The organism is Cyclobacterium sp. 1_MG-2023, assembly GCF_030546805.1.
Lineage (GTDB): Bacteria > Bacteroidota > Bacteroidia > Cytophagales > Cyclobacteriaceae > Cyclobacterium.
In genome coordinates, this window is sequence record NZ_JAUOPC010000003.1 from 403701 (window position 1) to 461371 (window position 57671).

The window sequence follows — 57671 nt, forward strand, 5'->3', positions numbered from 1 at the left end:
TCTTTACAAACTCATTTGTTTGTTTAGATAAATTTCAATAGCACTTGGTAGTTACCAAGTGCTATTTTTTATTATATCACAGGTTATAAGTATCGCATTGATACATTATCTGAGCTTTTTTTGTTGTGACATTACTGATAATTTTAAATTCATGTTTAAAATAAAATATGTTTTGCTAATTTCTTGTGATGCCAGTATTAAAATAAGATTTTACCCATATTTGATAGGTTTTTAATATTCTATAAAAGTGTATGGGGAGAGTGGAGCTTGCAGTTGCTTCTGCTTAAATAAAAAATAACGTATTGGAGTTTTCGGAAAAAGCCACTAAACGAAAAAAGGCCTCCTTATGTGATTCATAAGAAGGCCTTTAGTACACCCGGAAGGATTCGAACCCTCAACCCTCGGAGCCGAAATCCGATATTCTATCCAGTTGAACTACGGGTGCATGCGGGCCGTTAAGACCGCAATTGTATTTTAAATATTAAGCACTAAGCACATTCTGTACTTTTTCTGCAGCTTCTTTTAAAGTAATGGCAGAAGTAACTTTAAGTCCGGACTCATCGATGATTTTTGCACCTTCTTCAGCGTTGGTACCTTGTAATCTTACGATAATTGGTACACTGATGTCACCAATAGACTTATAGGCTTCAACCACTCCGGATGCAATTCTGTCACACCTTACGATACCTCCAAAAACATTAATAAGGATCGCTTTTACTTTAGGGTCTTTAAGGATGATTCTAAAACCCGCTTCAACGGTTTGTGCATTGGCTCCGCCTCCTACATCTAGGAAATTGGCAGGCTCTCCCCCGGATAGTTTGATCATGTCCATAGTGGCCATTGCTAAACCTGCTCCATTTACCATACATCCTACATTACCATCAAGCTTCACATAGTTAAGCCCTGATTCTGCTGCTTCTACTTCAAATGGATCTTCTTCATCAAGGTCTCTCATTTCTGCAAGCCCTTTGTTTCTATAAAGTGCGTTGTCGTCTAAATTAACCTTGGCATCTACAGCCAATATTTGGTCATCAGATGTCTTCAAAACAGGGTTGATCTCAAATTGGGAAGCATCACTTGCATCATATGCTGCATATAAGGCCATGATGAATTTTACCATTTCCTTGAATGCATTTCCTTCTAGCCCAAGTTTAAAGGCAACGTTTCTTGCTTGGTAAGGCTGAATGCCTAACATTGGATCTACCCATTCCTTAATGATTTTTTCAGGAGTGCTTTCGGCGATCTCTTCAATATTTACACCACCTTCTGTAGAAGCCATGATTATGTTGCTTCCTGTGGCTCTGTCCAACAAGATAGAAAGGTAATATTCTTTTGGTTCGGATTTGCCCGGATAGTAAACATCCTGAGCAACTAGGATTTTTTTGACCAATTTTCCTTCCTCACCTGTTTGGATGGTAACAAGTGTACCATTCAATATATCTTTGGCTTTTTCAGGAACATCTTCTAACGATTTAGCCAAAACCACACCTCTTGATCCGGTTTCTTTAATTTCTCCTTTACCTCTACCTCCGGCATGAATTTGTGCCTTTAGTACATACCAAGAAGTTCCGGTGTCTGCTGTTAGCTTCTTGGCTGCCTCAAGTGCAGCTTCCGGGCTTTCAGCGACAATCCCTTCTTGAATTTTGACTCCGTAAGATTTTAATACTTCTTTAGCTTGATATTCGTGTATATTCATTATGGTCAAATTTTTGCCCGAAGTTAATGTCAAATGTCCGATTATTCAAGATTTAGCAAAGGCTTTTTGTTGATTCTTTTCATGTTTGTCTGCTGTTTTACCAATATTTGCTTTTCATAAGATTAGAAATCAAGCCGATAGCCTGTAAGGAGCTTGTTGTAAATAAAAGTTCTCAAAGAAATATTATTTTTGATTAATTTTAAAATACACCTATGTTTGTCCCAAACACTCACATAAATTATCTTTCAATTATATGTTCGTTGCGCAGTCAGTTCAAAAATATTATGGAGACCTTCATGTCCTGAAAGGGGTTGACGTTACAATTCAAAAAGGGGAGATTGTTTCCATAGTCGGAGCTTCAGGCGCCGGTAAAAGTACCTTGTTGCATATTTTAGGAACCTTGGACAAACCAGATGAGGGATCCTTAATGGTAGATGGAATTGACGTGTTGAAATTAAGTGGAGATAAACTTGCTAGTTTCAGGAATGATAAAATTTCCTTCATTTTTCAGTTTCATAACCTACTGCCTGAGTTCACGGCAGAGGAAAATATTTGGATTCCGGGTTTGATTGGTAAAAGATCAGAAGAGAAGCTTAAGAAAAGGACCAATGAATTGGCCGCATTGTTAGGCATATCCTCTCGCTTAAGGCATAAGCCTGCGCAACTATCCGGTGGTGAGCAGCAAAGGGTGGCTGTAGCAAGGGCATTGGTGAATAACCCTGATATTATTTTTGCAGACGAACCCAGTGGAAACCTAGATACAGAAAATGCCCAATCTTTGCACGAGTTGTTTTTCAAACTTAGAGATGAATTGGGCCAGTCCTTTGTAATTGTCACACACAACCAATCCTTGGCAGGGATGTCAGACCGCATGCTAACCATGAAAGATGGTAAAATTATAAGCTAACATAATTTGATTAAAGACCATCTTTGACAAAAGTTGGTCATGTAATCAAAAATTAATTTTTATCTTTGATGCTTCAAAACTTCACTTTATGGTATTAGAATTTGAAAAGCCTATAGCTGACCTTGAACTTAAACTTCAGGAAATGATTCAGTTGGCAAATGAAAAAAACATAGACTTGTCTTCAGATATTCAATCTTTGGAAGAAAAGCTTCAGATATTAAAAAAAGAAACTTTTCAAAACCTTACCCGCTGGCAAAGGGTACAGCTTTCCAGACATGCTGATAGACCTTATGCCTTGGACTATATCTATGAAATGACCAATGATTTTATTGAGTTACATGGAGATAGGACGGTTAAGGATGACAAAGCAATGATTGGTGGCCTTGGTGATATTGACGGAAGATCCGTCATGTTTATTGGTCAGCAAAAAGGAAGAAATACAAAACTCCGTCAGGAACGGAATTTTGGTATGGCCAATCCGGAAGGCTATAGAAAGGCTTTAAGGCTGATGAAAATGGCTGAAAAATTTAACAAGCCGATCATTACTTTGATTGATACTCCCGGTGCTTATCCTGGTATCGAGGCTGAAGAGAGAGGGCAGGGAGAGGCCATTGCTAAAAACCTTCGAGAGATGTTTAAGTTAAAGGTTCCTGTTATTTGTATTATAATAGGAGAAGGAGCTTCCGGGGGAGCATTAGGTATTGCCATTGGAGACAAGGTGATGATGCTTGAGAACTCTTGGTATTCTGTTATTTCTCCGGAAAATTGCTCCACTATACTTTGGAGAAGTTGGGATCATAAGGAGCAGGCAGCTGAAGCCCTTAAGCTTACAGGTCCTGACATGAAAAACAATGGCTTGGTTGATGCGATTATAGAAGAACCACTTGGAGGAGCACACCGAAACATGTCTGATATGGCTACTAGAATTAAAGCCAAGATCAAAGAAGCGCTGGTGGAGCTTGACAAAATGAAAGTGGACAAAAGAATTGAAAAAAGAATAGAGAAATTCTGTGCTATGGGCATCGTCCAAGAGTAGAGTGGCAGTTATAGTGATCATTGATGGTTATATTTTAAACTGATTTCCTATTAATTGTTATTTTGAAAAGAAAGAATAAAATAGGCATTGCATTGTCGGGAGGTGGAGTGAGAGGAATCGCACACCTTGGTATATTGCAAGGACTCAATGAGGAAGGAATATCTCCTGATTATATTTCCGGAAGTAGTGCGGGGGCCATAGTTGCCGCTTTGTATGCACATGGTTACCCGCCGGAAACAATCTTTAATATCATCACGCAAACCAATTATTTCAAATTCTTCAAGCCTTCTATTAGTTTTAAAGCCTTACTGAAAATGGATTTATTGGCGGATTTATTTGCCAAATATTTACCCGAAGACGATTTCTCAGCATTAAATATTCCCATTTTTGTTACGGCTACCAATTTCCAAAAAAGTCGAACCGAGTATTTCTCTGAAGGTCCATTGATCAAGCGATTAATGGCCTCCTCGTGCATACCCGGAATGTTTGAGCCAATATTGCTCAATGATACGCTTTATGTGGATGGGGGAGTCTTAAATAACTTACCTGTAGAGCCATTAATTGGTCTATGCGATACGCTTATTGGTGTCAATTGTAATAATTTAACCATATTAAAAGAAGCCCCCAATATTAAAGGACTGATCGAACGTTCGGTAATCATGGCATTAAATTATAATGTGTACAGCAGAAAAAATCAATGTGACTACTTTATGGATCCCCCGGGTTTGGCTCAGTTTGGGGTGCTAGAAGTTAAAAAAGCAGCTGAGATTTTTGAAACCGGCTATCTTTTCTGTAAAAAATATTTAAAAGAAAATCCACCTTTACTTGAATTAAAAAATCAAGATAGTAACAGTCAATAAATCATGAAATTACTTGCCCGATTAATATTTTGGATTTCAGGTTGGAAAATCTCTGGAAAATGGCCTGATGGCTTAAAAAAAGCGGTACTGATTGCCATTCCCCACACAAGTAATTGGGATTTGATCTACGCATTATCAGCTTTTTATCTGATGGGTGTACCGGTTAAGTTCACCATTAAAAAGGAAATCATGGTGGGTCCTTTAGGCTGGTTGATCAAAGCTTTGGGAGGAATTCCTATAGATAGGAAAAAGGTAATCGGAAAGCGGAAACAAACCTACACTGAGGCCATGATCCAAATGTTGAATGAATCAGATGAATTGGTTATGATGGTTACTCCTGAAGGTACCAGGAGTTATGCCCCAAGGTGGAAGTCCGGATTTTACCATATTGCTCTAGGTGCAGAAGTGCCTGTGGTGGTTGGCTTTTTGGACTATAAAAGAAAATTGGCAGGTATAGGCCCTGTCATTCAGCCAAATGGCAATCTTCAAGAACAAATGGAGGAAATGAAAGCCTTTGGAAGAACCATAACCGGAAAATATCCTGATCAAGGAATTAGGTAAGCCATTTCAATTTTTATATTTTTTTAGTTTTTTTCTCAATCAATTGGGCCAAGCCTAGCTTTGGATCATGATTTGAAAAATAGTTATTTAAAATACCCTTATTTTACTTTTCACCTCCCAGAAACTTATATTTTTTTATTCGTTGAACTAATTATTCTCAGCATTATCTGTTTCAGGGCTAAATATACCATGACTTGTTAAAGTAAACCAACGGGACATAAGGTTGATTTGACCTTTGTATTAAAAAAAGGAATGGTTTTTGGTATAGGTTCTGAAAAAAATGTAGGTAAGAATTCTATGATAAAAAGTAAAATAAAACGGCTAAAAAAGTATTCCGTATTTGAAATATTAATAGATGGGGTAAAGGATTTTGGTAAAAATGATTCTTTTACCTTTGCTGCATCCACAGCCTTTTATACGATATTTTCCTTACCTGCATTGTTAATAATAATTCTTAACATTGCCTCAGTAATTTTAAATGAGGATACAGTAAAGGAGGAATTATTGGCACAGGTTTCTAAAATGATGGGAACTGAAAGTGCCACAACATTGGAGGACGTTATGTCTAACGTATCTATTACCGGGCAAACCATGTATGCACGGATTATAGGTATAGGGGTCTTAATCTTTTCCGCTACTACCGTCTTCGTCAGCTTACAAAATAGTATCAATCATATATGGCATATCCGATCTAAACCCGAAAAGGGATTATTGAAATTTTTAATGAATCGTTTTTTAAGTTTTTCAATGGTTGCTTCCATAGGGTTTTTACTTTTGGTTTCACTTTTGGCGGATGCTTTTATTGTTATTCTGTTAAACTATTTTTCCGGTATTTTTGAAAATAGTACATTGAAATGGGCTTCGGTAATCAATTTTTTAGTCACACAATCGATATTTGTCCTTGTTTTTGGGTTAATGTATAAGATTCTTCCTGATGCAAAAGTAAAATGGAAGGACGTCTGGCTGGGTGCATTAGTGACCATGCTTTTATTTGGATTGGGAAAATATTTGATAGGTCTGTACATAGGGAATGCAGATGTGGGTAGTTATTACGGCACTGCAGGTTCATTGGTAGTAGTATTGATTTGGGTATATTACTCTGTACTCATTTTTCTTTTTGGAGCACAATTGACTTATTATATTGCTGAGAATATAGGAGGACATGTTACGCCCGTCAAAGAAGCTGTTAAGATTAAAATTATAGAAATAGAAGATGAGAACCAAGGTGAATGATACGATTTGAGTCCTCAAGTACTTAAAACAACTTGATCTAATTTCAATCATTTAAATACTTTGAATCTTTACAGATTGTAAAAATTTTATAAGAAAGTAAAGGCCATAAAAAACATGTTTTTTATGGCCTTTACTTTCTTACTATTGACTTATTCCAAAACTTAGAATATTCTCGATAATTGACTATTTGACTGTTCCGTTTGATTAGCTTAGGCTTGGTGTAAAATTAAGCTTGAAATCCTCCATCCACAGTAAAAACACTTCCTGTAGTATAACTTGAGGCTTGGGAGGCCAAAAATAAGGCCATGGCACCAATTTCACCTTCTTCACCGATTCTTCTCAAAGGAAGTTCTTCCAAAAACTTCTCCCTAAGTTCTTGATTTGACCATAAGACTTCTGAAAACTTGGTTTTAATCAAACCGGGACATATGGCATTTACACGAATATTATAGGCTCCCCACTCCTTAGCAAAGGCCTTGGTTAAAGAGACTAGCGCAGTCTTACTGACACTATAAAGTCCTAAGCCTTTTTCAGGCGATAAGGCACTAATTGAACTAATATTGATGATAGAGGCAGCAGAAGACTGTTTTAAATAGGGTAGGCTTAATTTTGACAATTCATAGGGTGCTTTAAGATTGACGTCCAAGATTTTGTCAAAAACACCTAGGTCGGTATCCTCTATGGCTCCATAAACCGGGTTTGTAGCAGCATTATTAACCAATATATCAATCTGACCATATTTGTTGACTGTTTGCTCAATCAAGTTTTTACGATCATCTTCATAACCAATATTATTGGCCACACCCATGGCTACGTATCCCTTTTCTTTGAGCTTGCCAATAGCTTCATCAAGCCTTTCTTGGTTTCTACTATTTATCACCACCTTAGCTCCTGCCGCAGCAAAAAAATGGGCGATTGAAAAACCAATGCCACTACTTGCGCCCGTAATAATAGCGACTTTTCCATGCAGTGAAAATAGTGAGCTTAAATCCATATAATTTTTGTTTTAGGAAGTCAAAATTGTGTCTATCCAAATTTAAAATTTAAACCCGAATTATCCAACAGAATTTTATTTCCTTAGTTCTTTGTTTTTAAACATAGAGGGTGATTTTAAGGAAGAAAAATCACAAGTTTAATCATAGGACTAATCAATTTTATGATCATCCTAGCTAATAAATGGTAGACCTACAATAAAACTTGAGTTAAATATAGTTTGGGAAGGCCTCAATATATTTCACTCTAATAATTGCAGGAAGGTTTAATTAAGAATGGTTTTCACGTGTTTTAAAACCCTTTTTCTCAGGTTCGCCTTCTTGATCTTTTTCAATATTTCTTACCTCTTTACCCAATACCTCTTTGGCTGAAATTTCTTGTTCTGTATCACCATTGAGTTTTTTGGTTTTGAATATTTTGTTGTAAAGTAAAAATATTGCAATTACAATGGCTACGATTGTTAAAGCTCCTATTAATAAATCCATAGTATTTTCTTTAGTTTATTGTACATAATAGAACAATAACAATGCCTAAAGTATACATCCGTCGGATGTTGGGTGCTTTAACCTACAAAAAAATAATTTCAATATTAGAAAAGATTACCTTGTACCGGTTGAGATTTCACAGGGTTATTTGTTCCTTTTAGAATCTCAAAAAGTATTTTGTTGAAACCATTTTTCCAACTTTCTGCATTGATTTTGATATCATTTGGCTCAAGGTTAACTGATCCGGATAACCTACAATATCCTATTAACATACTCCAGATGGTATAGAAGGTGCTGTCTGCTTGTAAATCGGGGCGCATGCTACCGTCTTTTATACCTTGAGATATCGCTTTAATACCAATTTTTGCAATATCATTATGGTTTTGAAGAAGCTTGTTAAAATATTGACTTTCTAAAAGCAAAGGGTTTACTTTTTCTGAATCTTGTTGATACAATTCCAATACAGATAAAAAATAGAGAATGGCATCATGGAATACTTTCTTTTCCTGCACAAACAGAAAATACCCATTGACCAAATCAGTCATCACCTCAATACCAGTTTTGTCTTTTCCCTTGCCAAAAGATTTATTAAAGACCTCTTTTAATTCCTCGATCCCTTTTTTTGTAATGGCCATGTAAAGGTCTTCCTTACTTTTATAGTAAAAATAAACAAGACCTTTACTTATTTTAGCCTTTTTAGCTACGTCTTCGACTTTTGTGGCATGGAGACCTTTTTCACCAAACAAAACGATGGCGGATTCAAGGATTTTTTTCTCTTTTTGCTGTCTTTCGTAAACGCCCATATGCTATACTGTGCCTGTTAATTGCCAGACCCGATTTTAATTCTTATGAAAGTACCTTGATAATAAAATATTTTTTCTTTCCTTTTTGTACCAACAGGTATTGATCCTGGAGTAAAGAGGTTTCCACTTTATTGCTTGGGTTTTCTATTTTTTGCTTATTAATAGATACCCCTCCTCCTTGAATCATTTTTCTTGCTTCTCCTTTAGATTTAAAGATGGTTTGGTCCAATGTCAATAAATCAAGGGCGCTTTCGGCGTTATCAAAAGAAGCGTGATCCATTTCAATGACATCAACTCCATCAAAAACCTGGAGGAATGTACGCTCATCCAATGTAGATAAATCTTCTAAGGAAGACTTTCCAAATAATATATTTGAAGCTTTTACTGCTATCTCATAATCCATTTCACTATGAACTAAAATCGTGATGTCTTTTGCCAAGGCTTTTTGCAAGGCACGAAGATGTGGCGCTTCAAGGTGTTCCTTTTCTAAATTCTCTATCGTTTCCCTATCCAGGGTAGTAAAAATTCGGATGTATTTTGACGCATCTTCATCAGATACATTCAGCCAAAATTGGTAAAAGGCATAGGGTGATGTTTTTTCCGGATCTAACCATACACTACCTCCTTCAGTTTTACCAAACTTGGTGCCATCAGCTTTGGTAATTAGTGGAACAGTTAGTGCAAATGCCTCGCCACCTTCTTTTTTCCTGATTAACTCAGTTCCGGTTACAATGTTACCCCACTGATCAGAGCCACCCAATTGTATGCTACATCCTTTGTTTTTCCATAGGTAATAAAAATCATACCCTTGGATCAATTGATAGGTGAACTCTGTGAAAGACAGGCCATTTCCTTCTTCAAGCCTTCTTTTTACCGAGTCTTTGGCCATCATATAATTGACCGTAATGTATTTACCCACATCCCTAATAAACTCTAGAAATGAGAATTCAGACATCCAATCGTAATTGTTTACCAATACAGCTTTATTAGAAGCTTCTGCATCAAAATCTAAGAATTTCTCCAACTGCTTTCGGATACCGGCAATATTTTGATCCAAAGTAGCCTTGTCTAAAAGGTTTCTCTCTGCCGACTTAAAAGATGGATCTCCAATCATTCCTGTAGCCCCACCAATAAGCGCAAGTGGTTGGTGTCCTGAGCGCTGAAAATGGAGTAAGGTCATTACACCTACTAAGTGGCCTATATGAAGTGAATCTGCCGTTGGATCAAAACCAAGATAGGCTGCTGCTTGCCCTTTTTGTATATGTTCTTCTAATCCTGCGGTCATGTCTTGGATCATGCCACGCCACTTTAATTCAGCTATAAAATCATTCATTCAACTCTGCTTTTTATTATGCGTCCGCAAATATAAGGCATCCTGATAAAAGGAAGGAATGAAAAGGATTTATTAATTTAATTGAAGGTCATTTTTAAACAGAAAGTTTAAAGAATTAGGAAAAGTGTTTTTGTTTTATTCAAAATAGCCTTCATAAATTTCCCCACAGAAATTTATTTCAATTTTAATTTAAATTGAAATTCAATTTCAACCGTTTTGCCTTTCAATTCTTCAATGTTCAGTCTAGGAAGATCATTGATTACTCTTTTGCATTCTTCATACAGTCTTGAGTGATGGTTTGATTCATTAATTAAAATGGGGTTTGTTAAAGGATTGTTCCCGTAGCCGACGACTACAATATCTTTGTATTTAAATGGGTCACGTTTTAAGCTACCAAAGGGGTAATAATAAACTTGACCAGAAGGTTGTGTCTCATAAACACCTGTCATCTTACCGTTGTTATTTATTTTGAAATATAAAGTTACCGATCCAACTTGGCCAAATTTTCTCGCTTCTTTGGGGTACTTTAGCGATCTGGAAAAATATCTGGTTAAATCATCTATTGTTGCAATCTCATTATTAGATGATTTTTCTTTGATTAATGCATTTTCTGATGCCATCAAGGTGTTTTCATAACCTGCAGCTGCTTTAAATGCAGGAGTTTTTTCAGATAAGCTTGCAAGTAAGAGCAATAGAATAGGAAATATGGCTAATTTTCTAATGCTAGAAAATTTCGAGTTATTTGGAGATTTCATCATGAGTATTCGGTTTTTGAGGTTATTAGAATTAAGCTCTGTAAACTGAGGTAAGACCATTCGACCACTTACCATAGAGATCAATGCCATTTGGTATTGTTTCATATTAGATTTTTGCACCACTTTGGCATCGACTTGGTATTCGAGGTTTAACCTTATGGCTTTATTAAGGATATGAGTAGCAGGATTAAACCATTGGAAGGCAGATAGCAATTCAATCATAAATAAATAGATGAAATGTTTCTCCTTAAGGTGCACCTTTTCATGGTCAATCACCATTTTAATATCAGGGTGCCTGAGGATATTTCTCCCAATGATGATTTTATCAATGAAGGTAAAAGCCCGAATATTTTTTTCGGATAAATAGACCGTTTGTCCCTCTACCTGCTGCTTTTCGGCTGTTTTGCAAAGCTTAAATGCCTGATAGTAACTTAAAACAAATCTTGTAAGACAAATAATTATTCCAATACTATAAATTAGAGCTAATAGGAAGATCCAATTGATGGTTTCGCTAGGGCTTGTTTGCTGAATTATTTCACTTGAATTTGAAGAAATGGAATTGATCCCGCTAATATGTACAGTAGTTGCTGAAAGTTCTTCTCTTACAGGTATTTGTATCCATGGGATGATATGAGCGAGTGGGAGAATTAGTAGCAAGAAGATCCGGTTAAATGCAAATTGTTTATTCCTCCTTAGCATTAGATGATAAAAGAGGTACATTACAACAGTAGAGATCGATACCTTTAATAGATATACAAAAAGAGCTTCCATAGTTTATTTAGATTGGATTAATTTGATCAATTCTTTCACTTCTTTATCATCCAGTTGCTCTTCTTTTACAAAAGCTGCAACAGCATTGGAGAATGAATTGTCAAAATAATTGCTTACAATTTCCTTCATGTATATTTTTCGATAAGCTTCCTTCCTAAGCAGAGGGAAATATTCGTAGGTATTTCCATAAGCATGAAAGCCTACTATTCCTTTTTCTTGCAAAACCCTGATTAGGGAAGAAACTGTGTTATAATGAGGTTTTGGCTCCTGATATTTGGCTACAATGTCCTTCACAAATCCTTTCTTTAGTTCCCAAAGTATTTGCATTAATTCTTCTTCCTTTTTAGTTAATTTCTCCATTCTAACTGGTAATTAATGTCTTATAAAGATACAACGGGTTTTCCAGTTTACCAATTGATATATCAGTTTTATAACTAATAAATTAAACAAAAAACAATAATTCGTATTTGAATTGGTTTTGAAAAGGGATGCTAATATTGATGCAGTTTCTTTTTTCCTCAAAATTTGCTCAGTTGGAAATCCCAAAGAATGAAATTAAATTTAAATGAACATTTAAACCCAAAATTTATGAACCGCCTCACTATCGTCCTTTTTTTTATTAGTTGTTTAGGTCAAACCATTGTTGCTCAAACTTCCGAAAGATTAAAACTGGCAGATGAGATTGAATTCTCCATAAACAATGAATTGATCAATCTTTGGTACCCTAAGGCTTATGATATAATATATGGAGGTTATATCAGTTCTTTTGATGCGGCATTTAATCCTACTGAAAATCAGGATAAAATGATCGTCTCTCAGGCAAGGCATTTGTGGACTTTGTCTAAGATGATAGAAAGAAATCCTGAAACCAAGCATTACTATGATGGAGCAAAACTTGGGTTTACATTTTTGAGAGATAAATTTTGGGACAAAGAAAATGGAGGGTTTCATACACTACTTAATCGTGAAGGAAAGGTGAAATCCAGTGGCATTGGCGCCAAAACAGCCTATGGCAATGCCTTTGGAATATATGGATTGGCGGCATATTATAAGGTGTCGGCTAATCCGGAAGTACTTGAGTTGGCTAAAAAGGCTTTTTACTGGTTAGAGGAGCATAGTTATGATCCACAATTCGGAGGTTATTTTCAATCCTTGGCTTTGGATGGCACAGTCTTGAAGCGAGACAGTAATACAGCTTCTACCGCTACCATAGGTTATAAAGATCAAAACAGTAGCATTCATTTATTGGAAGCTTTTACAGAATTGTATGGAGTTTGGAAAGATCCATTGTTAAAAAAAAGAACGATTGAATTACTGGCAATTATTCGAGATAAAGTCGTTCAAAAAGAGGGATATTTACAATTGTTTTTATACCCTGATTGGAAGCCGGTGAGTTTTAGAGACAAAGGCAGGGTTGCTATAGACAAACACCATTCTATAGATCATGTTTCCTATGGTCATGATATAGAGACGGCTTATTTGATGATGGAGGCGTCCCATGTCTTAGGATTGCAGGAGGACTACCAAACCTGGAAGATAGGAAAGAGAATGGTAGATCATTCTCTTAGGTATGGTTGGGATAATAAAGTTGGCGGTTTTTATGATGGGGGATATTATTTTGCCGGAGAATCGAAGCCTGAATTAATCAAGGATACAAAGAATTGGTGGGCACAAGCTGAGGGGCTTAACAGCCTTTTGATTATGGCAGATCTTTATCCGAATGATTCCTTGAACTACTTCGGGAAATTTCAAGTCCAATGGGATTATATACAGCGGTATCTGATTGACCATGAGAATGGAGAATGGTATCCAGGTGGCCTGGACAAGCAGCCGGAATTAAAAAATGCAAGGAAAGGCCAAATTTGGAAAACCGCTTATCACAACTTTAGGGCATTGAATAATTGTGAACAGAAACTTAGAGACCCTTCACACCTTGCTTTGACCATTAAAAAGGGTGAGAAAGGACATTAACAGTTGATGCTTACCTTTACAAAAATTTAATTTTTCGCTTATAATCTTTTCCTTATATTTCTGGACTGGTATTTATAGATATCTTGTTAAAAGGTATTGGGTATATTGGCAAACAAAGGAGACTAATTTGTGATTTTAAAAAAACTTAGTTTTCCTTTCCGATCTGTTTTTTTTAGTGATTAAAGCAGACTACATAAAATTATTAATTGTAAACCATGAAGCAATTGACAGTTAAATACTTTCTTTTTTTGAGTATCTTTTCCATAGGATGTTTTTTTATTTTTCTTGCTTGTGGATCAAAGAAAGAACAAGACTTAAAAATAACCAAATTCAATGCTTTAGATACCCAAAAATGGGCTGCTGACTTGGAAGAACAGTTGAAGCCTGAAATAGATTCAGGTCTGTTTGTAAAGGTGTGGGCATCAGACTCCATGATTTTTGATCCCATATCAATAGATTTTGATGATCAAGGTAGATTGTATTACACACGTACCAATAGGCAGAAAAATTCAGAGCATGATATTAGAAGACATCAGGATTGGGAAATAAGATCCATCGGTTTACAAACCATAGAAGAGAAGCGTGCATTTCTACGGAAGGAATTGTCTCAAGAAAACAGTGACAATAATGAATGGTTAAAAGATGTAAATGGGGATGGGTTTCACGACTGGAAAGACATGGCTGTTGAAAGAGACCATATTTATCGCGTTGAAGATACAGATGGAGATGGTTTGGCAGATGAATACCAGTTGGTTTTTGATGAGTTATATGAAGAGGTGACAGATGTTGCCGGAGCAGTAATGAAACAAGGTGATGACTTATTTGTAGGAGCTGCTCCTGACATGTGGCGGGTAAGTGAGGATCCTGAGACCGGGTTGGCCTCAGAGAAAGTTTCTATTTCCCATGGCTATGGGCTACATATCGGTTTTGGAGGCCATGGGATGTCAGGTTTGGAAATGGGACCTGATGGAAGGGTCTATTGGGGTATAGGAGACATTGGTTTTAATGGAGTGGACCAAGATGGTGTTGAGCATAAGTATCCGAATAGGGGAGTGATCGCTCGTTCTAATCCTGATGGAAGTGATTTTGAAATTTTCGCGATGGGGGTAAGGAACACCCATGAGTTTGTATTTGATGATTATGGTAACCTCATTAGTGTAGACAATGATGGTGACCATCGAGGTGAAAGTGAGCGGCTTGTTTATTTGGTTGAAGGATCTGATACCGGCTGGAGGATCAATTGGCAATTTGGTAAATATAGGGATCCAAAAAACAATACTTATAAAGTATGGATGGATGAAAATATGGCCAAACCCCGACAAGAGGGGCAGGCAACCTATTTTCTTCCACCCATTAAAAACTATATCAATGGTCCTACCGGAATGTTATACAATCCCGGTACAGCTTTGGGAGAAAGGTGGAAGGATACCTTTTTTGTCGCAGGCTTTTCAGGAAATCCTGCGAGATCGGGTATCTATGCTTTTAAGTTAAGTCCTAAAGGGGCAGGGTTTGAAATGATAGAAACCAAGAAAATCTTGGGCGGCCTGTTGCCTACAGGAATGGATTTTGGTCCGAACGGAGCCCTTTATTTTTCGGATTGGATTGATGGTTGGGGGACCAAAGACAATGGCAGGGTTTGGAAACTTGAAGATGATGCAGGAGAAAATAGCCAACTTAGGAAAGACACAGAGACCTTAATCAGAGCTGGTTTTAAAAATAAAGAAAATGAGGACCTTGGGAATTTGCTGGCCCACGCTGATAAGCGGGTGCGGCAAAAGGCCCAATTTGAATTGGCTAATAGAGCAGAGGAGGGGCTGGAAATTTTCAAGCAAAAACTAACTGCAAACAACGAGCAGATAGCTAGAATTCATTCCATCTGGGGTATTGCTCAGCTTGCCCGATCAGGTGAAGAAAAAGCCGGAGACTTATTATTGCCTTTATTGGAGGACTCTGATTCAGAAATCAGGGCACAAGGAGCAAGGTGGTTAGGTGACATAAGATATACGGCGGCAACAGATGCATTAATTCCACTGCTTAAAGACAGTGCACCACGTGTACAATTTTTTGCAACAGAAGCATTGGGTAGAATTAAAGCTCAATCTGCAGTTCAACCAATAATAGCTCTTTTAGCAGAGAATAATGATGAAGATGTTTATATCCGCCATGCCGGCAGCCTTGCCTTGTCAAGAATAGGGGATGTTTCGGCCGTTGAAGCCTTGCACAATCACCCATCAAGGGCTGTGAGGGTGGCTGCAGTTGTGGCTTTAAGACGGATGCAAGCTCCTGAGGTGGCTATGTTTTTAGCCGATAAGGAGGAATATATTGTGGCAGAAGCTGCCAGAGCAATCAATGATGACTTTTCTATTGAAGAAGCTTTGCCTGCTTTGGGGAAAGTGTTAGGTAGAAAAGGATTAAGCTCAGAACCATTACTCAGAAGAGCAATCAATGCCAATTTAAGAGTTGGCAATGAGGAAGCTTTAGGTTTAGTCTTGGATTTTATTGGTTTGGAGTCAGCACCGGAAGAAATGAGAATAGAAGCCATTGCAGCTTTGTCTACCTGGGACAACCCATCATTACTTGACCGTGTAACGGGAAGGTTTAGAGGAGAAGTAAAACGAGATGTTCAAGGAATTCGAGCAAAGGCCTCCGCACCATTACTAAACTTAACAGCCCATTCCAACCCAAAAATACGACAATCTGCAGTGTCGGCTATCGGTAGCCTAAAAGTTACAGATGCTTCTGCTCAATTGTTAAGCCTATTAAAAACGGATAATGTACCCATGGTTCGAGAAGCTGCCATAAAGGCTTTGGCAAATGTTGGTTCAGGTAAAATGGCGGAAGCTTTGGAACTTGCAACCACAGATCAAGATAAAGGGGTTAGGATAGCCGGATTGGCTATTTTGGGAGAGCAGAACCTCGAGGGGAATACCGTGGCAAACTTGTTGGAAAAAGTTACATTGAATCAAACATTGGAAGAACGGCAAGCAGCCATATCAGCTTTGGGGAAAGTTGATGCTACTTATGCGGTTCCAGTTTTTAATCGATTGCTTGAGGCCATGAAAAATAAAAGCCTTCCTTCTGCCGTTGAATTGGAATTAAGTGAAGCTCTTGAAACATTAGGTGATAAGGCCTTGTTAACACAATACGATTCCATTACATCCGAATTGTATGAAGGCGATGTAATGGCAAGTTATAATAGTAGTCTATTTGGAGGAGATAAGGTAAAAGGCAGAAGGATTTTCTTCCAAAACCAGAGTGCTCAATGCATGCGTTGTCATTCATACGATGATTTCGGTGGTAGTGCCGGGCCTCGATTAAATGGTGTAGCAGAAAGGTTGAGTAGAAAAGAATTATTGGAAGCCCTTGTGGCCCCAAGTAACAAAATAGCCGATGGTTATGGAGCGGTAAGCTTAAAACTAAATGATGGTAAAAGCGTTTCAGGGATAATAGTCAAAGAAAGCGAAAAAGACATTACTTTAAAAATAGGCAATGAACCTGAAAAAATTATACCCAAAGAAAACGTTACTGAGCGTACCAATGCTTTGTCTTCCATGCCGGATATGAAGGCGCTTTTGACTAAAAGAGAAATTCGTGATTTAATTAGCTTCCTGGTTACTTTGGATAAAGAAGAACACTAGCCTATTTGATTCACAACAAGTAATAAAATACCCGTTTTAATTTATATTGAATATCCATGTTGAGAAATATTAAATTGAAAAAGCCTTATAAAATTTTTAATTTTTTTCCTTTATATTTTATTCTAGGTTTATGCATTACCGCATGTAAATCAGATGAGCAGGCGGTTCCCTTACAAGTAAAATCACTAACAAAGGAGGAAGTAAACCAGCAAGCTTCAGCGATCGAAGCTTTGGTAAATCCGGAATTCCACCAAGACTTAAACTTGGAATTGTGGGCAGTTGATTCATTGGTGGCAGACCCGATTTCTTTACAGATCGATGATTCAGGTAATGCCATATATTCAAAGACAAACAGGAGGAAAATTTCTGAGTTTGATATTCGAAGTCACCAGGATTGGGAAATAGCCTCTATTAGTTTTAAGAATGTAGCGGATAGAAAAACTTTTATCCATGAAGAGCTTTCACCGGAGAATAGTGAAAAAAACGAGTGGCTTCCAGATATCAACGGGGATGGCTCTCATGACTGGAAAGACCTTACCATTGAAAAAGAGAATGTGTTTGAGGTGAAGGATACTGATGGGGATGGCAAAGCGGATCAGTCTCTTTTAATTGCCAGTGATTTTAATGAGGAAACTTCAGATGTTGCCGGGGCGGTATTAAAATATGATGATGCTTTATTTGTTGGCGTTGCACCTGATCTGTGGAGAATGACTGATACAAATGGTGATGGACTTATGGATAAAAAAGAGTCATTGGCACATGGCTTTGGTGTTCATATTGGTTTTGGCGGGCACAATATGTCAGGGCTTAAAGTGGGGCCCGAAGGTAAAATTTATTGGGGAATTGGAGACATAGGTTTTAGTGGTAAAGACGATAAAGGAAACCTTCTGGATTTCCCCAATTGCGGGGTGATTGCACGGGCGAACCCTGATGGATCAGATTTTGAAATTTTCGCTTATGGGGTGAGAAATACCCACGAATTTGATTTTGATGAATACGGAAACCTAATCAGCGTCGACAATGATGGAGACCATAAGGGTGAAAGTGAAAGGATTGTTTATTTGGTAGAGGGGTCAGATACGGGCTGGCGAATCAATTGGCAGTTTGGGAAATACCGTGATTCCAAAAACAATGGGTATAAAGTGTGGATGGATGAAAAAATGCATCTGCCAAGAAATGAAGATCAGGCAGCATACTTTATCCCAACTATTGCCAATTATATCAATGGTCCTACCGGTTTTCAATATAACCCGGGTACCGGTTTAGGAGATCAATGGAAAAATAAATTTTTTGTTGCTGAGTTTGGAGGGAATGCTGCCAGATCTGGAATCCATGCTTTTGACCTGAAACCAAAAGGAGCAGGATTTGAGATGGGAGAGACCCAACAAATATTAACTGGTATTTTGGCCACAGGTATGGATTTTGCTCCTGATGGGGCCCTGTATTTTTCAGATTGGATTGATGGATGGGTGAATAAGGGCTATGGGCGAATTTGGAAATTCACCGATGAAACAGCCAATTCAACCATTGGAAAACAAACTGAAACTCATTTGAAGAAGAATTTTTCTGAATTGTCGATAGAAGAGTTGAGTACCTTGTTGGGCTTTGAAGACCAACGAGTGAGACAAAAGGCACAGTTTGAATTGGCCAAGAGGGGAGCGGAAGGAATGGAAGTATTTAAAACTTCTTTGGCGCAAACAGAAAACCAGTTGGCTAGGGTGCATTCCATTTGGGGAATTTCCCAGTTGGCCCGAAAAAAGGCCGACCATGCTGAGGTGCTGATACCTTACTTAAAAGACAATGATGCTGAAATAGTAGCGCAGGCAAGCAAGTGGCTTGGGGATTTGAAATATTCAGCAGCAGCTGAATATATTCTGCCTTTACTTGGTTCTGAAGCACCCAGGGTTCAATTTTTTGCAGCTGAGGCTTTAGGGAAAATGATGCATAAAGCAGCTTTTGCACCAATGGTGAATTTGCTTCAAGAAAATGACAATGAAGATTTGTATATCCGGCATGCGGCTAGTTTGGCAATTTCCAGATTGACTGAGGCCTCTGCAATTGCCAAATTGTCCAAGCATCCTTCTGATGCGGTTCGACTTGGAGCTGTTCTTGCGCTTAGAAGATTGAGAGATCCGAGAATCACATTATTTTTACAAGATGAGAATGAATACATAGTTGCGGAAGCAGCCAGAGCAATCAATGATGATTTCTCTATTGAAGCAGCTATTCCGGAATTAGGAAAAATATTAAATACCGGAAACTATACCTCTGAGCCATTGTTAAGACGAGCCATTAATGCTAATTTAAGATGGGGTACAGAAGAAGGCTTCAATAACTTATTGACTTATGCCAATTCAGCTCAAGCTCCCGAAGCCATGCGAGTGGAAGCCATAGCTACCTTAAGTACCTGGACTTCGCCTTCTGTCCTTGATAGAGTTGACGGATGGTACAGGGGAGAAGTCACAAGAGACATACAAGCTTTCCAATCCTCAGCGGCTGATATATTGAAGGGCTTGAGCAAAAATAAAAGTCGAGATATTAGAGAAGGGGCAGTTGTGGCATTAGGTGAACTGAAAATAGAAGAGGCAAGTGAACACCTATTGACCGTATTATCAAATGATAAAGATCCGGCTGTAAGGGCAGAAAGTTTGAGGGCTTTAGCTAAAATCCCTGATTCGCCCATGGACAAGGCCGTAGAAAAGGCTCTTTCTGACAGCCAGAGAAGTGTTAGGGTTGCAGGCCTGGATTTATTGGAAGAATTGACGATACCTGATGAAAGAAAAGCTGCTCTTTTAGACGAGGTAATTCAGAAGAGGACGGTGGAAGAGCAACAAGCTGCAGTAAATACCTTGGCCAGACTTGACCAAGAAAGTGCCAAAAACGTTTTTGAAAAATTATTGGCTCAATTTGAGGAGAATAAATTGCCTCAAGCCATAGAGTTAGAGTTTTTTGAAGCCATGGAAACCAGAGAAGATACGCAATTAAAAGAGAGGTACAATCAAGTACATGAGAACATGACACAGGATGATTTACTGGCCTCTTATAGCGGAAGTTTATATGGTGGTGACTTGGTGAAAGGGCGAAAAATTTTCTTTCAACATGCCACAGCCCAGTGCATTAAATGTCATGCTTATGATGATTTTGGAGGAAATGCTGGACCTAAATTAAACGGAGTAGGAGCAAGACTTACGAGAGAACAATTACTTGAAGCATTAATTGATCCAAGCAAGAGGCTTGCCCCCGGTTTTGGAGTGGTTACCCTTACCTTAGACAATGATAAGAAGGTTGCTGGGATAAAAATGGACGAAACTGAGGAAAGCATTACCTTGAAAATGGGTAATCAACCCGACACCCTTATAAGGAAGAATCAGATTCTGGAAAGAAAAGATGTACCTTCCAGTATGCCTGATATGAAACAGTTTTTGAGCAGGAGAGAGATCAGGGATTTGGTTAGTTTCTTGGTAACTTTGGAAGAGGACTTTAATTGAAATGAGATTTATCTACTAAAATAAAAGCAGAAGGCCTCATGAAAATGAGGCCTTCTGCTTTTATTATACCCGAGGAATAAAGGGGCTATTTATAAAGTTCCTTTGGTACTTGGAAGTTGATCCAAAGCATCAAGGTCCTTTTTGACCGCCATTTTAATTGCTCTTGCAAGGCCTTTAAAAATGGCTTCAATTTTATGGTGTTCATTGTCACCTTCAGCTTTTATATTCAAATTACATTTAGATGTATCACTAAAAGACTTGAAGAAATGGTAGAACATTTCGGTCGGCATGTCACCGATTTTTTCACGCTTAAATTCTGCCTCCCAAACGATCCAAGGCCGGCCCCCAAAATCGACTGCAACTTGGGCCAAACAATCGTCCATGGGCAGTAAAAAACCATACCTATAGATGCCTTTTTTATTTCCCATGGCCTTCAAATAAGCCTCTCCAAGCGCCAAACCGGTATCCTCAATGGTATGGTGTTCATCTATATGTAAATCTCCCTCTACCTTTATTTCCAGATCACATCCGCCATGCTTGGCGAGTTGATCCAGCATATGGTCAAAAAATGGAAGGCCGGTATTGATGGTGCTATTTCCTGTTCCGTCAAGGTTTAATTTTATGTCTATATTGGTTTCAGCAGTCTTTCTTACTACCTCTGCCTTTCGAGGAGGAAGCTTCAAGAATTCATAAATTTTATCCCAATTGTCTACTGAAATATCTGCTTCTTTTACCTCCTCTTTTCCCAAAAAGATGGATTTTGTTCCTAGGTTCTTTGCCAAGGTTACATCGGTCTCTCGGTCTCCAATTACATAGGAGTTTTCTAAATCATAGTCTCCATTGAGGTAAGCTGTAAGCAAAGCCGTTCCCGGTTTTCTAGTAGGTGCATTTTCATGCTCGAAAGTCTTATCAATATGGATGTCTTTGAAAATTACACCCTCTTGTTCTAATGTTTTAAGCATTTTAAATTGGGCCGGCCAAAAAGTTTCTTCCGGAAAAGAATCTGTACCCAACCCGTCTTGGTTGGTTACCAAGACCAATTCAAAATCCCCATCTTCTGCAATCTTTACCAAGTTGCTAATTGCCCTGGGGATAAATTCAAGTTTTTCTAGGCTGTCTACCTGATAATCTGTTGGTGGTTCTTTGATAATGGTACCATCCCTATCTATAAATAATAGCTTTTTTTTCATGCTTTAATTTGTTCAAGTAGTTTTAGTATAAACATGTAGGACCTCTTTCAAAGCCTGAATAAATTGCTTGTTTTCCTCTTCATTACCTACTGTTATACGCAAACAATCCTCACAGCGTTGAACCTTTGATCGGTCTCTTACGATAATCTTTTCTTCGATCAGTTTTTGGTAAACTTGGTTGGCATGCGGAACTTTTGCCAAAAGAAAATTAGCAGCCGAAGGGTAAACCTTTTCGACTTCAGGAATTTGTTCTAAGGCCAATTCTAACTTATCTTTTTGCACCAATATTTCCTTCACCATGTCTGCCAGTACCTTGGTGTTTCCCATGGCTTTCAGCACTGTGTCCTGAGTCAAACCACTGATATTATAGGGTGGCTTGATTTTATTAAGTATACCAATTATTTCTTTGGATGCATAGGCCATTCCCAAACGCAATGCTGCCAAACCCCATGCTTTTGAAAGCGTTTGCATAACCAGCATATTCGGATAATGGTTTAGCTCTAAACTAAAGCTGGGTTCATCACTGAAATCAATATAGGCTTCATCTATTACCACCAAACCATCAAATTTGGTGAGTATCTGGTATATGGATTGGCGGGAAATTTTATTTCCACTCGGGTTATTTGGAGAGCATATAAAAATGATCTTCGTATGTTGATCCACAGCCTCCAATACCTTTTCTACCTCAATTTCAAAAGAAGAGGAAAGGGGTACTTTTTTAGTTGCTACATCATTAATACCCGCACTTACTTCATACATTCCATAAGTGGGGGGCATGATAATGACATTATCTACTCCCGGATTACAAAAAGCCCTGAACAGTAAATCTATCGCTTCATCACTTCCATTGCCAAGAAAGATATTGGCAGGAAGGACTTGTTTTATTTCACCTAACTTTTTCTTTAGCTTTGACTGATAAGGGTCAGGGTAGCGATTAAAAGTTTGCTCAGAAACTGAGCCTAATGCATTTTCATTGGCATCAAGGAATATGCCCTCTTCTCCAGTGTATTCATCTCTGGCAGAGGAATAAGGCTTTAGTGAGGCAATGTGTGGCCTAAGTAATTTCTGAAGATCAAATGCCATTTTATTTTTCTTTTTTTAGGTAATTCAAACGTATGCTTACTGCTTGTTTGTGCGCCATAAGCTGTTCGTTTTCAGCCATTACCTCTATTATAGGGCCCAATCCTTCCAATCCTTTTTCAGTGATTTTCTGGTAGGTAATCTTCTTCACAAAACTGTCCAAAGAAACGCCGGAAAAGCTTCTTGCATAACCATTGGTAGGTAAGGTGTGATTGGTGCCTGAGGCATAATCTCCTGCAGATTCAGGGGTGAAATTGCCGATAAATACAGAACCGGCATTGACAATTCCTGCCACTGTTTTGTCCTCATCTTCAATATTAAGGATAAGGTGTTCGGGAGCATATTCATTGATTAACTCCAAGGCGGTATCCCTATCATTTATCACTACTGCCAAACTGTTTTTCAATGCCTTTTCGGCTGTTTTTTGTCGAGGAAGTTCTTTCAGTTGTATATTAACCTCCTCTATCACCTTATTTACAATGGCCTCTGTTGGGCAAACCAAGACCACCTGACTGTCTGCACCATGCTCTGCCTGTGAAAGCAAATCTGCAGCAACGAATGCGGGAATGGCGGTTTCATCCGCATAAACAAGAACCTCAGAAGGGCCTGCAGGCATATCAATGGCTACTCCTTTTTTTGCTGCCAATTGCTTTGAAGCGGTGACATACTGATTTCCGGGACCAAAAATTTTATCAACATTAGGGACAGTCTCAGTACCATAAGCTAAGGCAGCAATGGCTTGAGCACCTCCGGCTTTGATCACTTTGCTGATGCCAATCAATTTTGCCGCATATAAAATGGCAGGGTGGACTTGCCCTTTTTGATCAGGAGGGGTGCAAAGAACGATCTCTTGACATCCTGCTAATTTTGCAGGAATACCAAGCATTAATACTGTAGAAAACAATGGAGCTGTTCCGCCCGGCACATACAAGCCTACTTTTTGAATGGCTACGCTTCTTCGCATACAGGTAACCCCCATCATAATTTCGGTACTCAGATCCGGTGTTTCCTGTAGCTTGTGAAACTTTTCAATATTGGATTTGGCTGTTTTTATGGCGCTCTTTAGCGATTTATCCACATGCTTACCTGAATTTTCTATTTCCGAGGGATCCACCATTATGGAATCTATTTCCACATGATCATACTCAAAAGCAAATTTTCGTAAGGCTTTGTCTCCCTGACGTTTTACCTTTTTCATGATCGGTTTCACGATCTTTTCTATGTCCTTCGTTTTTTGAACGGGTCTTGCCAGTTCTTTTTTCCAACTTTTTTTGCTAGGATTGACCAGGATTTTCATACGCATTGAATTTTGTAATGGGAACAACTTCATTCCCTATATTGAAAGGGAAGCTAACTGTCCATCAGTTTACAATCGATTCTTAAATTAGCATTTTCTCAATGGGAACAACCAAAATACCCTGTGCTCCAGCTTTTCTTAGTTCTTCAATATTCTCCCAGAATTGATCTTCACTAATGACAGAATGAACTGAAGACCAACCTTCCTCAGCCAAAGGCAATATAGTCGGACTTCTCATTCCCGGGATTAGAGATAAGATTTTCTCCAAGGAATCGTTGGGGGCATTTAGCAATACATACTTGTTCTTTTTGCCTTCTTGCACTGCTCCCATTCTAAAAAGCAATTTCTCAACAGTAGCTTGTTTTTCAGCACTAATGTCTTTATTACTTATAAGTACCGCCTGAGATTGAAAAATTTCTTCTACCTCTTTAAGTCCATTCATCATTAATGTGGAACCGGAGCTGACAATGTCACAGATGCCCTCTGCAAGTCCTATACTAGGGGCAATTTCAACAGAACCACTGATTTCATGGATGTCAGCATTAATGTTTACCTTTTTTAAATAATCCCCTAGGATTTTAGGGTAGGAGGTAGCAATGTTTTTCCCCTCAAAATAGTTTATTCCGGGGTAATCTTCTCCTTTAGGTATTGCCAATGAAAGTCGACATTTTGAAAAGCCCAATTTTTTTAAGACACTGACATTCTTGTCTTTTTCAACCAACTCGTTTTCGCCTACTATACCTAAATCAGCAATTCCATCTGCTACGTATCCAGGGATGTCATCATCTCTTAGAAACAAAAATTCTATAGGAAAGTTGGTGGATGAAGACTTTAATTTACCTGTGCCGTTATGAAATTTTATGCCACATTCTTTTATAAGTTTAAGAGAATCGTCACTTAAACGACCACTTTTTTGAACGGCAATCCTGATAATGTTTTCCATGGAATTATGTATACAATAAATACTAGAATAGATTTCGTTTGATTATTTCCCCCTGATTAAGGGATGAATAGGAGGAGGAATTGCTATTAGGAGCAATGATGACCTGCATGATGCATAATTGCATTCGCCGGAGATAAAAATTTTGTGGTATGGCAGAAACTTCCTGATGTCATCATAGTATTGCAAATTTAGTCAGCTATTGCAAACTTGCAAAATAAAATGATGATTACTGCGATAAAAAAAGCCTCTTTTTGAGAAGTTTAGTGAGTTAAAAAGTAAAGGCTTACCTTGAGCTTGGAATTTAACCCATGACCGTAAAATCAAGCCTAACTTTTTAAACATATCAATCTCATATTGCTTAAGTTTAGTTTTAATTTACAAGTTAATACAGGTGAAAATGCATTGGTCTATTCTGAGATAGCAGGATAAGCATTTCAATTTAAAAAAATATTGAGCTAGCTCGATTGTGGCTCAATTCATAAAAAAACCACGGGATAAACCCGTGGTAAAAAAGTAAGTTTTATGCTGTGGCTTAGCTAAAGAAAAGTAGAAAATTAATTTTGAATTATTGCCGTAGACTTAAATTAAAAGCCCAAAAAATAGTTGAAAATTAATTAATTGTATTGGTAAAATTCATTGACAATTTTATCATAATTGATAATGTCCTTATATTGAGTATTACGCTTTATTTTTTCGATTGATTTTTTAAGGACCATCGTGTTGATTTTATGGTGTGCCAAATCAACATTAGACCTGGGCTCATCTGAAGTCAATACCCTAGAATATAGGTTTTGGTTTACATTCTCTTGTAAGTATGTTTTTATCAGTGCCAGCATTTTTTGTGCTTTTTTATTATCAATCCAGTCAAAGAATTTTTGATTCTTTTTTGAAACAATAGGCTTGGCTTTTCTCAGCCATTTTTTATTGATCTCCATCTTTTGCTCAATTATTTTATAAATATCAGTAAGGTTGAATGGAATGACTTGGTTATAGTCCCCTAAAACTGACGTTAATGTGCTCTTAATAGATAAATCAATAAAAATCTTCGTGTCAAGGAAATCATGCTCAAAATATTGAAGTGGTAACAACCGATCAGCATCTTCTAAAGTAGAAATTAGGATGTCGTTTTCACCTATAACACTTTCAACTTTATTCATAGGCTCAAAAGTGAAATTGTGCAATTCTTCTCCTTTAAAATTATGGCAAGAGGTAATGCTTTTATCCACAATTGTGATTTTTCCGTAGCCTTGTTTGGTAAGATTTCTGTAAATTCTTTTACTTAATGCATTGAATCCTATTATGGCAATTTTAGGACCTTTCACTTTATTTACCAACTCAGTAAGTAAATCAGAAACGATATAAGAGATTGAAAAATTGGGTAATTGATAATCAGCCTGATACTTAAGTAGCCTATCGGTGCTGATTATGTTTTCCCACCATTGTTCCAAAAATTCACCGATCATTTCATTCTCGGCAGCAAAATTATAAGCTTGGGAAAATTGGGGGAATAAGGGAGTGGTACCATAATTGGAAGCCTTTACTCCAAAACACAATTCAGAGAGATGAATAAACAATTTTTCTTCATCTGAAGTTTGGTTGAATTCATTTTTGATAGGTACGGCATTACCGGACTTACAGCCAGTTACCGCTTCATAAATTTTATCCTCCAAATCAAAATTACTATAGTATAAAATTTCTATCCTTTCAGGGAGTGATAAAATAAAAGACTCTTGAATTTCCGGCCATGACTTCAGGTCCAACATCAACTGTTTTGTTTCCTCAAAGTCTAAATAAAACGCGTCGCTTTTCAAATTGTATAAATTTGTACTAAAGCTCATTAATCTAAACTGTCCCACCATGCCATTCTATATTTATCGTTTAATGCTAAAAAACTTACGTAATCTAACATTCACCGGATCTACCGGTTAATAAAAATTTGTAATCAAATGTAAAAATAATATAGAAGCAACTATTAAATAGTCGATTAACTTGGGAACAGCGTCGGTTAAATAGTCGATTCCGTCGGTGAAAAATTTTTGCGGAAAGGCTTTATTGTGATACTATTCAAAAAATAAAAGTCCGGAATTATCCTCCGGACTTTTTGGCTTTATACCCCATACCAATCAAATAATCAATTACTTTTTCTCTTTGGTCTCCTTGAATAAGAATTTCGCCATCTTTGGTATTTCCTCCTACACCACACTTCGCTTTTAATTCTTTACCAAGGGATTTTAAATCATCTTCCTGCCCTATAAATCCAGCTACAAGGGTGACTTGCTTGCCACCTCTGGACTTTTTATCCAACATTACTTTTAAATTTTGCTGCTTGGGTGGAAGCGTAGTTTCATTCCCCTCGTTTTCCAGATCGAAATCAAAGTTATCCGCGGTAGAATAAACTACTCCATCTCTTTTTTTCCAATCATTGCTTTTTTTTCTACCCATTTATTATCAATTTATTATTTAAACTTCATGGTCCACACAGGCTTTTTGGAACTGTTGACTACATCCTCAGCTATACTTCCTCCCAGTAAATGCAAAAAGCCTGTCCTGCCATGTGTAGCCATTGCAATCATGTCTGCATTAACAAAATCTGCAAATTCATTGATTCCTTCCTCTTCACTATCTCCGTTGAAAATATCTATTTCAGCATTTTCCAGCTTGTTTTCTTTGATAAATTCATTAATTTTTTTCATTGAATCAATGGATTTTTCAAACGAGTTAGGTGTATTAATTTTAACAAGCCTAATTTGAGCACCCAATAATTCTTGCAAGTATTTCAGTTTCTTGATCACCTTTTTGCCATTATCACTAAAATCACTAGCAAAAACAATCTTCTTAATAGAATCAGCACTAATTTCACCTTTGACTGTAATGACAGGGCAATCGGAATGTCTGACCACCTTCTCAGTATTTGAACCAATCAATAATTCTTCCAGACCGCTGGATCCCTTAGAACCCATGATTACCAAATCTGCTTTAACCTCAGCTATTTCTCCGGCTATTCCGGCATAGGGATTTCCGAAAGTCAAGTTTGTGCTAAATTGATATGGCTTACCGGCATGTTCTTCTTCCAACTTCTTAAATTGCTCCTTTCTTTTATTGGTTAAGTCAACCATATAGACTTTATCCATATAGTTTTCACCCATGGTTACTTCACCCATTGTGTTGAAATTTTGGGAAGTTGGAATCTCTAGTATATGTATCAGCTTGAGACTGCAAGCGGCTTTGGTAGCTATTTCTTGTGCAAGTTCAAAGGCATTATTAGCCTCTTCTGAAAAATCATAAGGTACTAAGATACTTTTCATAGACATGATAGGATGCTGTTTAAATTAAGAATCAATTAAACTATATAAAAGTAAACAATTATGAGCACAAAAAAGATCGATGAACTAAAAAATCAGCCATCCTATACCAAAAAATAAGACACAAAATAATGTGGACATTGCCATTACTTTTAAATAGGGATCTAATTTTTCCGGAGTTTCAAATTTAGCTACGGCCCAGCCGGTTTTTAATATTGAAGGTGCCATCACCAGATAAGCCAAAGCTCCATAGGCGTGTTCAATGATGACAAAAACAAGCAATAAAACCAGGGCACTAATGATTAACCCCCAATGGTAATTTTCTGCGGCTTTTTTACCTATCCTCACAGGTATGGATAGCTTTCCCGCTGCTTTATCGGATTGGATATCTCTAATATTGTTGATGTTCAATACTGCCGTACTCAGTAGACCTATTGCCGCTGCGGGTAACCACAATGTTGGTTCAAAGCTAAGGGTGTGTAAATAATAGGTGCCCATGACACCCACACAGCCAAAAAACAAAAATACTGAAATATCTCCTAACCCGGCATAACCATAAGGTCTTTTCCCGGAGGTGTAGGCTATTGCAGCAATAATGGCCAAAATACCTATGCCTAAAAACAGTAAGAATAAATAAATATCTGCCAAGGCAATGTACAAGAGAAACAAACCACTTAACAAAGAAAGAATAGAAAAAATGATAACGGCTACCTTCATTTCAGCGGGTTTGATTAACCCGCTTTGCACAGCCCTAATAGGCCCTTGCCTGCCTTCATGGTCTGCTCCATTGACACTATCTCCATAGTCATTGGCTAGGTTAGACAAGATCTGTAATAATGTAGTAGTAATTGCTGCCATGATCAAAACCGACCATCTAAACCCGGATTTTTCATACGCAATAAAACTTCCCATAAATATACTCGATAAGGCCAAAGGAAGTGTCCTCAATCGAAGGGCGTGGACCCAAGCTTGCTTTTTGGTAGAAATGGTCAATTTTACTGTTTTTTGGCTAGTATAAAGGTACTAAGTGAGTTTATAAAGGGAAATGCCCCTAAATTTTGTAAATGGTAATGCTGGAATGGTGTATTTTAGTCTACCTATGCTTCTATTAATTCTATAATCTCTTTATCCATTGGCTTAACTTTTGAAGGAAAGAACTTTACCAATTTCCCTTCTTCATTGATAAAGTATTTGCAAAAATTCCATGAAGGCTCTTCATTGTTCCAGCCGTTCAATTTTTTGTCTGAAAGCCACCTGTATAATGGGTGTTTGTCTACACCTTTCACTGAAATTTTTTCAAAAATGGGGAAAGTAACCCCATAATTTTCTGAGCAAAAAGATTTAATGTCCTCACTTGTTCCCGGTTCTTGTCCACCAAAATTATTCGCAGGGAAGGCCAAAATTGTGACCTTGTCTTGGTAGGTTTCATACAGTTTTTGCAACTCCTCATACTGCGGAGTATACCCACATTTGGAGGCCACATTTACAAGCAATAATTTTTTACCCTTGTATTTAGAAATTTTGACAGGTTTGCCATCAATATCATTTAAGGTAAAATCATAAATACTATTGCTTTCGAGCAAAGACCCTAAACTGTTGTCCTCGATATTGGGATCACTTGAAGAAATGGTTGGATTTTTATTTCCCATCGGAAACTGCAAAGCTACCACTGAAATTGCGAAGACTAAGAAAATTGATTTCATCGTTACATTTTTTGTGGGACATCTATGCCTAATAACTTCATTCCTGCATTGATTGTTTTTGCTACTTGGTCAGACAAGGATACCCTAAAGGCTTGTACTTCATTTTTTGCTTCACTAAATATAGGTAGATCTGCATAAAATCTGTTGTACTCCTTGGCTAAATCAAATAAATATTGTGCAATTACGGCCGGAGACAGCTCCTCTGCTGCCATAGCTATTTTCTTTGAATAGTCTGAAAGCATGTATACCAATTGTTTTTCTACCGCTTCTAAGGCTTCTAGGCCTTCAAAATTATTGCTGCTATAATCCAAACCGATCTGGTCCGCTTTTCTTAGAATGGCGGCTATTCTGGCATGCGTATATTGAATAAATGGACCGGTATTCCCTTGAAATTCAATGGACTCCTGAGGATTGAATAGCATTCTCTTTTTGGGGTCTACTTTTAATAAAAAGTATTTGATGGCTCCCAAGCCCAGCATTTCATAGAGATTTTCTGCCTCCTCCGGAGAAAAACCTTCTATTTTGCCCAATTCTTGTGTGTGGTTACGGGCAGTATCCACCATTTCCTGAATAAGGTCATCAGCATCAACTACAGTGCCTTCGCGGGACTTCATTTTTCCAGAAGGAAGATCAACCATACCATAAGACAGGTGGTACAAATTATTGGCGTAAGGACGCTCCAGTAATTGCATGATTTTAAATAAAACCTCAAAGTGATAATCCTGCTCATTACCAACTACATAAACTGATTTGTCTATACCATGGTCTTTAAACTTAAGGTCTGCAGTTCCCATATCTTGGGTCATGTATACAGAAGTACCATCTGCTCTTAATACCAGCTTTTCGTCAAGCCCTTGATTACTTAAGTCTGCCCAAACAGATCCATTTTCTTTTTTAAAGAAAACTTTTTTCTCTAAGCCTTCAGTTACAATGTCTTTCCCAAGTAAGTAAGTGTCGGATTCATAATAATACTGGTCAAATGAAACTCGCATCTTTTTATAGGTCTCATTGAAGCCCTGATAAACCCAGTTGTTTAATTTTTTCCAAAGGTTAACCGTTTCTTCGTCTCCCAATTCCCACTTTACCAAGGATTCTTGTGCTTCTTTCATCCATGGGGCTTCTTTTTTGGCAAGTTCCTCAGTCATGCCTTCAGCCATTAACTCTTTTATTTGCTTCTTGTATTCCTGATCAAAGAGCACATAGTACTTGCCTACCAAATGGTCACCTTTCAAACCTGCCATTTCAGGGGTTTCATTGTTCCCTAATTTTTGATAAGCCACCATGGACTTACAAATATGAATCCCTCTATCGTTTACAAGATTTGTTTTAATGACCTCATAACCATAGGCACTGAGAATGTTAGATACAGAAAAGCCAAGAAAGTTGTTTCTAAGGTGGCCCAGGTGTAAAGGTTTGTTCGTGTTTGGAGAACTGTATTCGACCATTACCTTCTGATTTCTAGGAGGAAAATACCCAGGCTCTTTTTCAGCCATTAATTGCGTCAAAAGGTCTATCCAAAAAGCAGAAGAAAGACTGATGTTTAAAAATCCTTTAACCACATTGAAATCAGCTACCGAAGGATGGTTTTCTTTCAGAAAATTACCAATTTTCTCCCCAGATTGTTCAGGTGAGCCTTTTGTGATTTTTAAATAAGGAAACAATACAAAGGTATAGCTGCCTTCAAATTCTTTTCTGGTAGGCTGAAGGCTTAGGTCTTCACTTTCTACCTTATGATTAAATAGTTGCTCAAAGGCCGCTGCTATTGTCTTTAAAATGCTTTCTTGAATATCCATATTGTCAATTACTTCCTAATTATAGAGGCGCAAATATAAGGTTTTCCTTTCAAAGAGGAGAGGGCTAGGCCTAAATTATATGGGGAGGACTTTGGACAGTAGCCACTTGTATTGACGGAAGTGAAACTAGAGAGTAATAGGAGGAAATGTTACTTCTTTTACTTAAAGTCAAAGCGTTTGAAAACTAGAGGGTTAATGGATTTATTTGTTCGGTAATATAAATTATTCGATAGGATGTTTAATGATTTTATCTTTTTTCTAAACTAGAGAAGAGGTTAATGGAAATAGCTATTGTGGATTTTTACTGGTAAAAGAAAATATTAGTAACAATCCACAACTATCAGACTAAGTATTTCGTAATACAATGCGATTAGCTTTATCTAACTAAATAAGTAATAAAATTCATAAAGTTTAACCAGATCTATAATATGAAACAATGTCTCTTATTGCTCTTTTTTATTTCAGGGATTTCCAGTGCCTTTGCACAATTTGAAAAAGGTGATCTGTATGTTGGGGGTAACTTTGGGCTTTCCATAGATACCAGAGAAAGCTCAAATCCAGGCAGTTCCTCCCAGTACAGTATAAATCTTAATCCAAATTTGGGTTATTTTATTTCTGACCGATCTGTGATAGGTGTTATTCCTCAAGTTAGTTTTTTCAGAAGTGCCACTACCACTTCAATGAATACAAAAATTATCTCTGAAAATGTTAAAGGAGGTATAGGCTTGTTTTACAGAAGGTATTTTCCTGTAATCGATAATTTTTATCTTTTTCTAGAACCCAAAGCGATGTTTAATAGGACCTTTAAAGGAGAAAACAATCCCAATTATTTGGGGTTTTCATTAGCTCCCGGAGCATCCTACAGGATCAATGGAAAATGGATGGTAGAAATGACTTTGGGTGGACTCGTTTATAATTACACCTATACCAATTCAGGTACAAATCAGGAATATGATGATAAGCGGATTGCCTTTGATTTAATCACCGCCAACAGTATAGGGATCGTTTATTTCATTAACCAGAAGGACCAATGAAGAAGTTTTTAATCCTTTTTGTTTACTTGGGGATTTATTCCATGGGTCAAGAGGCAAATGCTCAGATTTCGCAAGGAAATCATTCTGTGGGATTGGAATTCGGTTGGAGTGATAGGTCTGTAGATTTTTTAGATGAGAGAATCCAGGAAGATAATTACTTTAGGTTTACACCTAGCTATTCCTACTTTATTAAAGATCAGCTCAGTATTATAGGTGGTGGACGTTTTTATACGCGAAAAATCAATAACACTTATCAAAATGCCAATTCTCCTGGATGGAAAAGAAAGGAGTTGGATGTTTTTGTAGGGTTGAGAAAACACATTGAAATCAGCCCCAAATTGTTTATGATAGCTACCTATGGGTTAAGGTATTCATGGACTGATAATTTGGCGGAATCAGTTATTGCAGATGAAGAGGACTTTAACACTTCCCGGCAAAAAGTAAATCAATTTGGCCTTTTCGGGAACCTGGGTTTGGCTTATTTTCCAAGTGAAAAATTTAGTTTTGAACTAATATTTATAGAAGGTCAATTTTTTAAGGTTTATAATAAACATATATGGAGTGGCCAATATAACAGCAACTATCAGGACAATGGTTGGGGTTTTGAAGTGGATGGTTTTCTGGACCAGCCAAGCCTTGCCGTAAGGTATTATTTTTAATTCGAGGAATATAGCAAGCCTTTAGTTTAGCGAAAGTAGCATTGTCCTTTTAGGGAAAGGTCTTATTGTGTTCATAATCCTATGAAGGAAGGAACAATGGCATTTACTCCAAGATAGAAATAGACTGTTATTATAAATTTACCAATGCTTATTTTGGTCTATTGATGGAAATCCATAAATTGATTTTAAACTCGTATTATGCATCAGGGTTAAAATATGGCGTAACAAGGGTTTTATAAACCTATACTAAAATGAACAAAAGCCATTTATCAAAAAAGGAGATCAATAGAGGGGAATTAGTCAATGGGAATGAAATCCGAGACGGAATTTTCGACTTTATTAAATCTCAATACCCTGATTTTTCCAGAGAAAGCAATATTTCAATTGGAGAGCTAAATAAATACCGGCGACTGTATTTAACCAAGCTTATCGAGCAAGAAAAAGGAGATTTAGCGGCTATTGACAAGGATGTTATGGATGCCATTCGTAACAATTCCATACTTTCTGAAAACTTACAAGAAGACATAGATACTGCTATAAGCTTAGGCCAAAGGATGGCGGATAAAATCGCCTCTTTCGGAGGGAGTTGGACTTTTATTATTGCTTTCTTTTCATTCCTGACTTTGTGGATCGTAGCAAACATTTGGTTGCTTGCCAGCAATACTTTTGACCCCTATCCATTTATATTGTTGAATTTAATGCTTTCCTGTATTGCTGCTATACAGGCGCCGATTATTATGATGAGCCAAAACCGGCAGGGACAAAAGGACAGACAGAGGGCTGAGCTTGATTACAAAATCAACCTTAAGTCCGAACTTGAAATCCAACTGCTGAATGAGAAAATTGATCATCTATTGGTGCATCAAAATAAAAAACTGCTTGAAGTCCAGGAAGTGCAAATTGATTATTTAGAGGACTTGATGAAGGAATTGAAAAACAGCAAATCAGGTCAAAGGAAATAGAAAGTGAAACGGGTAATCTTGAGCGAACAAATATAAACCCTTCTATTTCTCAATTATAGTATCATTTTTAAGCCTACATCTCTTAATATCAGAATAAATTATACTATTCAAATTAATAATATACCTTTTATATAATAAAATAACCTTTTGTGTGATTGTGTATAAATTGTTAAGGTTATTTACAGTTTGTGGAGTAAGCTCCACATATTTATGTGTTTAGGGTTACAGGCTCTTTTTCTTTACAATTTCTTCTAATTAATAAAAACATTGTTTAATAAGAAATAAGGCCTGTTTTATTTTAATTGAATGTATGTAAAATTACTTGGCATGGCATTTGGCTAAGTATAATTGAAAATAATATTTAAAAAGTATTGTTTAACCAATTATTATTTAAACCAATAAATTTAAAATGCCATGAAAAAGTTAATTTTGAGTGTCGCCGCAATGACTGTTTTTGCTTTTGCCAATGCAGGAACAACTGAAGTGTTTGTTTCGCAAGAATGGTACCAAGAAACAACTAAAATTGATCCTGAAAGTCTTCCTGAAAAAGTAAAGGAAGCTATTCAGAATGATTTGCAGTTGAAAGACTTGAAAATAGTTGAGGCCCATCAGGTGATGGAAGAGGCACAGGTTCACTACTTATTGAAATTCGAATCAGAAACTCCTGGTGAAGAAATCAAAAAGAAATTTGATGCCATGGGTAAAGAAGTAGTAGAAGATAAAGGGTCAGTTGAACTCCCAGAGCCAGTAAAATAATAAACTTGAATAGGCTTAGGTCTATCCTTTACTTTTAAACAGTTAAAAAGCCATGGTCATTGACCGTGGCTTTTTTCATTTAGACTTTTAATAATTAGCTTGATTTCTAAATATTCTGTATTGATTTATTATTTCTTGAGTTGTCATTCCTTGATGAATAATCAATTGGTTTCTGAAGTGCAATGGCTCTTTTTTATCTAACAATAAGGGTTCTTGACCTGGGAATGCCATGTTTTGCATGCTGTTTCGTTTTCGAAGAATCCACCCTTGGTAGGAGGGAAGTTTGTCCGGTTCACCCATAATTACAACACCTGCGTCATCAGGACCATTTTTCGTGATGTTGATCCAATCACCTGCTGCAACAGGAAGATTGTCAGGTGTCACAGGGCCGTTTTCATCAAAAAAGCCTGCGTTTTCGGATAATTTTATTCTTGGAGAGAATCCTCCATAGCCTTTAGCGTCTTCAGAACCACCTATCCGTACTCCAGAAGTCAATGGTTTTAAAGTAATATCAAAGGTTATTTTATACGCTTGATTTCCTATAGATTGGAAAGTGATGATTGTGTTTTCTTCAATAATGTTCTTTTTCAATACCTTATTGCCTTTCCAAATCACTTTGAGCTCAATGGTTGCGGAATTGTTGGGATGAATTTTAGTTTTACTTTTCTTTACTTCCCATTCAACGCCTTCACTTATCCAAGGGTCACCAATTCTCAAATCATCCACCCATAGCTGATGCCATGTCCAAAAAATCCCTCGGTGGTGTAAATGGTCTTTGGGGAAGTCCTCTGTGACTATCTCTCCTTTGGTGTCAAACACAGGGTGAAGGTAATTTGCTCTTGGATATTGTCCATTCTCACTTATCGTTTCCATTTGGTAAAACAGTCGGGGCTTTCCATCCGAAAGTAAAAGCAATCCTCCATCCCGTTCCTCAAAGGAAAGGATTTGGGCCGTGGCTGTAGGCATTTCTGCAAATAGAAAAATAGCTGAAAATAGTAAAAGGACAACTGGGGCAATGGGTTGGTATTTCATTTGAAGATAAATGGTTAGTTGTTTATAAAAGTAAATGATAAGCATGAGCTAACCAAGTGTCTATTTCATAAGTGGCTGAAGAAAATAGTAAAATGCCAATTTAAAAGGGTTCGATGGCAGGGGAACAATGTTCCTGACTTTAGCCCATTTTAAAATCAACAGGTGATAGTTTGATATTGGCTATGGCTTGAGATTTTGTTCGCGTTATTACAAAAAAAAGCGAGGAAAGTTTTAAGTTTTCCTCGCTTCAATTATTCTTATTAGAACAGTTTACTTTCTTGAAATTGCTCTTTTAGCAGCTTCAACAATGTTTTTGGCGTTCAAACCATATTTCTCCAATAGCTCAGCAGGTGTCCCCGATTCTCCAAAGGAATCGTCAACACCGATAAACTCAAGAGGGGCAGGTTGATTTCTGATCAATGTCTGCGCAATACTGTCATTCAAGCCACCATTGAATTGGTGTTCTTCTGCACTTACTGCACAACCTGTTTTTGCAACAGATGCCAAAATAGCTTCAGTGTCCAAAGGTTTGATGGTGTGGATATTGATAAGTTCCACAGAGATGCCTTCAGCCCTAAGGATGGCTTCTGCTTCTACTGCTTCCCATACAAGGTGTCCTGTAGCGAAAATAGTTACATCTGTACCTTCGATCATTTTCCAGGCTTTACCTATTACAAATTCCTGGTTTTCAGGAGTGAAAATAGGCCATTTTGGTCTGCCGAATCTAAGATAAACAGGGCCTTCATGCTCAGCGATAGCCATGGTTGCTGCCTTTGTTTGGTTGTAATCACATGGATTGATTACCGTCATATTTGGAAGCATTTTCATCATGCCTACGTCTTCAAGGATTTGGTGAGTAGCACCATCTTCTCCTAAAGTAAGTCCTGCATGAGAGGCACAAATCTTCACATTCTTTTCAGAATAAGCTACAGACTGTCTGATTTGATCATATACACGTCCTGTAGAAAAGTTGGCAAATGTACCTGTGAAAGGTATTTTACCTCCAATGGTTAGTCCTGCAGCAGCACCTATCATGTTGGCTTCTGAGATACCCATTTGGAAAAAACGCTCAGGGAATTCCTTTTGGAAGGCTCCCATTTTCAATGAACCAATAAGGTCAGCACAAAGTGCAACCACGTTTTCGTTTTTTCTACCTGCTTCTAGTAGACCATCACCAAACCCGGACCTGGTGTCCTTTTTTTCAGTGTATGTATATTTTGTATCCAATTTATTTTCCATTATTCAAACTTTTTTAGATCTGTTATCACCGAAATCAATAATCACCAAGGGTTTCTTTCAGTTGTCCTAAGGCATTTTCTAGTTGCTCGTCATTTGGAGCTACACCATGCCATTTGTGAGTGCCAACCATGAAATCTACTCCGTAGCCCATGTCGGTATGTAACAGGTTCAATACTGGTTTTCCTTTTCCAAGGAGACTTTTTGCTTTTTCCAGCCCTTGGACTACACCTGACATGTCATTGCCATGCTCGGTTACGATGACTTCCCAGCCAAAAGCTTCCCATTTGGCTTTTAGATCTCCAAGGTTGATAATGTCCTTGGTAGGTCCATCTATTTGTTGACCGTTAAGGTCTATGGTTGCGATGATATTGTCCAGTTTATGGTGAGGAGCACTTAGAGCTGCTTCCCAAATCTGACCTTCTTGCTGCTCTCCATCTCCCATTAGGACATAGACAGTTTTGTCATCGTTATTGATTTTTTTCGCGAATGCAGCACCTATGGCTACAGATAGTCCTTGGCCCAAAGAACCGGAAGCTACACGTATACCCGGTAGTCCTTCTTCAGTGGCTGGATGTCCCTGTAATCTGCTATTTAATTTACGGAAAGTTTTTAATTCACTTGTCTCGAAATAACCGCTTCTGGCCAATACACTGTACCATACGGGTGATATATGTCCATTTGAAAGGAAAAATAGATCTTCTCCAGGTCCATCAATATTGAAATCTGGGTTATTTGTCATTTGGTCAAAGTACAGGGCTACGAAAAACTCAGTACAGCCCAAAGATGCTCCTGGATGACCTGATTGACAGGCATGCACCATTCGTAAAATATCTCTTCTTACCTGGGAGCAGATTGCTTCTAATTGTTCGGTTGATTTTTTTTCCATTGATTTGGAATTATTTAATAATTTGATTGGTGTGTTCCTTTGTTTTAACTTTTGAAATAATTTCTTCAATTACTCCCTTTTCATCAATAATAAAAGTGGTTCTGGCTGTGCCCATGTATTTTCTTCCATACATGTTTTTCTCTACCCAGGTACCATATTTTTCATGTACACTTTTGTCTTCATCAGCAATGAGCGGAAAGGGTAGCTCAAATTTCTCAATGAATTTTTTATGAGATTTCTCCGCATCTGAACTTATCCCTAAGACTACATAGCCGGCTTTTTGGAGACTTTCGTAGTTGTCTCTCAAATTACAGGCCTGGGCAGTGCATCCGGGGGTATTGTCTTTTGGGTAAAAGTACAAGACTACTTTTTTTCCTTGAAAATCGGATAACTTGATGGGATTTCCATCTTGATCTTTTGACTCAAAGTCAGGTGCCGTTTGGCCTACTTCTAGTGACATAGTTGTAGTTTTTTTTATTACTATTGATTTTAGCCCTTAAATATCGGAATAAATTAAATGTTTCCCTTATAAATGGCCTCGTTATTTGCTCGATCTCTTACTTTTAGCAAAACCTCTCCTTTTAAAGTAGTGCCAGGCAACGGGTCAGACCATATTATGGCTTGCTTGTGTTCGTACCTCATCTGTGTCCATTTTCCATCTACCCAAGCATTAAAATCCTTTATTCCAGACAAATTGTCCTTGATTACAAACCTAATTTCTCGACTATTGACACGTACTGCCCGGATTGAGGGTGGAATGCTGTCGGTGGCCAATACGAAATCTCCAAAAACCCTGGTTTTGAAATTTATAAATGGACCCTGCCAGTTGCCACCTACAAAATTTTTATGCCCGTTTCTGTACAATTGATACATATGGGTTTTGGAAGTGTCTCCCTGGAAATTATCGACTTTCATTCTCACTGAAACTTGTTGCCAAAGGTAATCAAATTGGTCATTGATGGTCAATCCTTTCAAACCCTTCTCTTCAAAATGTTCAATTCTTAAATAAAGGTCATCCAGCAAGCTTTCTTTTTCAAAGTTTATTCTTACTTCTCCATTGTCGAACAGCAGTTCTTCTCCCGCGGGGATTCTGGCTTCAACTTCTGGCAGAATGGTTTCGGAACAAAGGTCAATCGAATCGGGAACGCCCAGACGCATGTCCCACAGGTAGGTCCGTTTATTTCTTCCCGCATAGGCGTAAGGCAGCTCCATAGACAAGCCATTTACATGAACAATGGCCAGATCCCCTTCTTCAGCGGCTGTACTGTTTAAGATCAACACATTCTCTTGGTAATCTATTTGACTATTGCCAGAGGTATAGTTTATGCCTTCTAAGTCAGTTGGAGCAAGCTCACCACTGAATATGATCCTCAAGTCTGATTCATTGGCATAGGCATCCAATAATTTTACAGTTATGGATTTTTCCTCACCAGGCATGGCTGATATGGCCCCACTTAATACTGTATCGGGTTCGTAAAATGAAAACTTGTTGTTTGGTTTTTTGTAAAGCCGAGTATACCGGTTCCGATAGGTGTGTAGGAGAATATGGCGGCCAATGTTGAAATCTATTTCATTGACCTCAGCTCTAAATATTTTTTTGTCGGCCTCATAAATTTCAAAAATAGGAAACCCATTTCTATTGTACATTTCATCCAACTGATCGTAGGCCAGTACTTCAATGCCCACCTTTCCTGAAATTTTGATCGTAGGCTGTACCTGAAATGCGCCAGAACTATAGATAAGGGAGAATTCTTGTCGGCGATACATTCCATTGACCCGGCTATCAGGTGTTAGCGGACTTATGGCGACCCTTCGAACGATGGGGGAGGTGGTGTCCACTATTTCTTTGAAGCCAGCATGTAGGGGATCGATGGCCCTGTTGAGGGAATCCCTGATTTCAAAATGCAGGTGGGGACCACCCGAACTACCAGTGTTGCCGGAATAAGCAATGGTGTCTCCCTGAGAAATGGGCAATTCTCCAGGTTTTAATGTGTATTCCAATTCATTTTCACGGGCTTCATATATTTTATGCTGCATGAACTCCGCTATCGGCGATTCAAAGCTCCTGAGATGGGCATACACCGTGCTTGTGCCATTGGTGTGTTTGAGGTAAAGCACATTGCCATAGCCGAAAGAAGAAACTTTGATTTTGGAAACGTAACCATCCGCAGAAGCGAGTACGGCCAAACCTTGTCTTCCTTCCGTTTTGATGTCAAGTCCGGTATGAAAATGATTGCTCCTTATTTCGCTCATATTGCCAGCCAGGAAATTTTGCTGGCCGGGTTTGATGGGAAATAGGTAATAGCCTTTCTGAGTTTGAGAGAGAAAGACAAGGACAATGCATACGAATAGTAGAGTGTATAGGCCTTTATTTAATTTCAAAATCCAGCAATTTTTCATCTTCCACATAAGCCTCCAACCTGTCACCAATATTAACTTTGCCCACACCTGCAGGTGTGCCGGTATAGATCAGGTCACCTGTTTTAAGGGTGAAAAATTGAGAAACATAGGCGATAATCACATCAAATGGAAAGAGGAGTAGAGAAGTGTTGCCTGTTTGGCGCCTCTCACCGTTGATGTCAAGGTGAAAATTAATATTGGCCAGGTCAGGAAAAAGGGTAACTGGTTTAAACTTACCCAATGGGGCAGAGCCATTAAAAGCTTTGGCAATTTCCCATGGAAGGCCTTTTTCTTTGCACTTTTGCTGCAGGTCCCTTGCTGTAAAATCAATACCTATACCAATTTCATTGTAATACTTGTGGGCAAACTTGCGCTGTATGTATTTGCCTTCCTTGTTTATTTTGAGGACCAATTCCACTTCATGGTGAATATTGTCAGAATATTCAGGATGGTAAAAAGGGGCATTGTCTTTTAGCAAAGCCGTGTCCGGTTTCATAAAAACAACAGGCGCATCCGGCTTTTCATTGTTTAGTTCTTCTATATGTGCCGCATAATTTCGGCCTATGGCAATAATTTTCATCTCTCAAGAAATATAGTATGGGCTGCAAAGAAAGGAATTCTAGGGCGATTTTAAAAGAAGGATTATTTAATTGGAAAGAAGTTTAAAAAATGTTGGTATTTTTATTTAGTTGACTTAAAATCGATTAGCTTCTTTTTCAGGGTAAAGGCGTAAAAAAGTACTCTTTTTTCCTCTTTTGGTTTTGTTAAATTGCAGAATATTGGTTTATATTTGCATCACTGATCGGGAAGCGGTCGGAATTGATATTAAGATAGGATTTAAAAAAGCATTTTTCGTTGTTTGATCCAAACAGTGAGCAAGCTTATTTAAATCAAGAATAATTTGTTTAAATGCTTCACCAGTACTTAGAGAGTTGGGTGAGTGGCTTAAACCAGCAGTTTGCTAAACTGTCGTACGCCTAATAGCGTACCGGGGGTTCGAATCCCCCACTCTCTACTGAACAAAACCCTAGCTTATTGATACTCAATAGGTTAGGGTTTTTTCTTTTTAATCAGGGGCGAATTCAGGGGCGAATTATCCTGATTTTCACTCTAACCGCTTAATTCAAATTAAGTATTCCTGTTTTGTCATTTTCTAGAATTTGCCGAATTTTTTTAATGAGACCTAATAGTTTCCAACATCAAATATTTTTTCATTACAACAATTGGGTGGAGTGACCTGGAAATTGAAATGGACGTAATTTTTAAATTTACCATTTACTTTTTGCCTGATGAAAATGCAATAAAGAAGTCACCGATTAAAGGAAATGTTGGACCGGTTATTTTTTCTCTTTTGCAAAGCTCAAATTGGGTACAGTTTCCTCCATGTCCTCCAACGGCCAGTTTCAAACTTACAATTTCCAAATTTTTGATATGGTTCTGTGCAAGAATGAAGTCATCTCTTTCAATGGCTTGAAGGATCATTCTTATCAGTTCAATAAGCATCTTGCCTTCATGCAATTTTTTTTCCTTCAAAACCCTCCATTCAAACCAACCATGAGGCTTTCCTTAAACTTGGGGTACTACCCCAGCTAACTACCCCTGCCAACTTGTGACCATATTCGGCCAACAAACCAAACGAAAACTGAATATGAATGACATGATCTTTTCACCAATTGACAAAAGACAACTTATCCAGGAGATTGCTGAAGAAGTAGCTTCCAGGATAATTCCTGAGCTGCAGCCAGCCACTCCCGACGATGAATTGATACAGATCCCCGAAGCCATGAAACTGCTAGGGCGCTCCCGCACAACGATCAACAATTGGCGCAGGGAAGGTTTCCTGAAGGAACAGGTAATCAACACCAGGGTATATTTCAAAAAGTCGGATATACTCAATGCCGGTCACCAGAAAAACGGCCGGAAAAAATAAAAGCGGATCATGCCCGATCCGCCTTAATTAATTTCATTAGGAAATGGTATTCCGTTTTTAGTGAGATAAATATACCATTTCTGTATGGAAAAATCAACCCAAATCTACAGAAATATGGACGATAAAACCCCTATCAAAAAGATTGATGAAAAATCTTCGAGTGCGACAATTCGGATGATCAGATTCCTTATGACAAAATATGAGTTTAAAAATAACATGGTTCTTAATGAGGTCTTTGCAAAAGAAAAAGAAGGAAAGAAGTACCATCCAGTCAATCCCCATACGCTTTACATAGAATGCCGACAGGAGGGATACCGTACCTCGGTGGCAGAGATCAATACCTTTCTGTCCTCAGATTTTATTCCAAAAACCAACCCTTTCGTGAATTACTTCAAATATGTTCGGGAGACCTGGAGTGAAACCAGCCATGGGGACTATATCCGGAAATTCACTCACTATATCCAGGTACATGGGCAAGAACGTTTCGAGACCCAGTTCAAAAAATGGCTGGTGCGTTGTGTGGCCTGTTGTCTACGGGATGACTTTTTCAATAAGCAAGCTTTGATCTTTGTACAGGAACAACAGAATAGTGGTAAGACCACACTTACCCGTTTCCTGATTCCAGATCAGCTGAAGACTTACCAGGCTGAAAATATTTCTGTGGACAAGGACAGTCTGATCGCCTTGAGCCAAAATTTTGGAATCATTCAGGATGAACTTTCCACACTTTCCAAAACCGAGATCAATGCGCAGAAAACACTGATGAGTAAATCACAAGTCAAAGTAAGACATCCTTATGACAAGAAGCCTAAAATGGAACCGAGAAGGGCTTCCATTTGGGGATCTACCAATAAGGCCGAGTTTCTCACGGATGTGACAGGTAGCGTGCGTTGGCTCTGCTTTACGGTAAGGGAAATTAATTGGAGTTACATAAAAGAAATTGAAATCGATAGGGTTTGGGCACAGGCTTATCAGCTATACCTGACGAATTTTCATTATGAAATGACAGCGAAGGAAATCCGGGAAAATGAAATCATGAACAACCAGTACAAAACCATTTCTCCAGAGGTTGAGCTGGTGCAAAAGTTCTTTACTCCAGGTACCAAAGAGGACCATGACAAATTCATGACTGCAACGGATATCTGCCATCAGCTGGCTTTAAATATCTCCGGAAATCTCAGAATTAGCCCGGTGGAAATAGGGAAGGCTTTGAAGCTCCTTGGCCATGTTCAGTCTCAGGTGCGGAGAAACGAAGGTCAAAACTTCCCTGAAAAAGGATATTACATAAAACAAAACAAAGCTACTACTTACTACAAATAGGGGGTAATTATTTGAATTACAGTTAATTAAACTGTAGTAAGATGAGATAATTATAGTTACTACATCCTACTACAAACCGTGCTTTTGTAGTAAGATGGGTTTTGATGCATAAGAGATATAAACAACTGAATATCAATAATTAAACGGAAGTTTGTAGTAAGGTAGTAGTTGTAGTAAGTGGTTTTTCTAAAAAATTAAACTTAAGAACAATGAATGCAAAAGAGGCAAATAAAATATCCATAATAACCTATCTAGACCAGATAGGAATCAGACCAAGTAAAGTAAAAGCGGGCTATTGCTTTTATTATTCTCCCTACCGGGAGGAATCAACCCCTTCTTTTAAGGTAAGCCCGAGCAAAAATCTATGGGTAGATTTCGGAGATGGAAATGCTGGGGGTACGCTGATTGATCTGGTTCTTAAAATGAATCCTGCTTATACTGTTCCTGATGCTATTAGGGAAATCGAAACAGTAAGTGGATCTTCTTTTTTTCTTCACCAGCCTGCTATTCCCCGACCCAAATCATCGGAAGAGACAGCTGAAGGAATCAAGATTGTAAAAACCAAACCACTAGGAAACAATAGCGCCATAACGGATTACCTTCAATCCAGGCGAATCCTTATGGATACAGCTAAAGAGTTTTGCCGTGAAGTCTATTACCGCATTGGAGACAACAGGTATTTTGGGTTAGGAAATCCTCATGAAAACGGCTGGGCAATACGTAACAAATATTGGAAAGGCTGCACTGCCCAGGGGGTATCTACCTACTGTAACAATTCAGCTGATCTTTGCCTTTTTGAAGGAATATTTGACCTGCTGAGTTATAGGGAGATGAGAAAAGGGGGCCATTACCGAGAGGACTTTATGGTGCTCAATTCTTTGGCCAATTTACAGGGATATTATTCGAAAATTAATAAATATAGACGTGTAAACTTATTTCTGGATAGGGATAAGGCTGGAAAAGAGGCGGCCAGAAAACTAATGGATAGCATACCCCATTGCCGAGACAAGTCAGAATTATTTCATCCCCATAAAGATTTAAACGAGTATTGGATGAGTAGAGAAAATTTAAGCGTAAAAAGATGATTGAACAATTCTGGATTTTAGGAATCCTACAGAAAAATAATGAAAGTAACATTGTTGGTTGGGGAAGATTCAAGGCCTTGCCTTTAAAAGCGTTGAATATACGGATATGCCGATATACCCATGCCTGTATACATTCCTATTCAAATAATGCTATACATATATATATTCCAAAAAGGAGGAGGGTAATGGCAAATATGGAATTGCAAGTTCCAATAATAAATGCATATACAGGTATCCAAATACACATATGACCATATATTTGAAGGTCTATATATCTGAAAAAATAATAATATTTATTTGTATATTTTTAGATAAAAATATATGTTAAGCAATATTATTAGTAATATTTAGTTATTAATTTACATTAAAACAGTTCTTTACTTAACCAACTAGAGGCTAACTAACACTCTGGTTCCAATAGAATTCCGCTGTGCGCGGTCCTTGCAAGTTGTGTCTTTGTCCGACAAAAAACCGCTGGTTTTTTTTCTACCAAAAACGAACTTGCCCCTCCCATTTCCCTTCCTGTTTGACAGTTGTGTAATTTGGAGTGGAGAAGAAAAATCCTCGCAACTCGGATTTTAACAAAGAAAATCAAATGAGAAAAGCAACCCAAAATGACAGGGAAAAGGTCGTAACCATCCTGTTGAAAGCATTCAAAAAAAACAAAAGTGTCAACTACATTGCTGGTAAAGAAGAAGAGAAAATTCGCTATTTGATGGAGTATTCTTTTGAAAACTGCATTGATATGGGTGAAGTTTTTATTTCGGAGGATGGCAACGCTTGTGCTATGATACAGTTTCAGGATAAGAAAAAGTTCTCCTGGAAAAGTACATATCTGGATATACAGTTAATTCTAAAAACCATTGGGTTGGGAAATATTCCCAAAGCACTGGCTAGGGAATCCTTCATAAAAAAACATTATCCCAAAGAGCCTTTTACCTATTTATGGTTTGTTGGGGTAAGCCCGGAAAAGCAAAAAAATGGCTTTGGCACTAAGATCCTGGAGCATGTATTGGATTATTCCAAAACACTTGACCGTCCTGTTTACCTGGAAACATCTACAGAGAGCAATCTCCCCTGGTATCAGAAACACGGTTTGGAGATTTATACCGTCTCCGAAAAGTTTGGATTTCCATTTTACTTCCTGAAAACTGCCTAAAACATTATGACTGTTCTGAATACCGAAATCCACATTGTAACCTTAGTATTTGTTTTGTTGGAGGTGATGATGTTTTCCCATCAACTGGTTTTTTACCTCCAAAAGCCGAATGAGAAGAAGAGGAAATATTATCTAATTTTGCTTTTCCTCCTCATCCTTTACAATTTGGCCGGAGGACTTTTTCCAGATGAAGATTTACCTCTGTCAGTAACATTACAATACATTCTTGCCTATGGTGCTGGTTTCGGTATGGGAGCTTATTTTCCTTATTATTTTTACAGGGCTTTCAATATTACCCATTTAGAATTTCATGCCAAATACGGGGTGCTTATATTTTTGATCGTACCATTTGTGCTTTTCTTCTGTATATTATATCCCTTAGGAATAGACCTAAAGACGGTGATCTATGTGGGAATGATCATTCCGTTTTCCTATGCTTTTTACATGGTGTACAATATCCTTTGGGGCATTCGCCAACGCTACAAAACCCGAAAGGCCTCCTTTGATGCTATTCTATCTTACGTTGCTGTAGCTCCCTGGACATTGATGCCATTGTTGGCTTATTTGGAAGTAACACAGCTTACAGAAGTTTTATTAACAAATGGTGGCTTTCTGATAATCACAGTCCTGTATATCCGGAACATGGTCGAAGAAAATAAAAAAGACCTGGAAACGCTGAATCTTCTGCAAACCAAAAATGAAGATGAAATTTTCACCATTCGCTGTACCAAGCTTGGCTTGACAAAGCGTGAAATTGAAATCTGCGAATTGGTCCGGGAAGGTCATATATACAAGGATATAGCTGATACTTTGTTTATCTCAGAAAGAACCGTGAATAAGCATATGCAGAATATTTTCAAAAAAGCAGAGAGTAATAACAAGTTTGACCTATTGAATAAGATTACTAGAGGTGAAAGGACGGCTGAGGTGGGTTAATCAACTGGAAGTGTAAAAGTAATGGGGGTGACACAAATTGAATCATTTTATCCAACTTGGTTCACTATAATGAAAAAATAAGCCTAAGAAGTTTAAAACAAGTGTTTTATTGCCTGCTCCATCGTTTGATCAAGTGGAATCTGAACAAATACAAGAGCATTAAAGGAAGCAAGGTCAAGATCGTAAAATGGCTTAGACAAGTTACGAATTCATATCCAAGCATTTTCTATCATTGGAGACTGGGATACAAATTAGTCTAACTTAATGTATTATTAACCGACTGTATAATAAGAGCCGTATGAAATGCGGCAGCATTCGTGAATTCCGCTAAAGAAAATTAAATAAACAATTGAAAGATTCACGTATCCCCGTGGACCGGGATGAGCAGTTTAGGGGTAGGATTCCCCTTTACCTACTCGACTACCAACAGGCTTCTTATTACTTATTTACAAATTGTATTATTGAAAGGCTTAAAATTGCAAAACCGATTATTGCAATGACTATTTGGATGGATGTCCAATATTTAAATAGTCTAGATTTATGAACCCAACCAAACCTAAGTTTTAATTTTTCTCTTGCTGTTTTCCTATCTATAACTGTTTCTGGAAATTCTTTATGTATTTTCTCTCGGTATAAATTACTGCATGATAAATGCCATGAAAATCTTTCATAATGTTTCATGGAAAAAACATACCCGTAAATCCCGAGAATTGGAAGAATTGAAGAAAGTATTATTTTTTCAATTCCAACTTCCATTGAACCAATTACTGCAATTAAAATAGTGCAAATTGTCAATATTATATTGGTCATATTTGCTCTTTGTGATTCGTGATTAAGCATTGAGCTTTCATGACTTTTGTAAAACTCTAAGAGTATTTCATGTTTTGCCTCCATTAGTGATTTTTTATTTTTTTCTTATAAGTAACGTTAAGCATATGCAAAGCCCGTAGCGGAGCTAGGGTTTTGTATATACAGTGTGTGGGCCCAGCATGGGTATCTGGTATCGAAGATACCAAATTATTCCAGAGGGTGAAAACCTGTGCTAAAGCATTTACCGATTTCCATCGGTATCCCTTTTGTGCGAGAGTTCCTGGTAAAAACCGGGACGGGCTGTGTACCGAAGCATTAACATGGCGCTAAGCCTATACTATTTTTTCTTAGGAGAGGTTTGCCGTGAGGGGCGGTACATAGGGGAGGGGCACAGATTAGATATGTTAGAAAAAGTACTCAAACGTAAGAACCTCTACTAAATCTCCCGAATGGTGGGTGGATTCTGAATAAGTATAAAAGCTTCAAAGGAAGCAAGGTCAAAGCAGTAAAATGGCTTAGAAATGTTACTGTCTCTTATCCAAACCTTTTCTACCATTGGGGACTTGGATACAAATTAGTCTAACATAATGGACTATTAACCTACTGCATAATTAGAGCCTCATGAAATGCGCCAGCATTCGTGAATTCCGCTAAAGAAAATTAAATAAACAATTGGAGGGCCCCGTATTTCGTCTGATCATGATGAGTCGTTTAGGTGTGGGATTCCCCTTAACCTATTCTACTATGTATTTTTTATACATCTAGGTCTAGATTATGATTCAATTTGTGTTCAAAAATCTTTGTTGATGACTGATGATTTTTAGATGGGTCCCAAAGTATTTTTCCAGATGTAAAATCAAAATTTTTGCAGCTTCCTAAACCATCCGCCAGATATGATTTGTTTCCAAACGAAGGTTCAATTGTGATAATAGAATCTTTGACCTCTTCGATTACGTAATGTTGATCAAACACATCTGTTCTAATGGCGATGTTCTCCTGATTCAACTTAGACTGAACACTAGGGTAATAAATTGCCTCAACAGAGAATTGAGGATTGACGTGCATTAGTCTATTAGAGAAATATGAGCTAAACAGGTAATCTTGATGATTTTCACCAACATGTTTTGTGAATGAATCTGCAATGAATTGATTTAATTCCCTGACAATTTTTCGTGAAGGTTCAGAAAATATTTTGTTTACCTGTTCATCAAATTGCCGTATGATTTCAAATGTTCTTGGGTTAAACATCCCGTCTGTAGGCTGATTCATAAATATTGGAGCATAAGTCAGTTTATAATCATCCTTCAACTTCCATTTTGAGATTGTGATTAAATCACCAACTTTGGGAGCCATTTCCATCATCGCTGTTGGTTTCATGAATGTTCCATAAAGAACACTCGTTCCAGGGATGTTGCAGCGACCATACTTTTTAACCTTTTCAGGTGGAGGATATTTAAGAAAATTTAGATTATCAATCCTCTTATTCTTACCGATGACATTTTTGTTGATTGTTATTCGCTCAATAATTGGGAACCGACTTTTATTTTTGAGTGAAAAGAAAATTGGTAGAGTACTATCCAGAACCATTAAAAGCCATTTCTCGGTAACTCCGTTGATAACGCCCTCAGATAAATTCTTAAAATAGTCTAGTAAGCTGCTGAAGTTTTTAATTTGATCTTTAGGGAAGTTTATCATGTTGATGGGAAATTGAAAATAATGTCCTGCGAGTTTAGCGTTGTGGTGATATTCTCCCAGGTCTCAAGGTTAAAGTTTTGTCGGAATAATTATCTAACTAGTGTATCCAGTCTAGCCTTACAAAGAGATGCGCTATGACCCGCTGTATGTACTCAGCAAGGGCACCTGTGTCGAAGATACCAAATTATTCCAGAGGGTGAAAACCTGGACCGAAGCATTTATCGATTTCCATCGGTATTCCTTATGTGCGGGAGTTCCCAGTAAAAACCGGGATAGGCTGTATCCCGAAGAATTAGCAAGTAGCCCTGTTTTTCCACAGGTGTGGTTTGTCGGTATCCGTCCGATAAACTACATCTTTTAGTATTGAAGATCTGTTGCTAAACTTGTGTCATGAAAAGACAGACAGAAGGCAATATGCGTAAACTTTATCAGGAATGGTTATCCTCAGGGGTTAGTAAGTCAGAATTTGCCGACATGCATGGGATCGTTCGGACAACTTTTTATTATTGGACCAAAAAATTCAGCACACAGGAAGAAGAATCCACCGGAGGAAAAGGCTTTCAATTGCTAGATCCTGTTCCTTCTGTTGGTCGACATGGTCGCGTAATAGCCCATATTCATTACCCTTCAGGAGTCAGCCTGGAACTCTATGATGAGGTTTCACCTGAGTTTGTTAAAACCCTTCTTGGCTAACGAATGCTTGCCCTATCCTCTTCATGTCGTTGTTTTTTATTTGATAAACCCACCGATATGCGTTTTGGTATCAATGCCCTTTCTGGACTGGTACGTAACAAGCTGGGCTTTGATCCCATGAATGGAGATGTGTTCATTTTTATTGGCAAGCGAGGCAATCAAATCCGACTTTTACAATGGGACAAAGATAGTTTTGCCTTATTTATCAAAAAGCTGGAACGAGGTACTTTCGAACGTCCTATTCTCACCGGAACAGCCATTACGAGTACTCAACTCAGCTTCCTCTTACAGGGGGTAAGGCTAGAATCGGTGCGCTACAGAACCCGATACACACCCTTAAAAAGGGCATGAAAATAAACAGGTGAATTGAGTAAAAAAGTACCTTAAAACTACTTTAAACCTATTTTTTATGCTTATTTTTATGTCATGGAAAATGAGACAATCGACTACAAAAAGCTATATGAGCAAGAGCTCCAAGCCCATCAGGAGTCATTGTTGATCATCTCCGAAAAGGAAAGTGCAATAGCAGACCTACAGCATGAACTTGAAAAGTTTAGGGGGTATATTTTTGGCACCAAGAGTGAAAAGAGAACTTCTAATGTGGGACTAAATCAGATGGGGCTTTTCGAGCTAGGTACCACCCAAGCTGTACAAGAAGAGCTTTCTGAGTCTGTACCTACCACAGAGCAAAAAACCACTCCAAAGAAAAGAGCCAAGGGCACCTCTCGTATGAGCCTTCCCGAAGAGCTCAGAAGGGAAGAAGTGGTGATAGAGCCTTCAGAATCCACTGAAGGTTGTGTGCAGATAGGTCAGGAAGTAACCGAAGTATTGGAAGTAGTTCCCGCATCTTTTTATGTGAAACGTTATGTACGTCCAAAGTATGCAAAACCAAGCGGTGAGGGTATACTCATAGGCACCTTACCAGACAGAGTAATAGAAAAGGGAATACCTTCAGAATCAGTGATTTCCCAGCTTACCGTAGACAAATATGTCTACGGAATGCCATTACACAGGCAGCTGGATAAATACAGTAAGATGGGGGTAAGAATTCCTGCTTCAAGTGCCTCCGACTGGGTAATGAGAGGCTGGGAACAGCTCAAGCCACTCTGGGAATTGCTCAGTATGGTAGTCCTGAGCCAAAAATACCTACAGGTGGACGAAACGCCTATCAAGGTATTGGATAAAGATCACAAAAACGGTATTCATCAGGGATACATGTGGCTCTACCATGCACCGGTAGACCGCCTGGTACTCTTTGATTACAGAAGAGGCAGGGATCGATCGGGTCCCAAAGAAATGCTTTCTGACTTTAAAGGCATCATCCAAACGGATGGCTACAAAGTATATGATTCCCTTTATGGGAAACATGACACTATTCATTTAACATTTTGTATGGCACATGCCAGACGCAAGTTTGTTTAAGCAATCAAGGACAATGAAAAACATGCGAACCATGTTCTAAATGAGATGCAACTACTCTATAAGCTGGAAGCACAGATGAGAGAAAAGGGGCTTAACTACCTACAGAAAACGCAGGAGAGAAAAGAAAATGCCACTCCTGTACTTGAAAGATTAGGGCAATGGCTGGAAGAACACCAATACAGCCACAGACCAACAAGTCCAATGGGCAAGGCCATAGAATATACAAGGTCAAGATGGGCAGGACTGAGTGTTTATGCACTTCATGGGCAAATGGAAATAGACAATAACCTAGTAGAAAATGCCGTACGCCCACTGGCAATAGGTCGTAAAGCGTATCTATTTGCAGGATCGCACAAGGCTGCGGAGATGACAGCAGCAATGTATTCTTTCATGGCCAGCTGCAAAAAGAACAAAGTTAATGAGTTTGAATGGCTCAAGGACGTATTCGAAAGAATCCAGAGCCACAAGCAAAAAGATCTCTATCAACTACTACCCTCTAACTGGGAGAAATACAACGCTAAATAGTTCCTCAAAACATAAAAACCCACAACTCCAAATTAAACTATATGGGTTTGTCGGATGCTTACAATTATGCTTCTCCGAGAAATGCCAATTTTATTACAGATTTGGTATATGGTACGATTACACTAACAATGCATGAAGCAACTAGTGTTAAGGTTGGCCGATCCAACGGACTTTTGGACCGTTACGACTTTGATTTACAAGAAGGAAGGACTGGAAGAAATATTGCTACTTGGATCGGGTAAATAAAGTAGTAGGAAAAGGAACGGGATAGAGTATTTAATTATGGTACAGGTACATTAAAGAAAGACGTGTCTCGTATACTTGTCATAGCTAAGTTATTTGCCGTTTTATTTCTTTTTGAATATAATTTTGCTTTCATCGTTTTGGATGCCTCAATTCCGAAAATTGTCAAAACGGACAATGTCCAACTGATAAAAAAGGTTTGCACATTGCAAGCCATTTTTATCAGTTAATTGCGCTAAAAAGTCGAGGTGATTTTTAGAATTGAACAACTAAAATTTAAACGACAAATTTATTTAAGCTGGGCAACCCTCTCCAATGTAATGACACAGTCCGTTGTACTTTGAACCGTAAACCCATCTTCCACCTGTGCGCCAACAGCAAATTGGGAAGTATAATGTGATACTGTCTCCGGAAACCTTGTTGTTTAAACTTTTTGCGTCAAAACCTTCAGGAGTCTGTCCAGTTAGGTATAAGATTTTGATTGCAGTTTCGAGGTCTGAAACTCCTTTAATGGTTACTTCGATTTCGGAGAGTTTTTCAACTTCTCCTTCTTTGATTGATTTTTCCATAATTGATAATTTAATTAAACAATATTTATTTTAACAGGTTTATAAAGTTATTTGAATTATTTTCTATTCCATTTAATTATAGGTTAATGATTCAATTTTCTCGTTTGTAGAATGCGCTAAATTTTTGTTGTTTTTGTGTATGGTAGTTGCGTGTTTTAGCAACTAACTTAGTAAATAAAAACGTGCCAAAAAAAATTAGAAGGAATTATTAAAATAATACTTACCATAGTAATTTAATTATTTGTTGTGGTAAGGTTTTTGTATAAATGAGAATTTCACAAACGATAATAGTGGATAGGTAATGTAAATAATAATTAACCATTTGCGTTTAATATAATTATTTGTAAATTTATAAAAAAACATTTAATTATGGAAGAAATTAAACTTGATTTAGTTAGAGAACAAGATTTTATAATTGAAGAATCAGAATCTGAAATTTTTATAACTGGTACAGTGTTTACACTTCCATCATCGAAATCTGAAAGTTGGACTTCAAAGAGCTTGATAATTCAGGCATATGATCTTTCAATACTTGATAGTTTAATTCTTCCGTCCAAGAGTATATCAATTAACACTCGATTCTTAAGATGCCCAAATTCAATTGAAATTTCAGTAAAGGGAGATGATGCTAAAAATCACAAGGTAGCGGCTAATAACGGGAGGTCACCTGGAGCGCATGGATCACCTGGTTTAAAGGGAGGAAATGGTAATAACGGAGGGAACATTAATATTATATTAGAAAATTTTATTGGTGAAAAATTGACTTTGAATGCTTGTGGAGGAAATGGTTCTCATGGGCAAACTGGAGGAAATGGAGTAAAAGGTAAAAAAGGAAACAATGGTGCTGACGCTAGGAGAAGTACTGATGGAGAAAGTTCTGGATCGCAAGGAGGTAATGGTGGAAATGGTGGTAATGCAGGAATAGGAGGGGTAGGAGGACATGGGGGTAAATCTGGAGATATTTTTGTTTTTACAAATGAGAAAACTAAATCCGAAAAATTTGAAATAATTGTAAATGGTGGAAAGAAAGGGCTAGGTGGTAAACATGGAGATCCTGGAGAAAAAGGAGATCCAGGTGAAGGTGGCAGAGGAATGAAATGTACAGAATCGGCTGGCGAACGGGGTGCTAATCCAAATCAATAATTAAAAAAAAGAATTATGCAGTGTCACTTAACTAGTAGAGCAGCTAGCGGGAATTATGGGGAAAATGGTTTAGATAATTTTCCACCATCAATAAATGGGGAAATAGGAGCCAAAGGAGAATTTGATATTACGGAATTGAGTTATGATGATCAATTAAGTAAGTATTCTTATTCTTTTGTAAGGATGTTATTGCATGAGGCTGAAATTGATTATCTAAATGGAGAAATAAAAATAGCAGCTGAAAAATTATTATGGCTGAGTGATTTAGTTGAATCAGGTAAATCGCTTGCTAGGGAATCTGTGGATCTTGTCCAAAATTCAGAAGATCAATTTGATGAAAGTGAAGAAAGAGTCGCAGTACTTATGCGAAGAATCAATATTTTATTAATACAGTTGTCCCAGGGGGTAGATTATTATGGTCATTACCCGAATTTTGTACCTCTTACTTCTGTTTCTGTTTATGAAAACTCAATAGATGGGATGTTAGATTTGGCAACAGATATTGAAAAAGCATATAATGATTATGTCGATAAAGAACAAGATGATTTAACAAAGAAAGCTGCAATTAGAATTGCTATTGATAATCTAGAAAGCAAACAAGATATTATTTCATCTCAGTCAGTTCAATCAAAGGACGAGGTTTCAGAAACTAGAAAACAAGTTGTATTACTTCTTGAGGAAGAAATAATATTAGAAAGTAAAGTAAATGATGCAAAACGAGAGTTTCAGGATGCCGTGTCAAGAGAAGCTGCATGCGGATTTGAAGATGTGACTAAAGCCGCAATTGCAATTGCAGCGATTTACACTGGTGTAGGTGCAGTTGCTGGAGGAATGGCTGCGTTAGGAGAAATGCAAGGAATGATTGATAAAAAGGAAATAAAAGATACTTTTAAGGATCAGGCCAGTTATTTTGTAAAAGAATTTAAAGTCATTAATGGAGGGATTGATAAAATTAAAAATGGATATGCTTCAGTAAAAGAAACGCTAGAGAGAGAGAGAGATGGAGCAAAACTAATAATGGCTGAAGGGAATTTTGAAGAAGCTGTAAAAAAGTTTTACCACCTTAAGGAAGCTAAGGCATATTTAGCATTGATGCGACAATATTTGGGTGTAATTAAAACAAGAAATAATAAAATATTAGAAATAGACACTAAAATCACTAGGTTGTTAGAACTTGAATCTGAAAATGATCAGATTCAAACTGAAATTAGTGAAGTAGAAGGTAGGTTGGTTCAAGTTTTTAATCCCGTATTGGCAGAATATGTTGTGTTTTTTGAGAGAGCTGTCACAAGAATTAAATCAGATATATTAAAAGCTATTGTAATGGAGTTTAAGTCATTGCAATATTGGGGTTTAAAAAATAATTTGGTGCCAAAAAATTTAAAGGATAGATCTATCGGTCAACTTAAGGTGTTCCATATTTCATTTAAATCAAAGTTGCTAGATCTTATTGTTCAAAGAAACGGCGTGCCTCAGGATATTTCACCTGAACCACGAATTTTTCAGCGAAGTGAAATGAGACAAGAATTCGATGTTTTTGACAAAACGGGACGACTTACATTTACCATGTCTCCAGATGACCCAAAATTCAAGTACTACTCTAGAGTATTAATGAAAAATGTTAAGGTTAAATTTATATTTACTAGAAGATTATTGGATTCAACATTCGTGCTGTTAAGACACCATGGAAACCCAACATTTATTGATAAATCTGGTAATGAATTTAATTTTTCTCATCGAAGTAGAAACTCTTTTGATACTCTTAAAAAAGGCACTAATGAAGTTTCATTACATTTATTAGGAAATGGTGAGGATTACTATTTTTTGAGTCCATTTGCAACTTGGACATTTAGCATGGATTTTTCATTTGGTAGTGCTAGTGATTTAACGGAAGAAAAGAGTCTAAGAGAAAGAAAAAAGTTAAGTAAGATTTCAATGTATTTTGAGGGAGTTGCAGATTATAAATATAATATAGAATGATATATTTTATTAATCAATTTCATAATTAGAAGCTTTACGTCACTGATTGAAAACTATTATATAAAATTGTATTTGTAGTTGCAGTACAAAGAACCATTTAATTACAAAACTTTCCATATCCTAGTGGTGCTCCTGCATCTACTGCTTTTGAGTATCCTTTTTGTATGCCAGAGATACAACTTAGGAGTCCTGGGGGTAGGAATAAATGACTAAATAGTCATAACCTTTATCCAATTTAAAAGGTTCTCCAAATTCTTTTTTTTCCTTTTGATCCATAATATCTTTTTTTAAATTGCCATAACGTACGACTAAAGTGTACAGTGCACTTTAGTAGCCTTACAAAAATACCTTAATCTAACAGTTTTTTACGTTTTTGAAGGATTTTTTGGCAACATGCGTATAAATTTCCGTGGTTTTGCTGGAATTGTATCCCAACAATACTTATATATGGCGCAAATTTGTTCCCGCTTCAAGCAAATGCGTGGCAAAACTGTGGCGCAGTGTATGTGGCGTTATTTTTTTCTTTATCCCTACGAGTAAAGCTGCCTTATCCATTATTTTTTTCAGACTGGAAGATGAGTAGGGAACACCATTTAGGCCTTAAAGGAAAAATACTTTTAGCCTCCTCACCATATAATTTACGTAAATCCAATAGTACGAAGCGGTTTAATAAAGCATACCTATCCGTACCATTTTTTACATTTAACAACATATCCAAATACCTGTATAACCGTAAATTTCTATATACGCATACCTACGTATTCGCATAAAATAGCCCTTTTTACGTATTTCCTTCCTTATTTTTTTTCCTTCTCTTTGGGTCAGGCAATAATTAGCAAGAACCAGACAACCTAAAAAACATGAAGGATCCCCAGGAAAATAAAACACACAAAATCACCTTCAGGCTCAAAGAGCAAGAGGCAAAGTTCCTGGATGATTTTGCTGGAAGTGCAGGTATCTCCAGAAGTGATACACTCAGGAACCTGATCCGGAAAATCCAGGGAGATGCATCCATTATTAAGACAGACAAATTGCTTAATACCCTGTCTGACCTTGCAGCCGGGCAGGGCCGGGTCAACAACAATATCAACCAACTGGCCAAACATGCCAATCAATATCATAAGGTAAGTGACCTGGACCCCAAGGTATTTGTAAGGTTTAATACACTGCTATCCCGGTACCTTGACTTTCAGGAGGACATGAACAGTACTTTCCGAAAAATCTATAAATCCATCAGCTGATGACAGTCAAAATTCTATCATCCACCAGTACTTTCAAAGGGGTGTCCTACAACACCAACAAAATGCAGTCCGGTAAAGGTGAGCTGATGAAATTCAAAAATTTCGGTTACCTGC

At 37.6% G+C, this 57671-nt stretch carries 52 protein-coding genes, 2 tRNA genes and 2 pseudogenes (1 of these 56 only partly in view); 27 read left to right on the top strand and 29 right to left on the bottom strand.

The features are described from left to right. Positions 1-371: 371 nt before the first annotated feature. Positions 372-445, bottom strand: a tRNA-Arg gene (locus tag Q4534_RS06135). 36 nt (positions 446-481) lie between these two features. Then, entirely contained in the window at positions 482-1696 is a 1215-nt protein-coding gene (gene sucC / locus Q4534_RS06140) for an ADP-forming succinate--CoA ligase subunit beta (protein ID WP_303612288.1), read from the bottom strand. A gap of 253 nt (positions 1697-1949) precedes the next feature. On the opposite strand from sucC, the gene Q4534_RS06145 reads away from it, so the two are divergent. The 5 genes from Q4534_RS06145 (at position 1950) to Q4534_RS06165 (ending at position 6293) form a co-directional block, all read left to right on the top strand. Further along, positions 1950-2603, top strand: coding sequence for an ABC transporter ATP-binding protein (locus Q4534_RS06145; RefSeq protein ID WP_303612289.1), 654 nt, complete (start codon positions 1950-1952; stop codon positions 2601-2603). A gap of 88 nt (positions 2604-2691) precedes the next feature. Then, positions 2692-3639, top strand: a complete 948-nt coding sequence (locus Q4534_RS06150) for an acetyl-CoA carboxylase carboxyltransferase subunit alpha (protein WP_303612290.1) — start codon at positions 2692-2694, stop codon at positions 3637-3639. A 62-nt stretch (positions 3640-3701) separates the two neighbouring features. Next, positions 3702-4499 (top strand): patatin-like phospholipase family protein, encoded by a 798-nt coding sequence (locus Q4534_RS06155; RefSeq protein ID WP_303612291.1) that lies wholly within the window; start codon positions 3702-3704, stop codon positions 4497-4499. A gap of 3 nt (positions 4500-4502) precedes the next feature. Further along, positions 4503-5060 (top strand): 1-acyl-sn-glycerol-3-phosphate acyltransferase, encoded by a 558-nt coding sequence (locus Q4534_RS06160; RefSeq protein WP_303612292.1) that lies wholly within the window; start codon positions 4503-4505, stop codon positions 5058-5060. 297 nt (positions 5061-5357) lie between these two features. Then, entirely contained in the window at positions 5358-6293 is a 936-nt protein-coding gene (locus Q4534_RS06165; protein ID WP_303612293.1) for a YihY/virulence factor BrkB family protein, read from the top strand. A gap of 226 nt (positions 6294-6519) precedes the next feature. On the opposite strand, the gene Q4534_RS06170 is transcribed toward Q4534_RS06165, so the two are convergent. The 6 genes from Q4534_RS06170 to Q4534_RS06195 form a co-directional block, all read right to left on the bottom strand. After that, the gene (locus Q4534_RS06170; protein WP_303612294.1) at positions 6520-7287 is read right to left on the bottom strand and encodes an SDR family NAD(P)-dependent oxidoreductase; all 768 of its coding nucleotides are present in this window, start codon (positions 7285-7287) and stop codon (positions 6520-6522) included. A 268-nt stretch (positions 7288-7555) separates the two neighbouring features. Next, positions 7556-7771: a hypothetical protein gene (locus Q4534_RS06175; RefSeq protein ID WP_303612295.1), complete on the bottom strand. Its 216-nt coding sequence runs from the start codon at positions 7769-7771 to the stop codon at positions 7556-7558. Positions 7772-7875: 104 nt separating this feature from the next. Then, positions 7876-8574, bottom strand: coding sequence for a TetR/AcrR family transcriptional regulator (locus Q4534_RS06180; protein ID WP_303612296.1), 699 nt, complete (start codon positions 8572-8574; stop codon positions 7876-7878). Between the two features lie 43 nt (positions 8575-8617). Next, positions 8618-9907 (bottom strand): tyrosine--tRNA ligase, encoded by a 1290-nt coding sequence (tyrS, locus tag Q4534_RS06185; RefSeq protein ID WP_303612297.1) that lies wholly within the window; start codon positions 9905-9907, stop codon positions 8618-8620. Between the two features lie 173 nt (positions 9908-10080). Beyond that, complete coding sequence (locus Q4534_RS06190; RefSeq protein ID WP_303612298.1) at positions 10081-11433, bottom strand: M56 family metallopeptidase; 1353 nt, start codon at positions 11431-11433, stop codon at positions 10081-10083. Positions 11434-11436: 3 nt separating this feature from the next. Continuing rightward, positions 11437-11793: a BlaI/MecI/CopY family transcriptional regulator gene (locus tag Q4534_RS06195; RefSeq protein ID WP_303612299.1), complete on the bottom strand. Its 357-nt coding sequence runs from the start codon at positions 11791-11793 to the stop codon at positions 11437-11439. A gap of 228 nt (positions 11794-12021) precedes the next feature. Between Q4534_RS06195 and Q4534_RS06200 the strand changes: the two genes are divergently transcribed. From Q4534_RS06200 to Q4534_RS06210, 3 genes are all read left to right on the top strand, one after another. Beyond that, complete coding sequence (locus tag Q4534_RS06200; protein ID WP_303612300.1) at positions 12022-13404, top strand: AGE family epimerase/isomerase; 1383 nt, start codon at positions 12022-12024, stop codon at positions 13402-13404. 215 nt (positions 13405-13619) lie between these two features. Next, entirely contained in the window at positions 13620-17042 is a 3423-nt protein-coding gene (locus tag Q4534_RS06205; protein WP_303612301.1) for a HEAT repeat domain-containing protein, read from the top strand. A 56-nt stretch (positions 17043-17098) separates the two neighbouring features. Further along, positions 17099-20530 carry a HEAT repeat domain-containing protein gene (locus Q4534_RS06210; protein ID WP_303612302.1) on the top strand — a complete coding sequence of 1144 codons (3432 nt, stop codon included), beginning with the start codon at positions 17099-17101 and terminating at the stop codon, positions 20528-20530. Between the two features lie 89 nt (positions 20531-20619). Here Q4534_RS06210 and hisB read toward each other — a convergent pair whose 3' ends face one another. From hisB to argS, 10 genes are all read right to left on the bottom strand, one after another. Next, positions 20620-21720, bottom strand: coding sequence for a bifunctional histidinol-phosphatase/imidazoleglycerol-phosphate dehydratase HisB (gene hisB, locus Q4534_RS06215; protein ID WP_303612303.1), 1101 nt, complete (start codon positions 21718-21720; stop codon positions 20620-20622). A 12-nt stretch (positions 21721-21732) separates the two neighbouring features. Further along, positions 21733-22803: a histidinol-phosphate transaminase gene (hisC, locus tag Q4534_RS06220; RefSeq protein ID WP_303612304.1), complete on the bottom strand. Its 1071-nt coding sequence runs from the start codon at positions 22801-22803 to the stop codon at positions 21733-21735. Position 22804: 1 nt separating this feature from the next. Next, positions 22805-24097: a histidinol dehydrogenase gene (gene hisD, locus Q4534_RS06225; RefSeq protein ID WP_303612305.1), complete on the bottom strand. Its 1293-nt coding sequence runs from the start codon at positions 24095-24097 to the stop codon at positions 22805-22807. 82 nt (positions 24098-24179) lie between these two features. Next, positions 24180-25040: an ATP phosphoribosyltransferase gene (gene hisG, locus Q4534_RS06230; RefSeq protein ID WP_303612306.1), complete on the bottom strand. Its 861-nt coding sequence runs from the start codon at positions 25038-25040 to the stop codon at positions 24180-24182. Between the two features lie 614 nt (positions 25041-25654). Next, positions 25655-26851 carry a hypothetical protein gene (locus Q4534_RS06235; protein WP_303612307.1) on the bottom strand — a complete coding sequence of 399 codons (1197 nt, stop codon included), beginning with the start codon at positions 26849-26851 and terminating at the stop codon, positions 25655-25657. A 274-nt stretch (positions 26852-27125) separates the two neighbouring features. Then, a complete protein-coding gene (locus Q4534_RS06240) occupies positions 27126-27482 on the bottom strand; it encodes a translation initiation factor (protein ID WP_303612308.1) in 357 nt (118 codons plus the stop codon). Between the two features lie 14 nt (positions 27483-27496). Then, positions 27497-28345 carry a universal stress protein gene (locus tag Q4534_RS06245; protein WP_303612309.1) on the bottom strand — a complete coding sequence of 283 codons (849 nt, stop codon included), beginning with the start codon at positions 28343-28345 and terminating at the stop codon, positions 27497-27499. Positions 28346-28429: 84 nt separating this feature from the next. Continuing rightward, positions 28430-29335 (bottom strand): 1,4-dihydroxy-2-naphthoate polyprenyltransferase, encoded by a 906-nt coding sequence (locus Q4534_RS06250; RefSeq protein ID WP_303612310.1) that lies wholly within the window; start codon positions 29333-29335, stop codon positions 28430-28432. Positions 29336-29439: 104 nt separating this feature from the next. Further along, a complete protein-coding gene (locus Q4534_RS06255; protein ID WP_303612311.1) occupies positions 29440-30045 on the bottom strand; it encodes a glutathione peroxidase in 606 nt (201 codons plus the stop codon). Positions 30046-30047: 2 nt separating this feature from the next. Further along, a complete protein-coding gene (gene argS, locus Q4534_RS06260) occupies positions 30048-31838 on the bottom strand; it encodes an arginine--tRNA ligase (protein ID WP_303612312.1) in 1791 nt (596 codons plus the stop codon). A 428-nt stretch (positions 31839-32266) separates the two neighbouring features. On the opposite strand from argS, the gene Q4534_RS06265 reads away from it, so the two are divergent. The 4 genes from Q4534_RS06265 to Q4534_RS06280 all read left to right on the top strand — a co-directional run bounded on the left by Q4534_RS06265 (position 32267) and on the right by Q4534_RS06280 (position 35249). Continuing rightward, positions 32267-32872: an outer membrane beta-barrel protein gene (locus Q4534_RS06265; protein ID WP_303612313.1), complete on the top strand. Its 606-nt coding sequence runs from the start codon at positions 32267-32269 to the stop codon at positions 32870-32872. Continuing rightward, complete coding sequence (locus tag Q4534_RS06270; RefSeq protein ID WP_303612314.1) at positions 32869-33531, top strand: outer membrane beta-barrel protein; 663 nt, start codon at positions 32869-32871, stop codon at positions 33529-33531. Before Q4534_RS06265 ends, Q4534_RS06270 begins: the two co-directional genes overlap by 4 nt. 251 nt (positions 33532-33782) lie before the next feature. After that, complete coding sequence (locus tag Q4534_RS06275) at positions 33783-34493, top strand: DUF1003 domain-containing protein (RefSeq protein ID WP_303612315.1); 711 nt, start codon at positions 33783-33785, stop codon at positions 34491-34493. Positions 34494-34907: 414 nt separating this feature from the next. Continuing rightward, the gene (locus tag Q4534_RS06280; protein ID WP_048643837.1) at positions 34908-35249 is read left to right on the top strand and encodes a hypothetical protein; all 342 of its coding nucleotides are present in this window, start codon (positions 34908-34910) and stop codon (positions 35247-35249) included. A gap of 87 nt (positions 35250-35336) precedes the next feature. On the opposite strand, the gene Q4534_RS06285 is transcribed toward Q4534_RS06280, so the two are convergent. From Q4534_RS06285 to Q4534_RS06310, 6 genes are all read right to left on the bottom strand, one after another. Then, complete coding sequence (locus tag Q4534_RS06285) at positions 35337-36281, bottom strand: DUF6807 family protein (RefSeq protein WP_303612316.1); 945 nt, start codon at positions 36279-36281, stop codon at positions 35337-35339. A gap of 270 nt (positions 36282-36551) precedes the next feature. Continuing rightward, positions 36552-37520: a transketolase family protein gene (locus Q4534_RS06290; protein ID WP_048643835.1), complete on the bottom strand. Its 969-nt coding sequence runs from the start codon at positions 37518-37520 to the stop codon at positions 36552-36554. A gap of 34 nt (positions 37521-37554) precedes the next feature. After that, positions 37555-38406, bottom strand: a complete 852-nt coding sequence (locus tag Q4534_RS06295; protein WP_048643834.1) for a transketolase — start codon at positions 38404-38406, stop codon at positions 37555-37557. Between the two features lie 10 nt (positions 38407-38416). After that, positions 38417-38866 carry a thioredoxin-dependent thiol peroxidase gene (gene bcp / locus Q4534_RS06300; RefSeq protein ID WP_048643833.1) on the bottom strand — a complete coding sequence of 150 codons (450 nt, stop codon included), beginning with the start codon at positions 38864-38866 and terminating at the stop codon, positions 38417-38419. Positions 38867-38919: 53 nt separating this feature from the next. Next, positions 38920-40659 (bottom strand): M23 family metallopeptidase, encoded by a 1740-nt coding sequence (locus Q4534_RS06305; RefSeq protein WP_368509148.1) that lies wholly within the window; start codon positions 40657-40659, stop codon positions 38920-38922. Positions 40660-40774: 115 nt separating this feature from the next. Continuing rightward, positions 40775-41386 carry a fumarylacetoacetate hydrolase family protein gene (locus tag Q4534_RS06310; protein WP_303612318.1) on the bottom strand — a complete coding sequence of 204 codons (612 nt, stop codon included), beginning with the start codon at positions 41384-41386 and terminating at the stop codon, positions 40775-40777. A 346-nt stretch (positions 41387-41732) separates the two neighbouring features. Here Q4534_RS06310 and Q4534_RS06315 point away from each other — a divergent pair. Next, positions 41733-41821 (top strand) — tRNA-Ser (locus Q4534_RS06315). A gap of 260 nt (positions 41822-42081) precedes the next feature. Here the strand turns inward: Q4534_RS06315 and Q4534_RS06320 are convergent. Further along, on the bottom strand, positions 42082-42339 hold the full coding sequence (locus Q4534_RS06320) for a hypothetical protein (protein WP_303612319.1): 258 nt from the start codon (positions 42337-42339) through the stop codon (positions 42082-42084). A gap of 115 nt (positions 42340-42454) precedes the next feature. Between Q4534_RS06320 and Q4534_RS06325 the strand changes: the two genes are divergently transcribed. The 5 genes from Q4534_RS06325 to Q4534_RS06345 all read left to right on the top strand — a co-directional run bounded on the left by Q4534_RS06325 (position 42455) and on the right by Q4534_RS06345 (position 47236). Further along, positions 42455-42736: a helix-turn-helix domain-containing protein gene (locus Q4534_RS06325; RefSeq protein WP_014022577.1), complete on the top strand. Its 282-nt coding sequence runs from the start codon at positions 42455-42457 to the stop codon at positions 42734-42736. Positions 42737-42820: 84 nt separating this feature from the next. Further along, the gene (locus Q4534_RS06330) at positions 42821-44056 is read left to right on the top strand and encodes a VapE domain-containing protein (RefSeq protein ID WP_303612320.1); all 1236 of its coding nucleotides are present in this window, start codon (positions 42821-42823) and stop codon (positions 44054-44056) included. Between the two features lie 209 nt (positions 44057-44265). Continuing rightward, positions 44266-45141 carry a toprim domain-containing protein gene (locus Q4534_RS06335; protein WP_303612321.1) on the top strand — a complete coding sequence of 292 codons (876 nt, stop codon included), beginning with the start codon at positions 44266-44268 and terminating at the stop codon, positions 45139-45141. Positions 45142-45736: 595 nt separating this feature from the next. Then, the gene (locus Q4534_RS06340) at positions 45737-46300 is read left to right on the top strand and encodes a GNAT family N-acetyltransferase (RefSeq protein ID WP_303612322.1); all 564 of its coding nucleotides are present in this window, start codon (positions 45737-45739) and stop codon (positions 46298-46300) included. 6 nt (positions 46301-46306) lie between these two features. After that, the gene (locus Q4534_RS06345; protein WP_303612323.1) at positions 46307-47236 is read left to right on the top strand and encodes a helix-turn-helix transcriptional regulator; all 930 of its coding nucleotides are present in this window, start codon (positions 46307-46309) and stop codon (positions 47234-47236) included. Between the two features lie 438 nt (positions 47237-47674). Here the strand turns inward: Q4534_RS06345 and Q4534_RS06350 are convergent, their stop codons facing one another. Next, positions 47675-48130: a hypothetical protein gene (locus Q4534_RS06350; RefSeq protein WP_303612324.1), complete on the bottom strand. Its 456-nt coding sequence runs from the start codon at positions 48128-48130 to the stop codon at positions 47675-47677. 669 nt (positions 48131-48799) lie between these two features. After that, on the bottom strand, positions 48800-49741 hold the full coding sequence (locus Q4534_RS06355; RefSeq protein ID WP_303612325.1) for an RES domain-containing protein: 942 nt from the start codon (positions 49739-49741) through the stop codon (positions 48800-48802). Positions 49742-50131: 390 nt separating this feature from the next. Here Q4534_RS06355 and tnpA point away from each other — a divergent pair, with 390 nt between their 5' ends. The 5 genes and pseudogenes from tnpA to Q4534_RS06380 all read left to right on the top strand — a co-directional run bounded on the left by tnpA (position 50132) and on the right by Q4534_RS06380 (position 52623). Continuing rightward, a complete protein-coding gene (gene tnpA, locus Q4534_RS06360) occupies positions 50132-50434 on the top strand; it encodes an IS66 family insertion sequence element accessory protein TnpA (protein WP_303612326.1) in 303 nt (100 codons plus the stop codon). Between the two features lie 3 nt (positions 50435-50437). Then, complete coding sequence (tnpB, locus tag Q4534_RS06365) at positions 50438-50785, top strand: IS66 family insertion sequence element accessory protein TnpB (protein WP_303612327.1); 348 nt, start codon at positions 50438-50440, stop codon at positions 50783-50785. Between the two features lie 75 nt (positions 50786-50860). Next, positions 50861-52210, top strand: a pseudogene (gene tnpC, locus Q4534_RS06370) (IS66 family transposase); the annotation flags it as partial. A gap of 36 nt (positions 52211-52246) precedes the next feature. Continuing rightward, the gene (locus tag Q4534_RS06375) at positions 52247-52381 is read left to right on the top strand and encodes a transposase domain-containing protein (RefSeq protein ID WP_303612403.1); all 135 of its coding nucleotides are present in this window, start codon (positions 52247-52249) and stop codon (positions 52379-52381) included. A gap of 41 nt (positions 52382-52422) precedes the next feature. Next, entirely contained in the window at positions 52423-52623 is a 201-nt protein-coding gene (locus Q4534_RS06380) for a hypothetical protein (protein ID WP_303612328.1), read from the top strand. A gap of 294 nt (positions 52624-52917) precedes the next feature. On the opposite strand, the gene Q4534_RS06385 is transcribed toward Q4534_RS06380, so the two are convergent. Beyond that, on the bottom strand, positions 52918-53193 hold the full coding sequence (locus Q4534_RS06385) for a hypothetical protein (RefSeq protein WP_303612329.1): 276 nt from the start codon (positions 53191-53193) through the stop codon (positions 52918-52920). A 369-nt stretch (positions 53194-53562) separates the two neighbouring features. On the opposite strand from Q4534_RS06385, the gene Q4534_RS06390 reads away from it, so the two are divergent. After that, positions 53563-54336, top strand: a complete 774-nt coding sequence (locus Q4534_RS06390; RefSeq protein WP_303612330.1) for a hypothetical protein — start codon at positions 53563-53565, stop codon at positions 54334-54336. A gap of 15 nt (positions 54337-54351) precedes the next feature. Beyond that, positions 54352-56316 carry a hypothetical protein gene (locus tag Q4534_RS06395; RefSeq protein WP_303612331.1) on the top strand — a complete coding sequence of 655 codons (1965 nt, stop codon included), beginning with the start codon at positions 54352-54354 and terminating at the stop codon, positions 56314-56316. A 441-nt stretch (positions 56317-56757) separates the two neighbouring features. Here the strand turns inward: Q4534_RS06395 and Q4534_RS06400 are convergent. Beyond that, positions 56758-56895 (bottom strand): annotated as a pseudogene (locus Q4534_RS06400) (tyrosine-type recombinase/integrase); the annotation flags it as partial. 281 nt (positions 56896-57176) lie between these two features. On the opposite strand from Q4534_RS06400, the gene Q4534_RS06405 reads away from it, so the two are divergent. Together Q4534_RS06405 and Q4534_RS06410 are read left to right on the top strand one after the other, a co-directional pair. Next, positions 57177-57557, top strand: a complete 381-nt coding sequence (locus tag Q4534_RS06405; protein WP_303612333.1) for a plasmid mobilization protein — start codon at positions 57177-57179, stop codon at positions 57555-57557. Further along, positions 57557-57671, top strand: the 5' portion of a protein-coding gene (locus Q4534_RS06410; RefSeq protein WP_303612334.1) for a relaxase/mobilization nuclease domain-containing protein. Its footprint extends 1388 nt past the window's final position; the window shows 115 of its 1503 coding nt (coding positions 1-115); the start codon lies at positions 57557-57559; the stop codon falls past the right edge of the window. The genes Q4534_RS06405 and Q4534_RS06410 overlap by 1 nt, the downstream gene beginning before the upstream one ends.

Bases quoted from the DNA above. Each gene is read 5' to 3' on its own strand.
- sucC (WP_303612288.1), bottom strand. From the start codon at position 1,696: ATGAATATACACGAATATCAAGCTAAAGAAGTATTAAAATCTTACGGA.
- Q4534_RS06145 (WP_303612289.1), top strand. From the start codon at position 1,950: ATGTTCGTTGCGCAGTCAGTTCAAAAATATTATGGAGACCTTCATGTC.
- Q4534_RS06150 (WP_303612290.1), top strand. From the start codon at position 2,692: ATGGTATTAGAATTTGAAAAGCCTATAGCTGACCTTGAACTTAAACTT.
- Q4534_RS06160 (WP_303612292.1), top strand. From the start codon at position 4,503: ATGAAATTACTTGCCCGATTAATATTTTGGATTTCAGGTTGGAAAATC.
- Q4534_RS06165 (WP_303612293.1), top strand. From the start codon at position 5,358: ATGATAAAAAGTAAAATAAAACGGCTAAAAAAGTATTCCGTATTTGAA.
- Q4534_RS06170 (WP_303612294.1), bottom strand. From the start codon at position 7,287: ATGGATTTAAGCTCACTATTTTCACTGCATGGAAAAGTCGCTATTATT.
- Q4534_RS06175 (WP_303612295.1), bottom strand. From the start codon at position 7,771: ATGGATTTATTAATAGGAGCTTTAACAATCGTAGCCATTGTAATTGCA.
- Q4534_RS06180 (WP_303612296.1), bottom strand. From the start codon at position 8,574: ATGGGCGTTTACGAAAGACAGCAAAAAGAGAAAAAAATCCTTGAATCC.
- tyrS (WP_303612297.1), bottom strand. From the start codon at position 9,907: ATGAATGATTTTATAGCTGAATTAAAGTGGCGTGGCATGATCCAAGAC.
- Q4534_RS06190 (WP_303612298.1), bottom strand. From the start codon at position 11,433: ATGGAAGCTCTTTTTGTATATCTATTAAAGGTATCGATCTCTACTGTT.
- Q4534_RS06195 (WP_303612299.1), bottom strand. From the start codon at position 11,793: ATGGAGAAATTAACTAAAAAGGAAGAAGAATTAATGCAAATACTTTGG.
- Q4534_RS06200 (WP_303612300.1), top strand. From the start codon at position 12,022: ATGAACCGCCTCACTATCGTCCTTTTTTTTATTAGTTGTTTAGGTCAA.
- Q4534_RS06205 (WP_303612301.1), top strand. From the start codon at position 13,620: ATGAAGCAATTGACAGTTAAATACTTTCTTTTTTTGAGTATCTTTTCC.
- Q4534_RS06210 (WP_303612302.1), top strand. From the start codon at position 17,099: ATGTTGAGAAATATTAAATTGAAAAAGCCTTATAAAATTTTTAATTTT.
- hisB (WP_303612303.1), bottom strand. From the start codon at position 21,720: ATGAAAAAAAAGCTATTATTTATAGATAGGGATGGTACCATTATCAAA.
- hisC (WP_303612304.1), bottom strand. From the start codon at position 22,803: ATGGCATTTGATCTTCAGAAATTACTTAGGCCACACATTGCCTCACTA.
- hisD (WP_303612305.1), bottom strand. From the start codon at position 24,097: ATGAAAATCCTGGTCAATCCTAGCAAAAAAAGTTGGAAAAAAGAACTG.
- hisG (WP_303612306.1), bottom strand. From the start codon at position 25,040: ATGGAAAACATTATCAGGATTGCCGTTCAAAAAAGTGGTCGTTTAAGT.
- Q4534_RS06240 (WP_303612308.1), bottom strand. From the start codon at position 27,482: ATGGGTAGAAAAAAAAGCAATGATTGGAAAAAAAGAGATGGAGTAGTT.
- Q4534_RS06245 (WP_303612309.1), bottom strand. From the start codon at position 28,345: ATGAAAAGTATCTTAGTACCTTATGATTTTTCAGAAGAGGCTAATAAT.
- Q4534_RS06255 (WP_303612311.1), bottom strand. From the start codon at position 30,045: ATGAAATCAATTTTCTTAGTCTTCGCAATTTCAGTGGTAGCTTTGCAG.
- argS (WP_303612312.1), bottom strand. From the start codon at position 31,838: ATGGATATTCAAGAAAGCATTTTAAAGACAATAGCAGCGGCCTTTGAG.
- Q4534_RS06265 (WP_303612313.1), top strand. From the start codon at position 32,267: ATGAAACAATGTCTCTTATTGCTCTTTTTTATTTCAGGGATTTCCAGT.
- Q4534_RS06270 (WP_303612314.1), top strand. From the start codon at position 32,869: ATGAAGAAGTTTTTAATCCTTTTTGTTTACTTGGGGATTTATTCCATG.
- Q4534_RS06275 (WP_303612315.1), top strand. From the start codon at position 33,783: ATGAACAAAAGCCATTTATCAAAAAAGGAGATCAATAGAGGGGAATTA.
- Q4534_RS06280 (WP_048643837.1), top strand. From the start codon at position 34,908: ATGAAAAAGTTAATTTTGAGTGTCGCCGCAATGACTGTTTTTGCTTTT.
- Q4534_RS06285 (WP_303612316.1), bottom strand. From the start codon at position 36,281: ATGAAATACCAACCCATTGCCCCAGTTGTCCTTTTACTATTTTCAGCT.
- Q4534_RS06290 (WP_048643835.1), bottom strand. From the start codon at position 37,520: ATGGAAAATAAATTGGATACAAAATATACATACACTGAAAAAAAGGAC.
- Q4534_RS06295 (WP_048643834.1), bottom strand. From the start codon at position 38,406: ATGGAAAAAAAATCAACCGAACAATTAGAAGCAATCTGCTCCCAGGTA.
- bcp (WP_048643833.1), bottom strand. From the start codon at position 38,866: ATGTCACTAGAAGTAGGCCAAACGGCACCTGACTTTGAGTCAAAAGAT.
- Q4534_RS06305 (WP_368509148.1), bottom strand. From the start codon at position 40,659: ATGAGCGAAATAAGGAGCAATCATTTTCATACCGGACTTGACATCAAA.
- Q4534_RS06310 (WP_303612318.1), bottom strand. From the start codon at position 41,386: ATGAAAATTATTGCCATAGGCCGAAATTATGCGGCACATATAGAAGAA.
- Q4534_RS06325 (WP_014022577.1), top strand. From the start codon at position 42,455: ATGAATGACATGATCTTTTCACCAATTGACAAAAGACAACTTATCCAG.
- Q4534_RS06330 (WP_303612320.1), top strand. From the start codon at position 42,821: ATGGAAAAATCAACCCAAATCTACAGAAATATGGACGATAAAACCCCT.
- Q4534_RS06335 (WP_303612321.1), top strand. From the start codon at position 44,266: ATGAATGCAAAAGAGGCAAATAAAATATCCATAATAACCTATCTAGAC.
- Q4534_RS06340 (WP_303612322.1), top strand. From the start codon at position 45,737: ATGAGAAAAGCAACCCAAAATGACAGGGAAAAGGTCGTAACCATCCTG.
- Q4534_RS06345 (WP_303612323.1), top strand. From the start codon at position 46,307: ATGACTGTTCTGAATACCGAAATCCACATTGTAACCTTAGTATTTGTT.
- Q4534_RS06350 (WP_303612324.1), bottom strand. From the start codon at position 48,130: ATGGAGGCAAAACATGAAATACTCTTAGAGTTTTACAAAAGTCATGAA.
- Q4534_RS06355 (WP_303612325.1), bottom strand. From the start codon at position 49,741: ATGATAAACTTCCCTAAAGATCAAATTAAAAACTTCAGCAGCTTACTA.
- tnpA (WP_303612326.1), top strand. From the start codon at position 50,132: ATGAAAAGACAGACAGAAGGCAATATGCGTAAACTTTATCAGGAATGG.
- tnpB (WP_303612327.1), top strand. From the start codon at position 50,438: ATGCTTGCCCTATCCTCTTCATGTCGTTGTTTTTTATTTGATAAACCC.
- Q4534_RS06375 (WP_303612403.1), top strand. From the start codon at position 52,247: ATGGCCAGCTGCAAAAAGAACAAAGTTAATGAGTTTGAATGGCTCAAG.
- Q4534_RS06380 (WP_303612328.1), top strand. From the start codon at position 52,423: ATGGGTTTGTCGGATGCTTACAATTATGCTTCTCCGAGAAATGCCAAT.
- Q4534_RS06385 (WP_303612329.1), bottom strand. From the start codon at position 53,193: ATGGAAAAATCAATCAAAGAAGGAGAAGTTGAAAAACTCTCCGAAATC.
- Q4534_RS06390 (WP_303612330.1), top strand. From the start codon at position 53,563: ATGGAAGAAATTAAACTTGATTTAGTTAGAGAACAAGATTTTATAATT.
- Q4534_RS06395 (WP_303612331.1), top strand. From the start codon at position 54,352: ATGCAGTGTCACTTAACTAGTAGAGCAGCTAGCGGGAATTATGGGGAA.
- Q4534_RS06405 (WP_303612333.1), top strand. From the start codon at position 57,177: ATGAAGGATCCCCAGGAAAATAAAACACACAAAATCACCTTCAGGCTC.